The organism is bacterium, assembly GCA_035505375.1.
GTDB lineage: Bacteria > Hydrothermota > Tepidihabitantia > Tepidihabitantales > Tepidihabitantaceae > UBA2258.
The window spans coordinates 1-56440 of the sequence record DATJQV010000028.1 but is presented as its reverse complement, the minus strand read 5'-3'; the positions used below and the strand labels follow the sequence as shown (position 1 = coordinate 56440).

Here is a 56440-nt window from a genome sequence, read left to right as displayed (position 1 = left end):
ATTAGGCTGTTTGCGGTCATGGCTGTCTCCTTTCGATGGTAGACCATTTCGGACACTTGCTTACTACCATCTGAAGGCGAGACAGCCTTCTTGTCCAATAGATCGCTCAGCACAGGCTTAATCCTATAGCGCTCACCAAGGTTCGGAATCCCCTCGCCACTCGCGGGAGATGGAAAGGGTGAGGGGGAAGTTGCTGGCCGTAAGCCGTCAGCCGGAAGCGATAAGCCCGCGTCCCCGCGTCTGCTTGACTTGTGTCGGCGGAAGCCTATCCTAGAGCCTCAATGGGAGCTTCTCCTCCCGCACTGGTGGCTGACCTTGTCGAGCGGTTCTCGCGTGACCGCAAGGTCTTCCTGTCCCCTGACTACAAAGAAGAACAACTCCGCGCCGAGTTCCTGAATCGCTCTGGTCTGAGGATTCAAAGTTCGGCATTCGGCGTTCGCCCTTTCCTTGGGCCGGTCATCCACGAGGAGTCAATCAAGGTCGCCGTCTCGACCAAGGCCCCGGAGGTCAACGTCGCCATGAAACGGTTCGCTGCATAGGAGGCTTCATGACTGAGAACAGCAAAGCGACAATCGAGGTCAAAGGCAGTTCCGTCACCGTTCTTAGTCGCAAGGACGAAGACTACATCTCGTTGACCGACATCGCCCGGTACAAGAACGCAGAGCACACCGACGACCTCATTCGCAACTGGCTGCGGAACCGCAACACGGTCGAGTTCCTCGGCGTCTGGGAACGGCTCAACAACCCGGGTTTCAAACCCGTCGAATTCGACGGGATTAGAATCCAGGCCGGGCTGAATAGTTTCGCCCTTACACCCAAGCAATGGATTGAGGCGACAGGCGCAGTTGGCATCATCTCCAAGGCCGGTCGTTATGGCGGCACCTACGCCCACAAGGACATCGCCTTCGAGTTCGCCTCCTGGATATCGGTCGAGTTCAAGCTCTACCTCATCAAGGAGTTTCAGCGCCTCAAGGCGGATGAGAACCGCCGTCTGTCGCTGGCGTGGAATCTCAACCGCACGCTTACCAAGCTCAACTACCGCATCCACACGGACGCCATCAAGGCGCACCTGATTCCGGCGGTCGTCACGCCCGCCCAGTCGGCCATCACCTATGCCAACGAAGCCGACGTGCTCAACGTCGCCCTGTTCGGCCAGACCGCGAAGCAGTGGCGAGACGCCAACCCAAAGCTGGCAGGCAACATGCGCGAGTACGCCTCGGTCGAGCAGTTGCTGGTGCTGGCCAACATCGAAGGCATGAATGCCGAGTTCATCAACATGGGCATCGTCCAGGGAGAGCGGCTCAGACGGCTCAACGAGATCGCCATCCGCCAGATGCAGGTTCTGATGGCCGCCCCAACGGTCAAACAGCTCAAAAGGTAGCGTGCTCACCATCGACATCGACGACAAGTCGCTCAAAGACATCCTCGGCAACCTCTACTACCCGGCCAGCCCGTACGAATTCTCGGTCACGCCCGCGGATGTACGCGGCCAGGTCTACGAGCAGTTCCTAGGCAAGGACACACGCTTTGCCCAAGCCGCCCGGCTCTGTTGGCTCTGTTGGTCCTTGACGTCAAGGACTGTCCCACTATCTTGTTAACGGCGAACACGGATGTCCGCACTTCCTAGGTACGCATGGGGGCGGAGTACGAGCCGTGCGGAACCTGACTGGGAGGGAATAATGAGACACATGAAAGGTCACATGTTCGGATTGCGGGCAGCCTGCATGATCCTGACCGCGTGCATCGGTGTAGCGTCAGCAGACTGGGTGACAGCAACGGTTTCTGTCGGCACATCCCCATACGGTATGGGCGTGAATCCGGTCACAAACAAGGTCTACGTCGCGAACCAGAGCAGCAACAACGTGACGATAATCGACGGCGCGTCCAACGCAACTACAACAGTCGCCACGAACCTGAATCCCGTGAGATTCGCCGTGAATCCCATCACAAACAAGGTATACGTTGCGCACAGCCATGGTAGAAGAGTGACGGTCATAGATGGCACGACCAACGATACGACCACAGTGCCTGTAGACTCTTACCCGATTGCCGTGGCCGTGAATCCGGTAACGAACAAGGTCTACGTCGCGAACGAGTATGGCGATTGCGTGACGGTCATAGACGGTGCATCGAACGACACAACACGGGTAAATACAGGCTCGCAGCCCGCTGCATTGGCGGTGAACCCAATCACGAATAGAATCTACGTTTCGAACATCGGAAGCAACAACGTGACAGTGATTGACGGCGCGACCAACGCCACGACCTCGGTAGCCGTAGGACAACACCCCTACGGCATAGCGGTGAACCCTGTGACGAACAAGATCTACGTCGCAAATCAGTGGAGCCAAAGCGTAACCGCCATCGACGGCGCGACCAACATCCCTACCACGGTGCCGATGCCCACCGGCGTCGATGACGTGGCTGTGAACCCGGCCACGAACAAGATCTATGCCGGCGGCGGCAACAACACGCGGGTCATAGTCATAGATGGCGCGACCAACGACACGATCACGGCGGCGACAGGCTCGCGAACCGATTACCTGACGGTGAACTCGGTGACGAACAAGATCTACGTTACGAACCCGGACAGCGACAGAGTGACGGTGATCGATGGCGCGACCAACGACACGACCTCGGTTCACGTCGGGCACTACCCTAGGGCTGTGGCCGTCAACCCGGTGACAAACAAGGTCTACGTAGAGACCGGTACTGTGACCGTCGTCGACGGCGCGACCAACAGCATACCCAGTGTGGCTGCTGGCACGCACCCCTGTGCCGTGACCGTGAATCCGATCACTGGCTACGCCTACGTCATGAACCGGACTAGCAACAACGTAACGGTAATCGACGGCACGACTAACGATACGACGCTGGTGTCCGTAGGCTCCTCTCCTCAAGCCGTGTCGGTTAATCCGGTCACCAATAGAATCTATGTTGCGAACTCCGGCGCCGCCTCGGTAACGGTGATCGACGGCGCGACCAATGATACGATCACGGTGCATGCAGGAGACACCCCCTGGGCTGTGGCAGTGAACCCGGTCACTGATAGAGTTTACGTCGCCAACAACTACGACAACACTCTCACGGTGATAGACGGCGCGAGCAACTCCACCACCACGGTGAACACTGGCACAGGACCAGTGGCTGTGGCAACGAATCCGGCTACAGACAAGGCCTACGTCGCGAATGAAGGCAGCGACAACGTGACGGTAATCAGCGGCGCAACCAACGACACGACAACGGTGCGCGTCGGCGACGCTCCCTGTGCCTTGGCGGTGAACTCAGTAACAAATAAGATCTATGTCGCGAACCGTGGCGCAGACAGCGTGACGGTTATCGACGGCGCGACCAACGGCAGAACCGCGGTGGCCGTGGGCGCGCAACCATCGGCAGTCGCAGTGAATCAGCTCACGAATAAGATCTACGTCACAAACCACGGCAGCGACAATGTAACGGTAATCGACGGCGCGACCAACGGTACAACCACGGTGGCCGTAGGCTCGCAGCCCTGTGCCGTTGCGGTGAACCCGGTCGCGAACAAGGTCTATGTCACGAACCAGGGCAGCGGCGACGCGACGATAATCGACGGTGCGACCAACGCCACGACCGTGTTGGCCACGGGCTCACAGCCCTGTGCCGTGGCTGTGAACCCAGTCACGAACAAGATGTACGTTGCGAACTACAGCACCAACGACGTGACTGTGATAGCGGATGCGCCGGTCAACGACACGAAGGTGCGCGTAGTATTCGACCGGCTGCCGGGCGATACCACCCTGCTCGCGCGCCCACCCCTGACCGGCAAAGGCGTGAACCGCTGGACACCCGGCCGGACGTCGATGATGGGCGTGCTGAACCGGGTCGGGACCACGCAGTTGCCTTGGGACTGGGCCGACGTGACCGGAGGCGTAGGCACCGACTTGATTAGCTGGGCCTACGAATGGGGCACCGACTCGCTGATACTAGGAGAGAACTTCGTCTGTGCCGTACCACTAGAGGACCAAGCGGCAACCACAAACAATCTAGGAGTTGGTTCACCGTTTGCAGGTAATACTGAGGTATATCCGTTGTACCGAATGGCCTACTCCGGCGCGACCGAGGAAGCGACCAGACTTGAAGCCCGAATAACGGGCATGCCTACAATGGTCCGTGGCGTGCTGCTGCTGCCAATCACGCCATTCACCACCCACATCTCGCTATTCGACATGACTGGTCGTCGGATCACTGCTCTGCATCATGGAGCGAACGACGTGCGCCAGCTGCCTGCCGGCGTGTACTTTGTACGGGTCGAACGGCTAGCCGCGGACCGCGGGCCGTCGGCCGTCACCAAGGTCGTGATTCAGAGATAGCAGGCGCAGTACTGTCCTGCTTCGCCAGCTCGCATCCGAGCTGTGGCGTACTGAACCGCTCCGCGCATTCAGGCAGGCCGCAGTAGCGCAGAAATGCGGCTTGACAACAGCATGAAACCCTATGAAGATTTAGGCGATGAGACTGAGTTGCCCGCGATGCATCCGCGCCACGGTAGTACTCACGGCCGCGAAAAGCAGGCGAGGTAGATAGCACGTCACCCAGACCGGTCAATCACGGTAGACGACGGCCCAGTCCGGCTCGTGAGCGCTTTGAGTCGGACATGAAGAGCAACGGACTTGTACACCTAACGAAGAGCTACGAGGCACAGTGCGGAATCCTCGGAGAGACGCATCCCCTGATAGCCGCCATGCGTGGCAAGTTGGCGCGGATGGAAGCGAACTTCGAAAGAGGCCGCGGGATGGCAGAATTCGAGAATCTCACCTGTGAAGTAAACCAGTTGCTGCAAATGTGCATCCAGGAGCGGGGAGTTCGGGAACGACCCCGCGAATCTGGCTAGCTAGGTCCGGTGGCGTCGCGATCAGCCAAGGTCATGGACATGGCCGAACTGGAGCGAGAAGAGAGAAAGTGCCAGTTGGGGCGCTTGCGCCCGGGAGTTGTCGTCTACGCGGACATTCTGGGGTTTCGTCGCATGTGTGACCCGGGCCGCAGCCCGATTGAGCCACTCAAGGCGCTGGCAGCGATTCGGGCACTGAGGCCAGAAACAGACGAGACTCCGGCAGTTCAGATACATTTCTACGTCCTCGGGGACTCCTTTGTGCGCGTTCTTCTTCTGCAACCTGACCTAGAGCAAGAAGGACCTTGGGATGCAGTCGAACGGCGCCAGATGCTCTGGGCGGTGGACGCTCAGGCTTCGTTTTGCAGCAGAGGCCACCTCGTGCAGGGAGGTGTCGCGACAGGGCTCGTTTACAGCAATCTTGTGAAGGCGACCGTCTATGGCCCGGCGCTGTGCCGGGCAATTGAGCTGAAATCAGAGAAAGCACGTTCGTCGGGGATAGCAGTCGATGACGAGATAGCGAAGCGCCATGCTGGGGATTTCCATTGGCTCGAACGGCAGGACGAGACGTGGTTCATCGACTATCTTGGCCTGCCCCCGTTCCTAGCTGGCCGTCGGGATACCGCCATCGTGCCATGGCTGAAGCGACTGGAGCAGCACAAGAACGCGGTTCGGGACTACTACCGGGCGTCGCAGGACGAGAAGCAACGGGCTAGATGCAAGCGGATGATCCTGCATCACAATCGTAAGGTGGAGTCGATGTTGCGCCCCGCGAGCAACCCGGCACCCGGAATAGAGGACGTGCGTGCGCGCATCGAAGCCTGCCGAATAGAAGACCTCGCGAATTCGGGGGACAGGTAGATGATTATTGACACGGCCCAAGTCATTTTGGATTTACGATTCTGGATTGGCGATTGGCGGAGCGGCAGGCCATGAGCCGCAAGCCGAGAGCGTATGTCGATTACAGACAGGCGGCATCGGCGGGCCGGGCACTGTCGGAAGGACGTGGTACCTGGTTGCCGCGCGGACGGCTGGGGCCCGTGACGCGGCCCTGGATTACTGACCCGCCCGGCCCTGTCGGCTATCGGTAGTGCCGGATGGCTTCCAGGAGGCTCGGCATCGAGAACACGCCGAGGCCGACCAAGACAAGTGAAACGACTACGGCAATGAGGACCAGCGCGAATGAGGCGATAATCATCACTCCGGAGATCGTGAAATAGGTCTTGAGCTGGCCTGTCATTCCGTCGAGCGCGGCGAAGTCGCCTTTGTCGGCGTATTCGCCGGCCTTGGATCCGGCCTGAAGCAGAACCACGCCCATCCAAATCGGCAGCCATGCGATGACGATGCCAAAGATGGTGAGGGCCTGCATACAGCCGCCGATGATGGTCATGATGCCCATGAACTTGGCCCAACCGGCCATCCCTTTGGCGTTCTTGCGGGCCTGAGCATCCGGTGTTGACAAAACTGCGCTGGCTTCCATTCAATCTCCTTTGCGTTTGTGCCTTAAAGCTAGGGACTCGGGGAGAAAAGTCAAGGAGGGGCGGTTTGACTCCGCCGCCTCAGTCGGCTATAATTCCCAACTTCAGGTCGAAGGCTGGTAAGCAAAAAGCCAAGAGTGACAATAACAGACGAATTCAGAAGCCAGAGCCAGATTCTAGAAGCTAGAAGTGGCGGGCTTGAGGAGAACACAGTATGGCACACAAGAAGAGCGGCGGCTCAGGAAAGAACGGCCGGAATAGCCCGGGGCAGCGGCTGGGAGTCAAGACTTTCGGCTCAGAGCGAGTGACGACCGGGAGTATTATCATCCGGCAGCGGGGCACGCGTATTCTGCCCGGTGCAAACGTGGGCCGGGCCAAGGACGACTCCCTGTTTGCCCTGGTTGACGGTGAGGTGAAGTTCGAACGCGTCAGCAGGGACAAGAAGCGCGTGGCGGTCGTTCCCACCGCATAGGCCGACCGGATAGTGCAGAATTCAGAAACCAGAAACCAGAAGTCAGAAAGTCCTGACATTCTGCATTCTGGTATCTGCATTCTGAATTCTGGCTTGACCGGCTCCTCGTTGACTGGGAGTTGGCGCTTGGTCATTGGTCACTAGTATGCGCATTAAGTGGCTTGCCCATTCGGCATTCCTGCTGACTGCTTCGGATGGCACGCGTATCGTTACCGACCCGTACACACCCGGCGGCGGGATCACCTTTGGGCGGATAACGGAGCCTGCCGACTTCGTCACTGTCAGCCATGACCATTTTGACCACAACGACGTGGCGGGCGTGCCGGGAAAACCGGCGGCGATTCGCTCGTCCGGCAGCCACAAGGCAGGCGGCGTGAGCGTGACCGGGTTTGACACTTTCCACGACGACAAGCACGGGGCCCAGCGCGGCCGGAACATCATCTTCGTGTTTGAGGATCCGGTGACGCTTGGGACACGATCCGAAATGTCAGACATTTCGGTCATGTCCCCTTTGCGGGTGGCGCACCTCGGCGACCTCGGGCATGTGCCGACCGAGCAGGCCAAAGTCATCGGCAAAGTTGATGTGGTCCTGATACCGGTCGGTGGGTACTACACGATTGACCCGGCGGCAGCGCACCAGACCGCGGAGCTGCTTGGTGCGCGGGTCGTGATCCCGATGCACTACAAGACCGGTAAGCTGGGCCTGCCCATCGTTGGCGTCGATGAGTTCACGCGGGGCCGGACGGACGTTAAGAAGCTCGGAACCGAGGTCGAGGTCAGTACCGGAAGCCTGCCCGCAACGCCGGAAATCTGGGTGCTGGAACACGCGCTCTAGACATTTGAGATTGCCGATTGTAGATTGCCGATTAGCGGCGCAGAATGGAGGCGCGGATGAAAGAGATTCAGTTTGAGACGATAAGGGACAAGGTCGCGCAGTCCTGCATCGACGCCAACTGCCTGCTCGGCGACGATGTGGCGCAGGCGTTGAGGGACGGCCTCAAGGTCGAGGAGTCGCCTGCCGGCAAGGACATCCTGAACCAGTTGCTGGACAATGAGCAGATTGCCCGTAATGAGATGATGCCCATTTGCCAGGACACCGGCTGGGCGGTCGTTTGGGTGAACTTGGGGTCGGGGGTCAGGGTCCAGGGTGGCGAGCTCTACGACGCCATCCAGCAGGGCGTGGCCAAGGGCTACAAGGACGGCTATCTGCGCAAGTCCATTGTCGAGGACCCGCTGCGCCGGAAGAACACCGGCACCAATACGCCGGCAATCATCTACACCGACATCGTGCCGGGCGACACCCTGAAGATAGTGGTCCAGCCCAAGGGCGGGGGCTCGGAGAACATGTCCGAGGTGAAGATGCTCTCCGCTTCGGACGGGGCAGACGGCATCGCGAAGTTCGTCCTCGACCGAGTATGGCGTTCGCAGGCCAACCCCTGCCCGCCGATCATCGTCGGCGTGGGCATCGGCGGAACGTTCGAGAAGTGCGCGATGCTTGCGAAGCACTCTCTGCTCCGGGAAATCGGCTCGACTCACCCCGACCCGTTCTATGCCAACATGGAGAAGGAGCTGCTGGAACGAATCAACCGGCTCGGCATCGGCCCACAGGGGCTCGGGGGCCGGGTCACCGCGCTTGCGGTTTTCATCGAGGCGTTCCCGTGTCACATAGCGACGATGCCCTGCGCCGTGAACATCAACTGCCACGCGGCTCGGCACCAGTCGTTCACTCTCTAGGAGGCGAGCATGGCAAAGAAGATTACGGCTCCGCTGACGCCTGAGACGGTGAAGGATCTAAGGGCAGGGGACTCGGTCCTGATATCAGGGACCATCTATACCGGCCGGGACCTTGCCCACAAGCGGCTGACCGATTCGCTGAAAGCGGGCGAGAAGCTGCCGTTCGAACTGACCGGCGCAGTCATCTACTACGTCGGGCCGTCGCCGGCCAAGCCGGGACAGGTTATCGGCTCGGCCGGGCCGACAACGAGCTACCGGATGGACGCATATTCACCGCTGCTGATGGAGAAGGGGTTGCGCGGGATGATTGGAAAGGGCAACCGGACCCAACCGGTGCTGGACGCCATGAGGAAGTACGGCGCGGTCTACTTTGCCGCAGTCGGCGGTGCGGCCGCGCTCATCGCCCGAACCATCAAAGAAGCCAGGGTCATCGCCTATGAGGACCTTGGCCCGGAGGCGGTGCGAGAACTCAAGGTCGAGGATTTTCCGGCCATCGTCATCAACGACACGTACGGCGGCGATCTGTACCAGCAGGGCGTGGCCAAATACAGAAAGGACTAGGCGATGGCGGGACAAGTCAAGAGTCAAAAGCCAAAAGCCAAAAGCCAAAGCGTAGAAGTCCGCGAATCGGCAATCGGCAATCGACAATCGGCAATCTCCTCGTCCCCCGCCCCTGATCCCTCTTCCCTGATTACCATCAGCGTGATGGGCGAGGCGTATAGAGTGCCGAAGGACCTGACCATCATGAAGGCGATGGAGTACGCCGGGTTCCGGTTCATCCGCGGCTGCGGTTGCCGCGGCGGGTTCTGCGGCGCGTGCGGCACGGTCTATCGCACGAAAGACTCCTACAAGCTCAAGGTCGGACTCGCGTGCCAGACCGTGGTCGAGGACGGAATGTTTCTGACCCAGATACCGTTCTACCCGGCCAACAAGAAGCAGTACGACATCGCGAAGGAGCCGGCCAACACCCAGGTGCTGGTGCGATTCTATCCGGAGATCATGCGCTGCATCGCCTGCAATTCCTGCACGAAGATCTGCCCGCAGGATATCGACGTGATGGGCTACATCAACGCCGCCATCCGCGGGGATGTTGAGAAGGTCGCGGACATGTCGTTCGACTGCATCATGTGCGGTCTGTGCGCTTCCCGCTGCCCGGCCGAGATCGTCCACTACAACGTCGCCCTGCTCGCGCGGCGGCTCTACGGGGCCAAGGTCGCTAGGAAGTCGCCGCACCTGGCCGAGAGGATGAAGGAGACAAAGGCCGGCAAGTTCGACCCGGGGCTGGACAAGCTGTGCAAGATGACCGAGGCTGAACTCTCAGCTCTGTTCTACGATCCGAAGATGCGCGACGTCGAGCCGTAAGGAGGTATGATGTACCCGCAAAGCATGCAGGAATCCATCAAGCGGCTCGAAGCAACCCGCGATGCCCGCATCAAGCAGGGCAAGATCATGCTCCTGGCCGCCGAACAGAAGAAGGAGCTGCTGAAGGGCTTCCATCCCGACTACATTGAAAGCTCGATGCGGGCACTCAGTCTCGGCCCGAACAAGGGTGACCGGACACCGCACGAGATTGCCGACCTGCTTGAGGCGTGGCCGATCGTCAACCCGGAGAAGTTCGACACCGAGCGCCCGAAGTATGACGTGGACGTGCTCGTCATCGGCGCGGGCGGAGCCGGAGTGTCGGCAGCATTGACCGCGGCGGTCCAGGGCGCGAAGGTGCTCACAATCACCAAGCTTCGCATCGGTGACGCCAACACGATGATGGCGCAGGGCGGCATCCAGGCGGCGGACAAAGCAAACGACTCGCCGGAACGGCATTACCTTGACGTGCTCGGCGGTGGCCACTTCAAGAACATCCCGGCGCTCGCGCGGGCGCTCGTGTCGGACGCACCCGGCGTCATCGAGTGGCTCGAAGAGCTGGGCGTGATGTTCGACAAGGAAGCCGACGGCACCATGGTCACGATTCACGGCGGCGGCACCTCGCGCAAGCGGATGCACGCGGCCCGCGATTACACCGGCGCGGAAATCATGCGCACGCTGCGCGACGAGTTCCGGAACCAGAATCTCGAGCTGATTGAGTATTGCGTAGCGGTCGAGCTGCTGACCGACGGCAAGGGAGCGTGCGCCGGGGCGGCGTTCGTGAACCTCGAGACTCAGGAGCACTTCGTGGTCCGGGCCAAGACGACCATCCTTGCTACCGGCGGCTGCGGCCGGCTCCACATCCAGGGATTCCCGTGCACCAACCACTACGGCGCGACCGCGGATGGGCTGGTGCTCGCGTACCGGGCCGGCGCGAAGCTGGGGTTCATCGATACCATTCAGTACCATCCGACCGGCGTGGCCTATCCGGAACAGATCGTCGGGCAGCTCATTACCGAGAAGGTGCGGAGCGTCGGCGCGCACCTCGTCAACCTCGAGGGCAACCGGTTCATCTACGAACTGGAGAGCCGAGATATAACCGCTTCAGCCATCATCCGCGAGTGCCAGAGCCGTAACCTCGGCGTGGCGACGCCGACGGGCCGGCTCGGCGTCTGGCTCGACACGCCGCTCATCGAGGTGCTCAAAGGCCCGGGCGCGGTGAAAAAGAACCTGCCGGCGATGTACCACCAGTACGAGCGGTTCGGCATCTACATGGACAAGGAGCCCATACTTACCTACCCGACCCAGCACTACCAGAATGGCGGCATCATCATCAATGACGAAGGAATGACCGGCGTGAAGCACCTGTACGCGGCCGGTGAAGTGGCGGGCGGCATCCATGGCCGGAACCGACTGATGGGCAACTCGCTCCTCGATATCCTCGTCTTCGGCAAGCGGGCAGGTGCGGCTGCAGCCGGTGCCGCGAGGTCGATTTCCCTCGACGGTGCCGGGTTCGGGCACGTCGCCGCATATGAGGCGGAACTGAAGGCCGCCGAAGTACCGAAGGGACGCTGCGCACCGATGGTCCTGCCTGAGTACCGCAGGCCCGAGTTCAAGACCCCACTTCCGTTCGCAGCCCTCGGCTGCGAGTAGATGGGCATCGCCGCGGCCCTGCCCATCGAGAACCCGCAGCTACCATCGGCAATCGACGTCAGCGGGTTGACCCGCCGGTTCAAGTCGTTCACGGCGGTCGACGGCATCTCTTTCACCGTCAAGACTGGCGAGGTGTTCGGGTTCCTCGGCCCGAACGGCGCGGGCAAGACCACGACCGTGCGGATGCTCTGCACGCTCATCCGGCCCAGCGGCGGCACTGCCAGGGTGGGAGGGTTCGACATCGTGCACAGGCACAACGATGTCCGCCGCTCCATCGGCATCATCTTCCAGGACCCTTCGCTCGACGACCGGCTGACCGCGCGCGAGAACCTGCGCTTCCACGCGATGGTCTACAAGGTGCCGCGGACCGAGGTGAAGGCGCGGATCGCCGACGCGCTCGATTGGATGGAACTTACCGACCGGGCAAACGACCTCGTCCGCAACTTCTCGGGCGGCATGAAGCGGCGGCTGGAAATCGCCCGCGGCCTGCTGCATTCGCCGCGCGTGCTCTTCCTCGACGAGCCGACACTCGGGCTCGACCCGCAGACCCGTTCGCGCATCTGGGAACGGCTGCTGAGGCTGCGCCAGGAGCGGGGAACGACCCTGTTTCTCACTACCCACTACATGGACGAAGCCGAGAACTGCGACCGGATCGCCATCATCGACCACGGTCACATCATCGCGCTCGACACGCCGGCCAGGCTCAAGGCGCAGGTGCAGGGCGACTGCATCCACCTGGAAACCGCAGACGACGCGGCAGCCGAGGCCGAGGTGAAACAGCGGTACGGCGTCGACGTCGTGCGAGACCAGACCGGCCTCCACTTCGAGGTCGAGAACGGCGCCGCGTTCGTGCCCGGGCTGCTGCGGGAGCTTTCGGTGTCGGTGCGAACGGTGAGCGTGCGGCCACCGACGCTCGAGGACGTTTTCCTCAAGCTGACCGGCCGGGAGATTCGCGACGACGGAGCCAGCGAGCACGAGAAGCTGAAGAGCCGGGTCAGACGGATGGGGCGGGCAGGAAGATGAGGACACGGATAATTCAGAATTCAGAAACCAGAAACCAGAATTCGGAATTCCGGAATCCGGAGACTCTGGATTCTGAATTGTCAGAGGCCGCATGATTGACTTCGCCTGCATCCGCATGGTCTGGGAGCGGGACGTCATCCGCTACTTCCGCGAGAAGAGCCAGCTCTACGGGTCATTGTCCCGGCCGATACTCTGGCTCTTTGTGCTGGGTCTCGGCCTGCGCGGTTCCGCCTCTGGAATCGGAAACGTCAACTACACCCAGTTCATCTTCCCCGGCATCATCGCCATGACCGCGATCTTCACCTCGATCCAGTCGGCAATCAGCATCATCTGGGATCGCGAGTTCGGGTTCCTCAAGGAGATTCTCGTCGCGCCGGTGCCGCGGACTTCGATTGTCATCGGCAAGGGACTCGCCGGCACGACGCTCTCGCTCGTCCAGGGATGCATCATCATACTGCTTGCGCCGCTGGTCCACGTGCACATCCCGCTCGTCAATATCGTACCGCTCATCTTTACGCTGGCCGTCATGTCGTTCGGCCTGACCGGTATCGGCATCGTCATCGCGGCGCGGATGACCTCCTTTCAGGGCTTCGGCACCATCATGAACTTCATCATCATGCCGATGTGGTTCCTGAGCGGAGCGCTGTTCCCGGCCCGCAATCTGCCGATCTGGCTCAACGCCCTGGTGCGCGTGAACCCGCTCACCTACGGAGTTGACCTCGTGCGGAAGCTGGTGCTCGGGTTCTCCTACCACTCGCCTGTGTTCGACTTCGTGTTCCTGGTCTGCTTCGGCGCGCTCACCGTGGGGGCCGCGGTCTTCTTCTTCAACATCGGCGAGTACTAGCGATGAGAGGCTTGGGCCTACTGAAGTTCATCGTCAGTCTCGCGGTTGTGCTGGCAGCCGGTGGAATCGGTTCGCTTGCCACTGCGAAGACCTTGCCCACTTGGTACGAGGGTCTGGTGAAGCCACGTTTCAACCCGCCGGAGTGGCTGTTCGGCCCGGCTTGGACCGCGCTCTACCTGCTGATGGCGGTCGCCGCGTGGCTTGTCTGGAAGCGCGGTTTCAGCGCTCCCGGCGTCAGGCTCGCGCTCGCGGCATTCCTTCTCCAGCTAGTTCTCAACGCGCTCTGGTCGGTCTTCTTCTTCGGTCTGCGCTCCCCGCTTTACGGGTTAGTGGACATACTTCTGCTATGGCTCGCGATTCTTGGTACGATTGTCCTGTTTTTCCGGGTATCGGTTCCGGCCGGTGTCCTGCTCCTGCCCTACATCGGCTGGGTCACATTCGCCACCATTCTCAATGCCGCAATCCTCAGTCTTAATCGCCGGTAGCGGTTCGTGCCCGCCGGCGCGAAGACCCGAGTTTCCCGGCTTTACTTCGCCGCGCCGCTCACTAGCATAGAAACTAATGAGGAGACAATGATGAACGAGAAACCCACTTCGAGAGGTGCAATGACGAGTTTGCAGGCTGTAGTGACCAATGACCGGCCGTCGACCGTACACTCAAAGCGGTCGACGGTCCTGGCATTAACCATTGCGCTGAGCGCGTCAATCGCCTGTTTATTCCTCGCGTGTCGAGGGGCCGGCCGAGCCGGTGACACGCTGCTTGGCATAGTCCCCATGGAAACCAATGTCTTGGGTATCATCACCTCGAAGGACGGGCTCCATGTCGCGCACGTGCTGTTGAGGGGTGACAAGCAGGTCGTGTTCATTGACGGCGTGGCACAAACGGAGTATGACAGGATACTCCAGGGCGGCCCGGTATTCACCACGGATGGCGGGCGCTACGCCTACGCGGTGAAGAAGGGCGACAAGATGCAGGCGATCATCGACGGCAAGCCCGGGCCGGAGTACGACGGAGTGCTCGCAGGCGGGCCGGTATTCAGCCCTGACGGCCGCCACGTCGCGTATGCGGGTCGGAATGGTGAAGAATGGCAGGTGATTCTCGACGGCAAACCTGGACCACAGTATGACGCCGCGGGAGACATAGTCTTCAGCCCGGACGGCAGGCACACAGCGTATCGGGCCGAGAAGGGCGACGCGCATGTCGTGATCTTTGACGGCCGGCCAAGCCCGGACTACGACGGGACCGGCGGCGGCTCCCTTGTCTTCAGCCCGGACGGCAAACGCTTTGCCTATGCCGCCAAGAAGGGCGAGAAGTGGTTCGTGGTCGCAGACGACCGGCCCGGTTCCGAGTATGACGGAGTCTCCGTCCCGGTCTTCAGTCCCGACGGCACGCGACTGGCCTACGCGGCCCGGAATGGAGCGAAGTGGTTCGTGATAGTCGACGGCCAGCCCGGACCCGAGTACGACGTGGCGGAACGCGTGGTGTTCAGCCCGGATGGTAAGCACCTCGGCTACCAGGTGTGGCAGGACATGAAAACGTCAATGGTCGTCGACGGCCAGCGAGGGCCGGAGTACGACACACTCAGCGACCTGATCTTCAGCCCGGATGGCAAACGCACGGCGTATTTCGGACGGACTGGCAATAATCAGTTTGCGGTCGTCGATGGCCAGCCCGGGCCCGCATGTTGGCCGCGAGATTTCGCGGAGCGGCCGCTATTCAGCTCAGACAGCAGGCACGTCGCGTACCCGGCACAGAATGACATCGGGCAGTTCGTCATCGTGGACGGCCAACCCGGAGCCGTGTACCCTGCTGCCAGGTCCATTGCTTTCAGCCCGGACGGCAAGCGCTGCGCCTATGAAGCGTGGCAGGACAGCAAGTGGCTTCTGGTCATGGACGGCCAGCCCGGACCGGAGACGGACTTGAATTTCATGACCCCGCCCGTGTTCAGCCCCGATAGCAAGCGCGTCTTGTTGCTGACGATGAAGGGATACAAGTGGCTCGTGCTCGTCGACGGCCGGCCCGGGCCGGAGTATGACCGGATCTTGTCGGGCGGGCCGACATTCCTGCCCGATGGCTCGATTGGGTATGTCGCCATGCGGTCGGACAGCCTGTTTCGCGTGAAGCAGCTTCTCGGCACACAGGCAGTGTCGGGGCATTGACCCGGCTGAGACCCGGAGGCGTGAGGCCGCAAGCCTCGAGGTTGTTCCGGACTCGGCAAGCGCGCGTCCACTGCAGGAGATGGGGCAGTATCTGCGGAGGCAGTTGTGAGTGAGAAGTCGATCGTGATCGTCGGCGCAGGCATGGCCGGCCTATCGGCCGGGTGCTATGCCCGGATGAGCGGTTACAGGGCGACCGTACTGGAGGCGCACTCAGTCCCCGGAGGTCTTTGCACTGCCTGGACGCGGAAAGGCTACACCTTCGACATCAGCATGCACTGGCTGACCGGGTCCAAGTCCGGCGCTTTCCATCAGATGTGGCAGGAATTGGGCGTGATGGATAATCGGCGGTTCCACTACCACAGTGAGATGTGCACGGTCGAGAGCGGCAGCCGCAGGTTATCGTTCTGCACCGACGCGCAGCGGCTCGAAGCGCAGATGTTCGCTCTGTCACCGGCCGACGCCGCGCTGACGCGTGAGTTCGTGAGGGTGGTCTGCGGCCCGAACATGATGGCGGCGTCGGATCTGAAACCGACGGAACTCACCGGACTGTTCGACAACCTCCGAGTGATGCTCATCATCCTGCCGTTGATGGGCACGTTCCGAAAGTACGGCAAGACCACGATCCAAGAGTTCGCCGGACGATTCCAGAACCCGTTTCTGCGTGAGGCGGTGCGGATGTTCATAGACGGCCCGGGCTGGCCGATGCCCCGTTTTCCGATGGTCGCCCTTACTGGGTTCCTCAAGTCCGCAGTTTCTGAGGCCGGGGTCCCAGTTGGTGGCTCGCAGCAGGTGGCATTCGCGATTGCCGAGCGGTTCAAGGAGCTTGGCGGCGAGCTGCGCCTCAAGACGCGAGTGGCGGACGTGTCGATCGACAATGGCCGGGCGGTCGGCGTGAAGCTCTCCGACGGAACCGAAATCAAGGCCGACGAAGTCATCTGGGCAGCTGACGGCCACACCCTGATATTCGACATCCTTGGCGGCCGATACGTGGATAGCCGTATACGCACGATGTACGAAAAGTGGATACCGGTGCGGCCGGTGGTCCACGTATGCCTCGGCGTAAATCGGGAGATGTCGGCCGAGCCGGCTCGGCTGACATGGGAGTTGGAGAAGCCAATAAACGTGGCCGGCGAGGAACGCAAATGGCTGTCGGTCATCCACCATTCCTTCGACCAGACGATGGCGCCCGCAGGCAAGGCCGCGGTCGAGGTCTGGTATCCCTGCCAGTGTGAGTACTGGCAGGGGTTGGCAAAAGACCGTCCGCGCTACGATGCGGAGAAGGAACGGATTGCCGACCTGACAATCACCGAGCTTGACCGGCGCTGGCCGGGTTTCCGGGCGCAGACGGAGGTCGTCGACGTTCCTACGCCCACGACCTATGTACGCTACACCGGTAATTGGCAGGCGTCACCGGACGGCTGGTACGTCACGGTCGACAACATGCGGACTAATCCGATCCGGACTCTGCCCCAACTTGGCGGTCTCTGGATGGCAGGCCAGTGGACCGCGCCTTTCACCGGCACGGTCATGGCCGCGCTCACCGGCCGCCAAGTCATCGAGCTGCTCTGCCGGCAGGACCGCAAACGGCTAATCGCGGCCCGACCTTCGCCGCGACACTTGCAGCCCGGCGGCGTCGACTCCTTGTCGCCTTGACTCAGAACATGGGGAAGGGGATTGCCGGGCCGACTGTCAACCCTCAAACCGTCCCCTGACCTTGAAGACTTCGGGATACAAGCCAACCCGGCACAGGCCCAGCCGGGCTGGGGCTCTAACACCAGAAGCAGGACCTATCCACATATTTCGTGACTTATGCACAGGTTACTCACCTTCTGCTGTCGCTGGCCTCGACAACTCACGCCTGACAGTGCCATACTTGCCTGTTGCTTCTGCAAATCGGAGGGCTAGACGGTAAATTGAGTCAGGACGCAGGATTGCGCCATGGCGTCTGTCAATTAGAGGTGAGGGGCCGCATTTCCAACTCATATCGTGACGGCCAAGTCGCGGGTCCTGTCGGCCTGGCGCCCGAGCCGGGCCAAGCGAAGTCAGCCTGGCCTCGGCCCTGTGCCGGACCGCAACGCGTAATCGTCGGCCGTTCGGTACCTTAGCCAGTTCCGGGTGAGAGATTCCAGATCCTTCGCTTCCTCCTGAGCGGTCGGCAGATTCTGCGCGTGCAGCTTCCCGAGGGATCCTTGGTCGGGCTCCTTGCGAGCGTCCTGGTGTCTGGGTCCAGTGGCCGCTTGCACAGCGTCCGAGGATTGACAGCGCGGTGGGCCGGACTAGGATTGCGTCATGAGAATTGGTCTCGTCGGAGTGAAGGAGGCACCGAAGTGACAGGTTGGCGGCTGGCCACGATGATTGCGCTTGTGGCGGCGTCACTCGTTGGTTTCGCGCGGGCTGATGACAGCCTGCGCGTCCATTTCATCGACGTCGGGCACGGCGACTGTATCTTCATCCAGACCCCGGATGACGGGAAGCCGAGCAACAAATGCTGGCAGGGTAACCGAGTGCTCATCGACGCAGGCGACCCAACTTACAGTCACAATTGGCCCCTGACCTATCTGAAGCGTCTGGGGCTGAAGCGCGGAGACCGGATTGACTATGTGATTGCCACACATCTGGACGAGGACCACATCGGAGGACTGCCGATGATCTACGACACCTTCCACGTGCTGAACACAATTGAGCCAGGTTACAACCACCCGACAGTGCCGGCCAAGGCGTTCCGGGCCGCAGCGTGCCGCGAGTCGCTAGAGGGCACGACCTTCTGGCGCGACCCAATCCAGTCAGGGCTGATTCACCAATTGGGCGGGAGGCTGGATCTCGGGAGCGAGCTCGACGCCCGTCTGCTCTTCTACAGCGCCAAGCCGGGCAAGGCCAGGAACGATACCAGGACCAACTTCTCTTCGATCGTCCTGCGCATCCGTTACGGCGCGGCGAGCTTTCTTTTCATGGGCGACGCGCCGCAGGTCGTCGAGGAATCGCTGCTCAAGCTGTACCCCGACACGCTGCTCGCGAGCACGGTGCTCAAGGTCAGCCATCATGGTTCGCTGACCGCGCGCTCGCTGAGCTTCCTCAGGTGTGTAGCGCCGCAGTACGCCGTCATCTGTTCCGGTCTCAGGTACGGGCTGCCGAAGGCTCAGATGCTGGCGTTGCTCAGCGACACGCTAGGCGCCGAGGTCTGGCGAACCGACAACTGTGACAGAGAGGAGGGCAAGGACAGCCTTACCGCCGCGGGCGACGATAACATCGTCGTCACCACCAATGGGAAGAAGGGCGGACTGAAGATAAGGTGGAATCGAGTGGGGCAGTGAGCTGCGGACGAGTGGCAGTCACATGATCTGGGTGGTCTATTGGCCCCTGCTCCTGGTGGTCGCAGCTGCGGTTGCGGCCGGAATCGCCATTCTCGTGCGCAAGTTGCGCCGCAAGAACGACAACCCGTTCATCGTGCCCGACGCCCGCCGAAGTGAGCGCGACCGGGAAACGGGAGAAGGTTCACGTAGTGAAAGGACAAAGTCATGAGGACAAAGGACAAAGCAAAACGGAAAGGCCAAAGTCGGGCCGGTTCGGACTTTGGACTTGTCACTTGCTTTGTCCTTTAGACTTCGTCCCTTGTCCTTCTGGGGCAGGCGAGAGCGCGGATCTGTCCCCGCTTTCCGGACGAGTACCTCCAGCTAAAAGCAATGGGGGCGCGGATAACCGCGCCCCGAGCTAATACTGGCTTGAGTCTTTCGGTCTAGACGCCGGCCTTGACGAACATGAACGTCGCCGGTGGCCGGGTCAGTTTGACGTTATCCTTGGCCTGCACTCCCTGGACGCCGATGAGGTTCGTCATGTCGGTGAGCTTACCTTTGACGGTAGTCATGCTCTGCGCCGCATCCACCTTGAGGCCGGTCGGCTGTGGGGTGATGGTCAGCGGGATCGACATCTTGGGCTTGTCACCGCCGGTCGGCAGGTACGCCATCTTGACCGAGAGCTTCAGCGCCTTGTCGCCGACTTCGTAGTTGCCGGGCTTGAAGACCTGTTCGCCCATGTCGGGCCCGGCGACCGCCTTCACGATGACATAGCTCGAGGTTATGAGCATGTAGTTGACGGCCATTCCGTCCGCGTCGCGCATGACCCAGTTGCCGACGTACTTAGCCGGGATTTCACCCTTCTTGGCGGCGGCCGGGTATCGCGCCAGCACTTCCTGCGCGGCGACCGGCTCCTTCGCAATCATGTCGGCCTTCAGCTTGTTGATGGCCTGCTGAGCCATGGCGATGCGCGTGCTGGCCGGGTGCTGGGTGATGAAGTCTTTGTAGCCAGCGATGGTGTTCGTGGTCTGAGCGGCCTTGAACTGCAGTTCGTCGATACGGTCGTTGGCCTTTGCGACGTACGTGCTCTTGGGATTCAGCTTTATGAATCCCTGATACGCCGCGATGGTGTGGTCCTTGTCGGCCGCTTCGAAATTCAGGCGTTCTATCGCCATTTGCGCGCTGTCGGCGTAGACGCTCTTCGCGTGGTCGGCCGCGAATTTCTGGTACTCGGGGATCGTGTTCGTGGCGACCGCGGAGTTCCACTGCGACTGCACGCTGGCGCAGCCGACAATCACCAGCGCTGCTGCCAAAGCGGACAGCGCCAGTATCTTGCTGTAGGTCATGTCTTTGCCTCCTCTTTTTTTAGGGACACGGTCAATGTTTCATGTCAGCCCCGGCATTCCGAGGCCATGACAGGTACTGTATCACACAGACTTTGACGACTGCGGCTGGCCGGTGGTTTCAGGCCTCGCTGCATCGCATGCTGCGCCGGCGCGGTAATGCCCGGCAACCGGTCAGTCGCCATCATGCCGTCTCGGCGCAGTCACGGGCACAATTGTAGCATCGGCTGACCGCAAAGCAAGGGGTAGATGATAGTGCGGGTCAAGGACGCCCCGCCGCGATATTGGCCTGGCGGCTACTTCGTCTTCGGGCGCCCGACCGTGAAGGCAAGGAGCGGCATCTGCTCGGGTGTCAGATTCAGCGCCTGGCCGAGTTCTTCGGCCGGGAAGCCGGCGCGGACGACCCCGCCCAACCCTTCGGACGCACAGTAGAGAGCGGCGTTCTGGGCCTGGCACCCGGCGTTGACATACGCCCAGGAGATCCTGGTGTCATCCGGAGTTTTCCCGGCGCCCGGCGGCAGCCCGCTGAACTTCGCCCGGTCGAGCACGAAGATGAGGTTCACCGGCGCGTTGACGGCGAACTCCTGCCGGCCCGCGGCTTTGCGGTAATCGCCCGCCGCGACCGGAAGCAGGCGAAGACCGGGCGCATCGTACCGGTAAACGCCTTCGGGCATCAGGACGTAGATGTCCACGGTCTGGACGTCGACTGCGGCGGGCGCGGTGCGTTTGCCGTCAGGGCGGTTCACACCGTTCGCGGCCCAAAGCAGTTCCGACAACTGCTGCCGGGTCAGCGGCTCATTCGTGAAGTCGCGCTGGGACTTGCGGGCGGAGAGTGCCTGCATCACCGTCAGGCCCTTGTCCATCTGCGGGGCGCTGAGGATGATTGTGTCGAGCTTCGCGGGTTCCTGGACGCTTACCGCACCTGCAGTCAGGGTTAACAGCAGCGCGACGCATGAAAACACTGTTTCTCCTAACTGGCGACTTTGAGGTCGCCCACGCGGATTGCGGCTGGCCCGTAGTACCCATCCTGCCCCACAGTCTCGGACGAGAGCCGGATGTCGGCCAGGGCGTCGAACCAGTTGCCGATGAGAAGACCGCCCTTGAACGGCTTGGCGTTACCATCTTCCCGCACCTCCCCGAGGCGGATTTCGGAAGCAAAGTCACCGGAGGTCGGGTCCGCGCGGAAGTCGGAAAATCCACGGATGACCACGGCCCGTCCCGTGCCAAGGAGGTCACAAGTTCGATGGCGCCCGGCCGGGACAACCGTGTTGCCCGGAGGGCCGGACGGCGTCATGTCCTGTTCAAGCAGGCCGAGGTAGTGGTAGTATCGCGGGCCGCCGATGACCTCGTCGTAGCAGCCGTCTTTGAGCAGGCAGGTGCGACGGGCCGGTTGGGCATCGCTTTCCAAGTGCGAGTCCGGACCGAACGGGACAAGCGGGTCCGAGAAGATGGTCACGGCATCCCCGGCGAGCGACTTTTGACCCCAGGCCGGCCTTCCTTTCGCGTAGCGCGACATCTTCTCGTAGATGGCGCGGCCGCCGCAGTGCCACGAGAGAGGCTGGTAATCGAGTTTCATGAAGTCGTGCGCCGCCGTGCCGGTCAGCACGACCGGGCCCGCCCACTGCGGCGGGGCGCTGGCATTGGCCGTGCCGCGCGCGTAGTCTGCGCCGATGGTCACGAGCACCTGCGGATCGAGGTCGCGGAGCCGGCGCGCGTGCGGCCGGGACGTGTGCTCAGCGACCTTGTCCCCGAACCGGGCAATGAAGCAGAGCTCGGCATCGGTGAGTGTCGAGGGATAATCGATGATGATACCGGTGCCGGTCTCGACATGATTCCGCATCCTGCGGACGAATACCTCCAGGTTCGAGAGCTCAATCCCGAGTTCGGACTCGCTCGCGGGCAGGACCGCGTCCGCGAACCGCTGGAGCCGTGCCTGCAGCGCGGGTTGTGACAGTTCGAGCAACTCGCGTTCGGCGAGGTCCACCTGAGGGAATACCGCCGACTTGTCGACGAGCGGGTAAGGTCTGTTCGGCTGGGCCAGGGCGGCGGCAACAAGCCCGGCGAGCGTCTCTTTCACCGCGGCTTCGTCGTCGGACACGAACTGGCCGACCGCCTCACCCGTGGCGCTTGGGACACGATCCGGAATGTCGGACATCCCGGTCATGTCCCGTCGCGGGTGGCAGTAGACGGTCACCCAGATTTCCTCGCTCGGGGCGGTGATGACCTCGCGCGGGTGGGGATTGCGCTGACGCGCGAACTTGCCTGCCTCAACCTTATAGATGCCCGGCAGGTGGATGAGGGTGGTCGATTGAGTCTCGCGGCGGCGCAGACACCAGCCGGTGAGACCGTCGGTCCCCGCTACGATTGCCTTGATCTTCTCAAAGTCCATGCTTCACCCCAGCTTCATGCGGCACCGGATGTACGGGCCGCCCGACGACACGCGGACGTATTCCTTGTGACCTTTGCCGCAGCCCCCGCCGGAGCTGACATCGAGCTCATTCGTTATCCCGTCCACGCTCGCCAGCACGTCCGGCACGTAGCCGGTCAGGCCGACCTGGTAGTAGAGCTTGCCGGTCAGCTTCCCGCCGCTTATTTCGCGGCCGCGCAGTGCCTGGAGCTGCACGCCCCAACCGAGCGGGTCTTCCATCCCGCTGGTCAATTGCTCGATGAGGATTGCGTCTCCGGAACTGGCAATCAGCTCTTCCCTGGTCATCCCGCCATTCTCCTTCTCGCGGGGCAGGAAGTAGGTGTTGGTCATCCGCGCGTAGATCGGATGGTCGTAATCCTGCAGCCTGCCGTTGGCTGAGAGTTTGAGGCCCGGTATCCGGTCGTGCATGTGGAGGTAGGAGTAAAGATCGGTCATCAGGGTCGGCTGCAGGATGCCATCCTTCACGAGCACTGCCGGCTCCTCGGCCAGCACGCCGTCATCCGAGAAGAAGATGGAGCCGTGCCGGCCGGGCAGGCCGCCGAAGTCAACAATATTGACGAGGTCCGACCCGACCCGTCTGCCGATGTAGAGTGCGGCCCGCGCCGCGCCGCGCATCAGGGCGTCGACCTCGCAGCCGTGGCCGAATGATTCGTGAGCGAGCGTACCGGTGATGTCGGGGTCGAGGATGACGCGGTACTCGCCGGCCTGGATCTTCTCCGCGGACAGGTACTGCACGGCGAGTTCCGCCGTTTCGCGGATGGTTTCATCCGTCACGCGTGCCGCCTCGTGGCCGGGCGCGACCGAGCCCTTGAAGTTCATCACCTGCTTCCTGCCGTCGGAGGCCACCGGTATGAGGTACAAGCCGACGTTGGAGGTATCCGACGAGAGCAGCCGGGTCCGGTTGCAGAAGAGACGGTACTCGCGTTCGTAGGCGTAGACCGCGCGCGGGGCGACGATGCGCTTATCGAACCCGGCCAGTTGCTCGAACGCATGGCGGCAGACCGCCCGGCGCTCCTGGGCCGACACTTTCTCCGGGTCTTCCTTGAACTCGCTCCGGAAGTGACGGTCGAGCGGTGAGCCCGGGTCGGGCATCGGGCCGTGCCTCACGGCAAGGGGCTGGACCAGCTCGCGCGTGAGTTTGAGCAGGTAATCACGGTCGTCGATCCGGCTGGTGGCCGCGGAATGGAAGGTGGCGCCGTCCCAGGCTGAGATGCGGATGCCGGGCCGCGGCGGCACCGGGTTGGTGCGTTCGTCGGCCGGGCTCTTCGAAACCGTCTCACCGGCTGATTGCGTGACCAGCGCCGACGCGTACGGCACCTTGTTCTCCGCCTCGGCCACGAGTTCGGGCAGGAACCCGCGCAGGTCTTCGAGCTGCGGCGGGAGGTTGTAGCTCATGGTGGTCATTCCTTTCGCGAAAGGATCTCGGTCGGGCTGGCAAAGCCCATAGTCATCAGCGGAGCGAAGCCGAGTTTCTGCCAGCAGGTCCCGCTGGGCGGGTTGTTGTTCGCCCAGTCCAGCATCACCATCGACACGTTGTGGTCGGCCAGGAACCTGGCTGCCGCGCAGGTCAGGCCGGCCATGACGCCTCGCTCGCGCCATTCCGGGTCAACCCATGCATCGTCGATGCGGCCGAAGCGCACCGGGTCCAGGTTCGAATTGTCGAGGATACGCACGACCAACATGGCGACCAGCTCCGCGTGCCGCCCGACCGCGACGAAGATGCGGTTCTGGTCCTTCTCCATGATCTGAGAGTAGAAATCCTCCAGGCCGTCAATCAGACCCGGGCTCAGCCGCCAGACGCGCGGGTCCCGGCCGATGAGCAGGTCCTGCAGGGCGACGCGCATCCGCTTCAACTGCGGCAGGTCGCGCCGTCCGGCGCGCCGGATGGCGTATCGGCGGTGGTCTTTCACCGCAGATAACCGGCCCGCTTCGTCATCGGTCTGTCCCGGTCCCTTGGGCTTGATACTTCGCCTGGTCCAAGGACAAAGTGATAATGACAAAGGACAAAGCAATAGGGAAAGGACAAAGTCTCAAACCTTGGGGTGCGCCGGCTGCACTTCGTCATTGTTTTGTCCTTAGTCCTTTGGCCTTCATACTTACACCAGAAGGCAGCCCTTCTGCTGATACTCGGTAAAGAGCCGTCCCCAGCCGGTGTCACGCTGCCACTGCTCATATATCTTCCGTTCCTTGAGGGGCCAGCGGATGCGGTCGTGGTAAGTCTCGGACACGAATATCGGGAAGTAGACGATCGGCGTGTGGAAGAGCAATTTCTGCAGGAATCGCGTCGGGCCGTACCACGACAGCCAGCCCATGACGCGGTGGAAGTTCCAGCCGACGTCGAAGCCCCAGCTTTCGCCCGACACGTCGTCGCCCACGAGTTCGATTTCCTTCACGTCGCCGACCCCGAGTCCAGCCTCGTGCGCGAGGCGGATGTATTTGATGCTCATTGGGTCGAACCCCATCATCTTTGCCGAGACCGCGTCGATGGCGGTCTGGTCCGCGGAGGCGAGGATGACGTTCTTTATCACCGGCCTCAACGTGCGCGGCCCCTGGCCGTCGCCCACGGTCGTGCCGTCCATCACCGCGAAGATGCCGGGGTGGATTTCCTTCTGGACGGCGAGCAGGTCCACGAGCGTCTCGTGAATCAGGGTATGCGTGTAGTGGCGATGGGTCGAGAGCAGTCCGCCGAACGCGTTCTTCATCGCGCCGGTCGTGGTCGTGTAGATGTGGCACTTCACGGTCGGCAAATGGACGATGTTCTTGCCGAAAAAGTAGTCGGGAATCTTCAGGCCCTTGGGATAGATGCGGTCGAGCGCGAGCATCTTCGTCTTCGGCTCGAACGGCACCCACTTCATGTCCGTTTCCTTGAAGTTGTAGAGCACGGGCAGCCCGCACTTCTTGAAGATGGGCACATACTGGTTCAGGTCCTCGCCCTTGTAGGTGTCAATGACCACGGTCTTGTTCTGCACGCACGAGATGTCGTTGTACCCGAGGTCGTGTAGCCCGAGAATGGTGCCTTCAAGCTGCCATGGCGTCGTGTTGGCCGAGGGCATCGGGTAGTGCCACGAGATATTGTCCTTAAGGATGGTAGTCTTGCCGGGGGCGAGGAATTTATCGGCGTCGGCCAGCTTCAAGAGCCGGCGATAGTCTTCCAAGACCGACTCTGGCTTGGTGCGGAGGACTGCAACTTTGGCTCTAGCGCTCATGCGCGGTGATTATAGCGACAACACGCCCGGCCGCAACCCGGCGCGTAAACCTCCAGCAGCCCGATGTCGGCCGCAAGCTGTTAGCCGTAAGCTGACCGGCCCGCGCACGTTAGGAATCGCTTACTCTGTCATCGAGGCCAGAACTCGGAATCCGAACTGTCCTGTCACCGCGGACTCTCGCACTAGAGCTGCGACGGTGTAGCCCGGATGGCCGGGTGGGATCGGCTTAGTCGGCCGCCTTGACGATGGTCGCAGTGGTCGCTTTGCCGGTCTTAGCGCCGACCCGGGACAGGAAGTAGACTCCGGGCCGAAGACCTGCACCGATTCTGTCGCCCTTGCAGACGGCGACTTGACCGCCCGTAATGTCGCGCAGGATGAAGCACTCGGTCTCATGCCCCGGGACCCGGGCAAAGGAAACGCATGGATTCGGCTGAACCAGATAGTCAGTGAGGGCAACCGGATGCCGGCGCAGTGGCTCTTCTGCGCCAACGCTGCCATCCGCGCGGGTCTTGAGCAGCCAGACATCGGAGTCGCCGTTCCCGTAAGAGTTGGTGTATCCCGCAACGATGTAGCCGCCGTTCGAGGTCTGCCGGACGCAGCGACCGTAATCGTAGCCGGTCCCGCCGTAGGTCGCGGTCCAAAGGGTATCTCCCAGGGAATCGGTCTTGATGAGCCAGACATCGCCGTTGCCGTTCCCGTAAGAAGTGGTATAGCCCACAAGGATGTAGCCGCCGTCATTGATTTGCTGTACAGAATAGCCCAGATCGTTGTTCGACCCGCCATAGGTCCTGGTCCAGAGGGTGTCCCCTGACGCATCGGTCTTGATGAGCCAGAAATCAGAGGCACCGTTCCCGTAAGAACTGGTATAACCTGCGACGATGTAGCCACCGTCCGAGGTCTGCCGGACACACTGGCCAATATCGCCTCCCGACCCGCCGTAGATCCTGGTCCAGAGCGTATCTCCCAGAGAATCCGTCTTGATGAGCCAGACATCGGCGCCGCCGCTCCCGTAAGAGTTGGTGTATCCCGCGACGATGTAGCCTTTGTCCGAAGTCTGCTGGACAGACTCACCATAGTCGCTACCGGTTCCGCCGTAGGTTTTGGTCCAGATTGTGTCACCTGAAGAATCGGTCTTGATCAGCCAGACATCGATGAGACCGTTCCCATAGGACCCGGTATAGCCCGCGATGATGTAGCCGTGGTCAGCGGTCTGCTGGACAGAGTTACCCCAGTCGGGGTTCGGTCCACCATAGATCCTGGTCCAGAGGGTATCACCATGAGCATTGGTCTTGATGAGATAGACGTCCCCGGTGCCGTTTCCGGAGGAGTTGCTCGCTCCCGCGGCAATGTAGCCGCTGTCAACGGTCTGCTGGACGGAATAGGCGTAATCGTTGTTCGACCCGCCATAGGTCCTGGTCCAGAGGGTATCCCCGGAGGAATCGGTCTTGATGAACCAGACGTCGTAGCCGCCGTTCCCGTAAGACCAGGTATTCCCCACGACGATGTAGCCGCCTTCAAAGGTCTGCTGGACGGAATAGCCGTAATCGGCGTTCGAACCGCCATAGGTGTGGGTCCACACCGGCTGGGCCCAGACAGAGTGAGCCAATCCCGACAACAAACACACCACGCCCAGGGCCAGCATGGGTTTTGCGCATCTCATGATTTCTCCCTTTTCGTCATACTTGGTTGCATAACGCTTACACTGCTAAGGGGACGAGCCAGTTTAGACGATACGCCGGTTCGGTCAAATACTTCCTCGTCCGGCCTCCCCTGGCGCCGAGTTCGACCCGACCAGCCCTGCCCGAAGGCGATCTCGGACGTTCTCCCAATTCCCCATGGCCCTCGTATGCCGCGCCTGAGCAATCATCGCTGACACTCCTGCCATCGGCTGTCGCGCTCGGTCAGCCGCATCTGCTACCTGATACCTGACCAACTGCTCACACGCTGCCTACGGCAGCGCTGCCTGGGCTTACGCTTGAGCTTGGACTGCTATCGGCCTCGGCCTCGTGCTCCCGTCCCGTGTTGCGTCGCCCGGACTACCCCGGTCAGTTAGCTGCCGGCGTCGGGCAGTTCGGCGGTCGTCGTTCCGCCTTCGGCGTTTCCATGCGTCAGGAATCGCCTGTTGCGTCACCGGGATTATCCCGGGACTATCGACTCGGCTTTGGCGCGCTCGTGTCTGATTCTCTCCAGCAGCACCGACGCGGGTTCGTAGGAGCGGCTTTCTTTGCGGGCGAGTTCGGCTTCGGTTGGGACCAACTCGCCCCGAAACGCCTTGGCCAGAATCGCCAGCGTCAGCTTGTCCACCCGCTTCGTCGCCGCCTCAACCTGCTTCTCAATGTCGTCCGCCAGCTTGAACAGCTTCTCCACCCGCCGCACGATACTCCGTTGCTCGGACACGGGCGGGAGTAGAATCGGCTGCGCCTTGATATTAGCACCAGACACGCCTTGCTGACCAGCCGACGACTTGGCCTTTGCCGTAATGCGGTCGCGGGCCTGTGGCGAAGCGAAGAACAGTTCGGCGTATTCCGGCACAAGCCGGCTGCCATCAACTCGCACGCGCATCAGCTTGTCAGGATAGTAAACACGGGAACGACCCAGGTTCCTAACCATACCACACACACCAAGTAGGTCGAGACTCCCGTTGTAGCGCGTGAACAACAAGTCGCCGTCGTCTATGAGGTAGTCATCCAATTCACCACACGTCGCTTGCAGGTGCCGGACGTCATCTAGCCGCACAGACCTCGACCGGACAGCACTGATCCTCAGTATCGGCTTGTCCGTGTCGACGAATTGCGGGACCTCGGATGTCCCGTTCTTGAGTTCCTCGATAACCGAGCCGAATTCGACAACTGGCCACTTCTCAGCCGCAGTATCACCACACGCCTGCGTCAGCACAGACGAGCGGAAGCGCTTGAGGATTGCGGGAACGCGCGCAAGGCGTTCCCGAACCTGATTGACCTGCGCCAGCAGTTCCTCGACCTTGGCCACGATGCGGCGCTGCTCGGCGAAAGGAGGCAGGGGCATCTCGGTGTTCTCAACGTAGTCAGCGGGCACACGCTTCTGGCCGACAGAGCCCGTCATGTGTTCTTCGGCCTCACGCCTGTAGCTCTCCTGGCGAATGTAGTAGAACAAGTACTCGGCCAGCGCAGCCGCGCTCGGCCGCAGTACGTGGAATTCCGAGGACCCGAAGCCCAGTCCATTCTTCAGACCTCGTGCGATGGCGGCCTTGCCGTTCTCCATGCAAGGAGTGATTTTGGCAAAGAGCACGTCGCCATCCCTAAAAGCCGTGTAACCGCTGCGGACTTCGCCGAAGGCTCTGTCAGTCGCGCCAACGATAGCACCAGCGTGTGCGTCTACCGCTGGCATTGGAACAAAGGTGATTGGTGCCTTGTGCGGAAGCAGGTGCGCCGTTGGCTTTGGCGGGTTGATGGCCGTCACGTCGCCGATCGTCGCCTCGGCCCAGCCTTCCGGCAGGTCGTCGGTCGCTGACGAGGGAGTCACTCTCGACATCTTCGATGTCTAGGGTTACAGGTTGCAGAGTTGCAGGGAGCAGGGCGAAGGAAGAAGACAGAGCTAGGAGTTCTCAAGACTCTTGATGATGGCGTTGAGGCCTTTGACGGCGGCGGTGAGTTCTTCGATGGCGTCGGTGGCAAGTTCGTCAGGTTCGGGCAGGTCGGAGGCGTCTTCGAGGGAATCGTCTTTGAGCCATTTCAGGCCGTCGAGCTTGTAGCCGCGCTCTTTGACCTGCTCGATGCCGAAGCAATGCCAACGGTCTTCTTTGGAGTCCTTCTCCTTGCGCTTCGCTCTTCCGTTCGGGTCGTCGCCGAAGCACTTCTCGAACTCGGCGAATTGGCCTTCGGTGAGCGGGCGCTCTGTCTTGGTGATGTGCGGGACGTTGGTGCGGCAGTCGTATATCCAGGTGTTCTCGGTCGGGAAGCCTTTGGTGAAGAAGACGACGTTGGTCTTGGTGCCGGGGCTGTAGGGCGAGAAGGTGCCGTTGGGCAGGCGCAGGACCGTGTGCAGGTCGCAGTCTTCGGTGAGGACCTTGAAGACTTCGCCCGCCTGGTCGGCGAAGAGGCAGTTGTCGGGCAGGACGACCACGGCGCGGCCGCCGGGCTTGAGGATGGTCATGATGTGCTGGACGAAGTTGAGCTGTTTGTTGCTGGTGGCGATGGTGAAGTCGTCGCGGGTCGGGGCCTGGTTCGCGCCGCGCGTGCCGAAGGGCGGGTTGGTCATCACGACGTCGAAGCGGCGGGAGTCCGGGTCTTCGTAGATGGAGTCCCCGAGCTTGATGTGCGGCGTGAGGTTGTGAAGGTAGAGGTTCATCAGGGCGAGGCGGCGCGGGGCCGGGTCGATGTCCTGACCGAAGTAGGTCTGCTCGCGCACGCGCTTGGCCAAGTCGCGGTCGAGCGCACCATCTTTGGTCTGCTTCACGAGCCATTCGTAGGCGCACATCAGGAAGCCGCCGGTGCCGCAGCCCGGGTCGCAGATGGTGAACTCTTTGTGCTTGCGCGGGTCGGGCTTGACGCAGCGGACCAGCGACTCGATGAGCAGGCGGGGGGTGAAGTACTGGCCGGCGCCTTTCTTGCCTTCGTCCGCGGCCTTTTCCAGCAGGCCCTCGAATGCCTGGGCCTTCACGTCAACGCCGAGCGTGGTCCATTCGGTTTCGTCAATCAGGCTGATGAGCTTCTTGAGGTTCACCGGGCTGCGGAAGCGGGATTGGCCGCCGGAGAAGATGTCGCCCAGGATGCCGGGCTGCTTGCCCAAGGTGCGGATGACGTCGACGTAGTGGTCGATGAGGCCGGTGCCGGCCGCCCTGGACAGCGCGGGCCAGGAGCAATCCACGAGGCCACGGGCAGTTGCAGAGTCATTGGTTACAGGTTGCAGGTCAGACCGGAGTTTCATGCGGCTGAGATCGATGCCGCGCTCGTCGGCCATCTTGATGAACAGCAGGAAGGTGAGTTGCTCGATGTAGTCGAGGTAGCCGATGCCGTCGTGGCGGAGCGTGTGGCAGAAGCCCCAGAGCTTGTTGACGATGTCAGACATAGAATAGGGTTACGGAGTTGCAGGTCACAGGGTCACGGGTCATTGGGTCTCTCTTTCGCGGCGGCGTTGTTCGGCCAGTTCGTCGAGGATCCGCCGCCGTTCCTCGCTTGCCTTCACCGCCTGCTGCTGAACCGTATGCTGCTTCTGGCCGGGCATGCGCGAGCTCTGCAGGTACTCGATGGAGTTGTGCAGCATCCCGCTCACGAGCCGGCACTGGCCCTGCAGCTTTTCGCAATCGGGCTTCGACAGGTACTTCTGGCCCAGCGCGATTTGCAGTTGCGCCCGCACCTCGCCGCAGGAGCCTTTGGCGAAGTAGAGAAACTGCACGAACTCGGTCGTCGTGCCGCGCTCGTACCCTTCGGCGATATTCGATACCACCGACACCGCGGCCCGCCGTATCTGGTCAACAAGGCCGGCATCCCGGCTGAACGCGGGCAGGCGCGTGACTCCGTAGACCGAGTTCGCCAACTCCAGCGCCTGCTGATAGACATTCAGTTCCTCGAACTTCTGCACCGTCTTCTTTCCGCTGTAACCCTGTGACATGTGACCTGACTCCTTCACGCCGCCACCGCCTCGTTTATCTGCTTCAGCAGTTCATCCAGCCTTTGGTTGAAGTCTCTGTTTGCCCTGCCCCAGCCGCCCGGGTCGGAAAGGACCGGAACTAGTTCGAAGTCACCCGGCGATATGGAGAGGTTCTCGATGAGGTGTGACTTGATGCGGTCGAGCCACTTCGCCTGCTCAGCCGTGAACTCGCGGCCCGCAGTGACCTTGGCGAGCGCCTTCTTTGCTCGTTCCTCAGCCGTGAGCAACGGTTCCTGTTCTCGCGCAGCATGCTTGACCATCGAGATGATCTCTACCAGCGCCTTGTGGTAATGAACCTGGTGCGCCAGACGCAGATTCTCTTCGGTGAAGTGTTCAGGGGCGGAGGCGAGCTTCCGTCGCAGTTCGGATAGTGCGGCGACGCACCAATTCCGTGGCCGTTCCAGCAATATCGAGATGGCGTCGACCTGGTCCTTGTTCTCCGCGACGAACCGGGCGAATGCCGTGAGGTAATCCTCCGGCTTCCACCGACTGCCGGCCGGGTCGCGGATGTACTCGGACGATGTCACGGTGTCTTCCGTGTCATAGGCTATGACGAATATCGGCTTCTTGGGGTAGCTGGTGAGCAGCTTCTGGAAGTTCGCGTCGCGCAGGAGGAGCATAGTGTCGGTGAAATCGCTGCGCAGGGCGACCTCGAGTCCAGCGGCGAACTTGCTGAGGCTGCCTCCTGGGATGTGCAGTTCCACCTGCTGGCGGATGTCGCCGGGCAGTTCCTTCTCGATGCGCTGCAGCCGTTTGGCCAGCAACCTGGTGTTGTACTCCCGGTCCACGTTCTGCCAGATTTCATCGACGATGCGCGAGAGCGCTTTGTATTCACGGCGCAGTGGTTCGGCGGTTATGCCCGTCGCCTTCTCGAAGTACTTGAGCAGCGAACCGTCGAAGCAGTCGAAGACCGTGAAATGGGACTTGTCCGGGTATCGCTCGCTCTTGCGTGTGCCGCGGCCGAGCATCTGCTCAAAGAGGATGCGCGACTGCACCGGCCTGAGGAACACGATGTACTCCAAGTCCGGTATGTCAACGCCGGTCGAGAGTAGGTCCACAGTCACAACCACGCCCGGCTTCTGACGGTTGCGGAACTCACGGATGCGCTGCAGTGGCCGGTCAACGCGGCCGGTAATTTTCTGCACGAAGGAGTCGCCCTGGCCGAAGGTGTCGCGGGCGATTTCGACGAGTTGGTCGGCGTGCGACACGTGTGGCAGGTCGTTGACCGCGAAGATGAGCATCTTTGGGAAACGGCCGTAGCGCTCGATGTGCTTGTCCGCGTGCTTCTTCAACTCGGCGAGTATCTTGCGGTTGGAGTCGGGCGACGTTACGTGGCGCTCGACCTCGGTTGCGGCGAACGTACGCTCGTCCTCCAACAGGTCCATCTGCTCCGCACCGGATACGCGGTCAACGACCCCGACCGTCTCTCCTTCCTTGAGGAAGACGCCTTGGAGCCGGACGTCGGACTTCACGAAGACCGGGTCGTAATCAACGAGATAACCTTCCCGGACGGCGCGGGCGTACTCGTAGCGGTACACAATGTCTTTGAAGTAGGCCATAGTGTGAGCTGCCGGCGTGGCGGTGAGGCCGAGCTTGATGGCGTCGAAGTGGTCGAGCGTGTTGCGCCAGACGGACAGGTCTTGCGCTGTGTACCCGCGGTGGCACTCGTCGGCCACGATGAGGTCGAAGGCATGGGACGGAATGTCGATGCGGTCAGCGTCGTCGTCGATGGCCTCCTCTTCGTCGGAGTGGAACACTGAGCCGCGGCCGAACAGGTTGATGGTCATCCGCTGGATGGTGCAGACGTAGACAAAGGTGTGACCGGGCTTGGGGTTAGTCAGGTATTCGGAGGGCAGAACCTTGGGGTCGAACTTCTCATCGGGGTCAAAGTCGTCGCGCTGAAACCGCTGGCTGTAGACCTCGTAAATCTTATCGAACTTCAGGCCCGGCTCGGGCTCAAACGTGGCAAAGGCTCGCACCGCCTGCGCTGCCAAAGCACGGCGGTCGACGAGGAACAGGATACGCCGCGCCACACCCGAGTGCATGAGGCGATAGACCTGATTCACCAGCGTGTAGGTCTTGCCCGTGCCAGTCGCCATCGCGAGCATCATCACCCGTTTGTACTTCGAGATGTTCTTCTCGACCTCGGTGTTGGCCTCGACCTGGTAGGTCCTCAGGCGGGACGCGTTGTTGGGCAGCACGGCGAGGTCTTCGCACGATTTCTCAAAATCCCGTTCCAGCTTCTCGGCCAGGGCACCAGGCGTGTGGAACTGCGCGACTCTGTAGGAACGGCTCTCTGGGTGGCGAATGTCGTGATACCAGATGACCTCGCCGTTGGTCGAGTAAAGGAACGGCACGCGGAGGCCACGAAAGTTGAATGGGCTGGACTTCGTACCCCTTGAGTAGCGCTCAGCCTGGGTCAGCACGTTCTGTGGGCCAAGCGTGAGCTTCTTGGCTTCCACGATGCCGAGTATGCGGCCGGCAACGCAGAGCGCGTAGTCGGCCGGACCGTTGTCGGTCGGGTACTCGGCGATCGCACACTCGTCGCAGTTCGCCAGGTCGAGGCCGTCGCGGAACCGAATGACTTTCCATCCTGCGGCTGCAAGCTTCGGGTCGATGCGCTCGCGTCTGGTTGAGGCTTCGCTCAATCCCAAGAGGTTGCACCTCTGACAATCACGCTGGAGGTTATACCAGCATGAGCCGCGTGTGTCAAGTGGAATCCGATAGGGGCCAAGGAGTCCAGGATTCCAGGATTCCAGGGGTCGAGAGCAGGGCAGATTCTGGATTCAAGCTTCCAGATTGTCGATCGCGGACCGGGCAGGGCCGCGGACGGGCAATGAGACCAATTCGTATCACTCGTCGGGGGCGGGTTCTTGGGGCTATCTGCTTGCGGCTTCGAGCCTTAGGCTTGTCGCTCTCGAATCGACCCCCCCGCCCGGGGGATTGCCCCGCAGATAGTAGACAGGATTCAGTAGGCAGTAGATAGGGATGTTACCTTCACCGCAATTCCCGGATGAGCCTCCACCGGAATTCGCCGGGTTGGTCTACCGGTTGTTCTCCGATTTGCGCTCAGGGTTAGTCTACCCGTTGCTCCACCGGTTCCTCTCCGGGTTGGTCGGACCGTTGCGGCCCGGGTAAGTCCGCGGGTTCCTGTCCGGGTTGCTCCCGAGTAAGCTCCGACCGTTGCTCTCCGGTTTGCTCGGAGGTTTGCCTCCCGAATTGCTCTCCTCGTTCCCCTGCACGTGCGTCGCCGCGTTCCATCGTCCGCGCCGTGCCGTTACTTCGGCCGGAAGCATGGGTAGTCAGGAGCTCCCGCGTACTTCCTCAGTGGGCGGTCGGTTGACGCGGGCCGATACGACCCTATAATCTGGCACGACCTGGAGGTGCATGTGATGCGTACACTGGCTGCTCTGTTCGTTCTGGTCGGCGCGCTCGCGGCTCAGCCCGTCGTCGAGAAGGCCGTGCCGTTCGACTCGTCCGGTCACGTTTATTCAATCGACCGGCAGCTACGCAGCCGACTCGGGCTGTTCCCGGACGCCGGGGATATTGTGCTTGCCCGGATGTGGCTGTCGCCGGCCGGGCACGTTCTCGAGTTCACGCGACCCGACAGTTCCCGGGAGAGGATAGTGCTTACCGATGCGGAGTTCGGCCAACTCCTGAGCGACGTGAGGGAGAAGCTGCCGACGGAGTTCGGCCTTGACCAGTCCGGCCGCGGCCTGTTCCTTCTGAGCCAGATCCCTCTGGCCGGAGCCTGGTATACCGTCGCTACGGTATATCTTCTGAATCTTCAGGACGGCCGGGCAATCGGGACGGTCGCGACCCTGACGGCCGCCACGGCCTATTTCCTGCCGATGATAATCACCAGCCACACGAGTGTGACCCAGGCTCAGGCCGCGATGAGCATAGATTATGGCTACTACGGTGTGTTCAACGGCTACGCGCTGGCAAGCCTGCTCGGTCTGCGCAACCTGTTTGAAAGTAGCGCCTACGCGGATCAGCGTACGATGCAGGCGGCGTCCGGCCTGATGCTTGTGACCAGCATCGGCGGCCAGATACTCGGTTCCCACCTTGGGCAGCGCCTGGAACTCGGGCAGGAACGTTTCGCGTCGGTCATGACCGACTGCGGGCTGCTTGACGGCCTTGATCTTGGCATCTGCGTCCAGTCCATTTCCGACAACAGCGCCGAGGGCGGCCATTTGCTGAACTCGGCCCTCACCATTGCCGGCACGGTCGGCGGCGCGTACCTCGGCCACACCTGGGGCAGACAGCAACACTGGACCGAGGGACAGGCAACCTGCTTCGGCACCGCCGGTATCTTCGGACCGGCCGTTCTCAACGGCGCATTCTGGACCGTGGCGCCGAGTAGCTGGGGAGAGCAACACGTTCTGCCGCTGCTGACCGGACTTGCCCTCGCGGGAAACGTGGGCGGCATCTACCTTGCGGACAGGCTGGTCGGGGAAACTCCAATCACCAACAGCGCCGGTCTGATGGCTCTGGGTACCACCATCGGCGGCGGCCTTCTCGGGGCCGGGCTCGGATGGGCGATCTGGGGCAACTTGAGCCACGAGCAAGACTTCCGTGGCCTGCTCGGACTGACCACGGTCGGCTTCGGCGCCGGGTATTGGTACGGGATCAAGTTCGCGAAGCAGATGAGTTCGAACGAGAGTTCCCATGCCGACAACCGGTTGAAGATTGACTTCGGACAGGCGTTGTGCGGCGCGCTGTCCTACGGCTCGAACCGCACCTTCGCCGCGCCGCGGCTGGTTTCCGTCGCGTTCTAGGACGTCGGGCGCCTGGCGCGCGGTGGCTTCTTCGCCACCGGGTGGAGTCCGGAAACGTAGTCGAGTGACTCGCGGAGCAGGGTTTCAAGCCGGCGCAGGTCGCCGGGCCGTTTCGGTGTATACATCACCCAGGCGGCCATCTGTTTTCCCCGCGGCGTGAACGGGGCAAACCCGGGCTTCTCCAAGGTCTGCGCCGCCACGCTCGGCGGCAGCTTGAAGCCTACGCCGGGCCCGTACAGACAGGCAAAGAGCTTCCCGCGTGTCCAGTAGCCGGGGAAGCCGAACATCTTGCCGGGCCTGGCGCCGGGCAGCCTGAGCAGCATTTCGTCCATGACCTGCTTCTGTCCTTCGTCGAACTCCACCTTCATGTCACCTTCCTGTCTGGTTGGGACTATATTTCGGACGCCGACCGGGCTTCGTGCACCATCCGCCATCATCAAACAGAAGCAGGGCTGAGGTTTGCGGGCAGCCCTGCCACATAGCCGTTGCCGTCGGTGCCGGCCCGCTCGACCAAGCCCACCGTCCTGCCGGGCTAAACGAGTTCATCTCTCGTCGGCCGCACGTCTGAGTAAGGCGATGTCGATCTTCCTCATCTTGAGCATCGCCGCCGTCGCGCGGGCCGCCCGTCCCGGGTCCGGGTCGCCAAGCAACTCCATCAGCGCATCGGGCACCACCTGCCACGAAACGCCGAACCGGTCCTTCAGCCAGCCGCACATGCTTTCCTCGCCGCCGTCGGCCAGCAGCCGCTCCCAGTAGTAGTCTACCTCGGCCTGGTCGGCGCAGCGCACGACGAGCGAGAAAGCCTCGTTCAGCTTGAACACGGGCCCGCCGTTCAGCAGAGTCAGTTCCTGCCCGTCCAGGAATACGGTCGCGGTCATCACGCTGCCGGTCTGGGCATGCGGGTTCTCGGCATAGCGGCTGATGTTCACGATGCGCGAGTTCTTGAAGATGGACACGTAGAACGCCGCTGCGTCCTCCGCGCCCTTCTCGAACCAGAGGAACGGCGTCAGCCGTTTCCTCTCTGCACACAAGTTGTCTTCATTCATGTTCGCTCCTGTCTCCCAGCACTCCGGTGCAGCAGTCCTTGTCCTGGTTTCGTCTGTCGGCCAGACGTACTGCCGCATCAGTGGTGTGTCACAAGGTTCGGCTCAGCGGCGCGACCAGAGCCCGACGCTCGTGCAGCCGCCTGGGTCCCTGAACAAGCCCCAGTAGCCCCAGTTGTTGTCGAGTTTGGTCCTGGGTTTCAGCACCTTGGCGCCGAGCCTTGCGGCCTTTGCGAGCGTGGCCGGGATGTTCTTCACCTCGACGAAGACCATCACGCCCTGGCCCGGCTTCTTCACCTTGTGAATCCCGCCGTCCAGCCCGCTCTTCGCCTGGAACGTCGCGTAGTCCTTGCCGTACTGCGCCATCTTCCAGCCGAACAGCTTCGCATAGAACGCGCATGACTTCGTGACGTTGGTAGATGGTATGTCCCAGTAGCACAGTCCATTCATCTTCGCTCCTTTTCTCACTGTCCTGCGGCTTCAGGCATGGCACCGCTCGACCAGACCCGCGGCGAATTCTTGTCCGACGCGCCCGCAGGTAGTCGTCCAGCCGGGTATTTGCGCCCCAATCGAACGAGGCACAGAGGGATTCTAGGATGAGCACGGGGGTATGTCAAATGGTCGGGTGCAGGGGCGCGCTCCGTCTGCGGCTCTGCTTTGGGCTGGCCTTGCATCGGCCGCGCCGCCTGCTCTGTAGACAAAGCCGACAAGCGCGCCGGGACTGGTCCGTCCCGCTATTTGGTCTTTCGCAGCTCCGCCACCAGCGCGTCGGCGTCGGCCTGGCTGAACCCCTGCTTCCCGCACTGGGCAGAGAACTTCTCCTCACCCATCTTCCGGTAGTACACGTTGAGGTTGCTCAGCAGGTCATCCCGGCCTACTTCGGTGCCGCCCCTGGGGACGAGCGACCAGCACAGCAGGTAGCTCTTCAGCGCCCCGGCGGAATCCGCCCGCTGCTCACAGACGCTGCCGATGCGGTACTGGTCATACTCGGCCTCGCGATAGTCGCCGCACTTGATGTCGGCGTCATAGGCATCGCGCAGGTACGCAAGCGAACTGTCCATCGCTCCCCGGCTGGCGAACAGCTCCCCGAGCAGGCCTTCATCGTAGGCTTTGCCGTGCAGCAGACCGGCTCCGGCGTTTACCTGCAGCGCCTGGCGTGCGTAGCGCAGCGCAAGGTCCCAATCTTCCCGTGCGGTATGGAGGTTGCCGAGCTCCGACAGCGCCGCGCCCAGGCCCTCCGAGTCGCCTATCTTGACCGCGGCGTCGCATGCAGAACTCAAGGATGAAAGACCGTCATCGTCTTCATCGAACTGGAGTTGGAAGTAAGCGATGATGCTGTGGAGCGCGGCGAGCTGCGAGCCTTTGGCCAGCGCGAGCGCCTGCTCAAGCTCGGCAATACCTCCGCTGCTGCCCGCGTCGAGCGATTCCGCCGCCGCGGCGAAGTGGGCTTTTATCACGGGGTTCGTGCTCTGCGGCACGTGGTCGAAGTAGACGACGTGCCCGCCGGGCAGGTACTCCACCGACCTCCAATCGGTCTTTCCCGTCCACTGTGTCTCGGACGCCGACAGGGCCGTGACCGCGACCAGCCCAGCACAGGCCAGCGCCAACAGCAAAGGACTAACGCGCCCGCGGACTCTTCGGTCAGCGTCCGTTCGCATTAGTCTTGACCAGCCAGATGTCACCGTTACCCGCGCCGTATGAGTAGGTGAAGCCGGCGAAGAAGTAGCCACCGTCCGAGGTCGGCCGAATCCAGGACGCGAAGTCGTCACTGGTTCCGCCAGGTAGCTGTCCCAAAGCTTGTAGCCCGCTGCATCGGTCTTTATCAGCCACGCATCAAAACCGCCTGCGCCATAGGAAGCGCTGTAGGCCGCGACGATATACCCGCCGTCGGACGTCGGCGCGACCGATTGGCCGTCGTCGTTCTTCGCTCCTCCGAACGTCCTGTCCCAGATCTTGTTGCCGTCGGCGTCGGTTTTGACCAGCCACACGTCATAACCGCCCGCGCCGTAGGATTCAGTCTCGCCGACAACGACGTAGCCGCCGTCGGCCGTCACCAGGATCTCGTTGGGAGCATCATACCCGGCCCCGCCGATGGTCTTGTCCCAGAGCTCGTTACCATTCGCATCGGTCTTTATCAGCCAGACGTCATAATTGCCCGCGCCGAAGGATTCGGTGGCGGCCGCGACGATGTAGCCGCCATCGGTCGTCGGCTGTGCCGCACAACCCTTGTCGATCTTCGTTCCCCCATAGGTCATATCCCAGAGCTTGTTGCCGGCCGAGTCAGTCTTTATCAACCAGACGTCCGTGACACCCGCACCATAGGAAAGAGTGTTCCCCACGATGATGTAACCGCCGTCGGCTGTCGGCAGAATCTCTCTGGCTATGTCCTGTGCCGGCCCGCCGAAGGTCTTGTCCCACAGCTTGTTTCCGCCCGAGTCGGTCTTTATCAGCCAGATGTCGCCGCCGCCCGCACCGTAGGAATCAGTGTAGCCCGCGACGATATAGCCGCCGTCGGATGTCAGCGCGACCGGCCCGCCCCACTCGGTGCCGGCCGCGCCGTAGGTCCTGGTCCAGAGTGTATCGCCGGCCGAGTCGGTCTTTATCAGCCATATGTCATAGCCACCCGCGCCGAAGGACTCAGTCGAAGCCGCAAGAATGTAGCCACCGTCTGATGTCGGAAGGGCCGATTCGCAATCTTCGTGGCCCGTCCCGCCGAACGTACGACTCCAGACGGCAGCCACCAGCACTTGGTGCGCCGACGACCAGTTCGACATCCTGTCACCGGCATCCCTTGCCTGAGCCGTCACCTCAAAGGCGCCTGACTTGTTCCATACGTGCGATGCCTCGCCCGACTGTCCGCTCGGCACCTTGGCAGTCCAGGAAGAAGTGTCGCCGTCGCCCCACGCAAACCGATAGCAGACGCTGTCGCCCTCAGGGTCGATCGTCATGGTGGTGAAAGTGCATGACGAATCCTCGGTGCCGAACGACGGCCCAACTGGCGCGGCCGGCGCCACTGGCGGGTGGTGCTGACCGCAGTTGAGGACTAGGGCAAGCCCCAGAACCACGATCCCAACTGCAAAGACACGCCTGCATCCACGATCTCTACTGCTGTTCATCGCTTCTCTCCTTGTGTCTAAAACCCCGACTTCCTCTGTCCTCATGCCGGATACACCGGCTCCTCATCCTGTCTATCCATACCGCTCAACCAGGCTTACCATCCGTCCCACCGCAGCGCGGACCGAGAGCTGCGAGCCCTGAGCCGTCGGCTGTCGTCGTCTCAGCCAACCCGGCCGTCTCGTGATGCCGCACCAGGAGTGTCAAGTGGGCTCCCCGTCAGAATCTTTCACCGCGTCCACGGAGCTTTCATGATGATGAACGACATTGCTTTGTGCATTATGCCTCTCCTTTGGATGTCGATCGCCGAGCGGCTCCGCGCTGCCACCACCGGGCCACGAGATACAACCAGAGGATTACGCCCGGCTGCGCCAACAACGGTACGGTTATCGCCAGGCGTGTGAGTTCGGGCAACGTGCTTGGCGGCCCGTCGGATGGTATCAAGCTCCGGAGGAAGACAGTACCGAACCAAGCCACGGGAAGGAGCATGAGCGTGAAGGCGAACCACAGACAGCTCCAGACCGCGCCCCGCGAGCGGAGCCGTTCAGACACCGCGTGGCACCAGCGGCCCGCCACGGCGATCACCGCGAACGTCAGGCCCAAGCCAAACACCCATGCCCAGGATTGCAGCACGACCTTGGTGGAGACTGAGCCGGGACCGCTCCCAAGCAGGACGGCGCCGGTGATGCCGATGGCCATGGGAACCAAGTACCCAATCGGCAGCAGCACCGCCAACAACAAAGGCCCAAAGACCAGCAACGCAAACCGCTTCGACTCCGGCAGCGGCGCCATGTTTCGCGGTCTCCAGATGTGGCGCCACCAGAACACCGGCATCACAAACACGTGCCCGGCGACCAGGGTCACTGACCAGATCAGTTTCCGGTCCAGCGGCAAAGGCGTCTTCGTGAAGAGATAAACAAGATAGAACACGAGTAGTCCCAGCAACATGAGCGGCGTCAGCACGAGCAGGGCGAAGAACACCACGAACGTTGGCGGCGGCGTAGCGCTGTCTTTGGGGATCAGTCCGAAGACTCCGGCCAACAGCACCAGCGCGCCGAACGCAAATGGCCACGCTGTCAACGCCCCCAGTACAATCGCTTGGCGCTTCACCGGCCGAAGTCTCCGTCCTGCGAGGCCGCGGCACGGGTTCGATTTCCGAGAACCAAGACGGCCACACCGAGAACGGTCACCAAGACAGCGGTGACGAACGAAAGTACTACCACCCCTCGGGATCCCAGGACCAGCAATCCCAGCCGATGCCAACCCGCACCGAGCGTTTGGGAATGCGCCACGCCACGCCGGCCATGACCAACGCGAGGACGAACGACGCCAAGGCGGCAATCCCCGGATGAGCCGTCAGACCGGAATCGCCCATCGTTCCTCTGGCTACCCTTTCATGAAGTCATATCCATTGAGCACTTTGTGCCAAACCGCCACAAACGAGCCGGTGAGCACGATGTGCAGCGAGGCCAACGCCCACCACCGGGGGCGCCTGGGAAACAGGCTGAGCACGAGGAACAAGATCATGACCGGGTACATCGAAAGGAGCAGCAGGTTCACCAGGTCAGTCCCTGAGTGGTGCAAGACAAGGTTCGTCAGCCCGCCCACCAAACCCAATGGCCATCCCACCATTCCCATGCTCTGCCAGAGGAGTACCTCGCCCATCTCGCGCAGCGAGTAGCCGCGGAAGGGTGGAATGGCGAGAGGTAGTATTGTCCAGGAAAGCATGAAGTTGACCGGGATGGATATTCCTGCGGCAATCTTCCGCGGGCGATTGGAGACACCGTTAGCCATAGGCGTAGGACAACAGGATCACGGCAACGCCTTTGTCCTTGTCCCAAAAGAGGAGCATGTAATCGAAGGCTGTGCCGTTGGAGAGACGCAGATTCTCAGACCTGCCGTTCGATCGGAAGACCTTGACGCCATCCTGAGGGAGAAGTAAGGGATGGTTGAATTGCCGGACTCTGGCGTCGAGCCAACTGTGACGGTCGGAATCGTCTTCTGCTGTCCCGCCTTCCTGCAGTCCGAATCGGCTAACGATGGCGGCGATGTCTGCGGACGTGGCCGTGATTTCCACCATCCCGGTTCGCGTTCGGTCCCCCATGGTCACCTTGATGGTCCTGGGCTTGACGCTGCAGCCGGCAAGCAGTAACCGAACGTCGCGGGCCAGTCCTGCCCGGTTCATGCCACACCCCGTCAGTACTAGAACGGACCCCCAAACGAAAAGCTGGCGCGGACTCACAGATTCACTTCCTTCTTGTGCTTGCCAACATCCAGACCGCAAGCTGCAAGCCGTTGGCTGTCATCATCGTCTCGACCGAAACCGCTATCGGCTTACGGCTCACGGCTAACGGCTCCGAACGATGTACCATGCAACGATGAACGAGACTCGCCGCGCCCTGACATCGCTCAGAAACAGGGACGTGTTCCGATTGTTCCTTCATGGCGCGTGGAAGTAGGTCGCTATCGCGTGTCCAAGATATCGGCTGAGCGCGATTACGACAACGGCAATCAGCACGTGGACGACCATCTCTCTGACCGGGTTATCCCGATTGTTGCGGCTGATGAGGTAGCTGATGAAGATAATCAGCAGCAGTCCCCAGACGAGCCCCACGATAATGGCATGAGCCATGGGAAGTGCCAGGACAATCGCAATGAAGGTGCAGGAAATCAGCAGCCGCGAGAGGAAGTTTAATACGGTCGAGAGCAGGGACAACCGCTGGCTGTAGCCTTCGCTCTCCTTGTACAGGTGGATTCCGAGGGAGTCGGACACATTGTCGGCAACCGCGATGGTCAACAGCCCGGCGAGAAGCGGCGCCTTGCCGGCCCGGGCTGAACCCAGCCCGACGATGAGGCTGACGTCGGTGATAATCGCGGCCGAGCTGCCAAAGATGTAGTTTCTGAGAGTCTTGAATTCCGACCAGCCCCGGCGTAGCGCAGCGCTGCCGTCCGTCTGGCTCTCGGTCGTCTTGGCCTGGACGCCTGTCACTGGCGTTGACATCTTCATGAGTTACCGGCGCTTTGAGTCCCAGTCCATGATTGAGTCAGGCATCCGGCAAGTCTAAGTTGAACGGCTGCCCAATGTCAAGCGCGAATCCGAGATGCGACTGACGCCATACTCCTCCTTACCTGAACAGGAGTCGTCCCACCTGGTTGATGCCCACCGCAACGACCCAGCCTAGCACCAGGCTGTAGCCCACCGCGAGCGCGGCCCATCGCCAGTTCGTCTCGCGTCGAATCGCGGCGATTGTCGCCACGCAGGGCGTGTAGATGAGCGACATCGCCATGAAGGCATAGGCTGACACCGGGTTGAAAAGCAGGCTGAGGGAAGAACTCAGCGTCCGGCCGGCGGTCGTCGAGAGAGTTCCCAGCGTCCCGACCACAAGCTCTTTGGCGACAATCCCGGTCAATAGCGACACGGCTACCTGCCAGTGCCCGAACCCGGCCGGAGCAAAGACCGGCGATAGCAGGGTCCCAAGCCGACCAATCAGAGTTGCCTGTGAAGCGTACGCAGCACCCCAGGGCAGGCGCGCGAGTATCCAAAGCACGACTACGGCTCCGGCAATCACCGTCCCGGCCTTCTTGACGAAGAGCCAGGACCGGAACATGACGTGCCGCAGCAGATGCTTGAGCACGGGCAGGTGATACGGCGGCAGTTCGATAATCAGGGGCGCCGCCTCTTCCCGAAAGAGAAACGTGCGCAGCAGCCGCGCCATCACAACCGCGAGGACAATCCCGAGCAGGTAGAGCGAGAATACGACGAGCCACTGGTTCCGAGGGAAGAACGCGGCCGCCAAGAGCGTGTAGATGGGTAGCCGAGCCGAGCATGACATAAGCGGGGTAATCAGGATTGTGAGAATCCGGTCCTTGCGCGATTCCAGCGTGCGCGTCGCCAGGATGGCCGGCACGCAGCACCCGAACCCCATCATCATCGGGATGAACGACTTGCCGTGGAGTCCGAGCGCGTGCATGAACCGGTCCATCACGAATGCGGCGCGGGACATGTAGCCCGAGTCCTCAAGCAACGCCAGCACCAGAAACAGGATGACGATGTTGGGCAGAAAGACCAGCACCGACCCGACGCCGTGAATCAGGCCGTCCGCCAGCAGCGAACCAATCCAGCCCGGTGCATGGGCGGCGGTCAATCCGTCAATGGTCGCCTTCCCCAGTGCCGTGAACCCTGTGTCAATCAGCCGCGCCAGCGGCGACCCGATGCGGAAGACGAGTTGAAACATTACGCCCATCAGCAGCAGGAAGACCGGTATGCCGAGCCAGCGATTCGTGAGTAATCGGTCAATCCGGTCGGAACCGGTGGGCTGCGTCGACTCATCGGCCCTGCGTGTCGTGCACTCGCCTACCAACCCCTTGAGGAACCCGAATCGGCGTTCGGCGATTACCGTCTCGATGTCCCGGCCCCAGTGCCGCTCCAGCCGCTTGACCGTGGTTTGAACCACCTCGCGCATCTGCCGCTCGACTTCCGGGCTGACGTGATGCAGTTCGCCCTGCTCGCCCTCCAGCAGGCGCAACACCAGCCAGCGCGGCCGGAGCCCGGCCCGTTCCGCGTCCGGTGCAACCAGCGCCGCGAGCCGCTCAAGCTCCGGTTCCAGGTCGTCGCCATAATCGAGCTTGAAGCTCGGCGCGGGCTGGCGCACGAAGTCATGGATTCGGCGCTTCAGTTCATCCAGACCGGCGCCCTCGCTCGCCGTCGTCGCGACAACCCGAACGCCGAGCACCTTCTCCAGCACTTTGGCGTCAATCGTGATGCCCCGGGCTTGAGCGATGTCGCTCATGTTCAAGTCGAGGACTACTCGGGCGCCGAGTTCGAGCAGTTGAATCACGAGGTAGAGATTGCGTTCGAGGTTGGCCGCGTCGACAATCGCCACGACCCCGTCCGGGGTTTCGTCAATCAGGTAATTGTGCGCAACCTGCTCATCGAGTGAATAGGCCGACAGGCTGTAGGTTCCCGGCAGGTCAACGACCGTCACCTCGTGGTGCTGATACTCAAACCGTCCCTCTTTCTTCTCGACCGTCACCCCGGGCCAGTTGCCCACGGTCTGGTGCGCGCCGGTCAGCGCGTTGAAGATCGTTGTCTTACCGGAATTGGGGTTGCCCGCCAGGGCGATCCGAATCGTCCGGCCGGGACCGTGTGACGAGGAACGATGATTTCCGGATGACGACTCGGGATTCGTCATTCCGGTGGTCCCTAGCCTGCCGTTCGAGCGTCCGGATCCATTCGGCTCACGACAATCCGTTTGCTCATGCCCTGGCCCAGCGCCATTCGGCAGTCATTCTGCGCGATTATCACCGGCCCGCCGCGCCCGCCGGAAAGAACCCTGACTTCCGAGCCGGGCATGATGCCCATGCCCAGCAACCGCCCGCGTAAGCTCCGCCCCGCCTTGATTTCCACGACCCGCACGTTATCGCCGGAGCCGGCATCGGCGAGAGTCATGACTTGGCTCGTTTGCCGCAAGCACTCGTCCGCCTGCCGCCGGCAAGCCGGGGAAAATCGTGGAGGCCGGCCTTGCCGGCAGCCCCCTCGCGTTCAAGCAACGTGACCAGCTTCAGCAGCCGCTTCACCGTGTCCGGCGACAGCACGTGCTCAATCCGGCAGGCGTCGATCTCGGCGGTGGCCTCACTCACACCCAGAAAGCCGTTCAGAAAACGGAAGATGGCCTTGTGCCGGGCCAGCACTGCCCGCGCTTCGGCACGCCCGGCCTCGGTCAGTTCCACCAGGCCGTAGCGCTCATGCTTGACGAGACCCTTGGCCGCGAGCCCCTTCAGCATCGCCACCACCGACGGCAGCCGCACGCCCAGGCGCCGGGCGACGTCGCTGATGCGGACCACGCTCCGGTCCTCGCTTGCCAGCAGCAGCGCCTCCAGGTAATCCTGGGCGCTCTCCGTCAAAGCTAATGTGTTAGGCATAACTAATAATGTTAGGCGTGGCTAATATTACCGCGAACGGCGTCGCTGTCAACAGTGAATTCGCGCCGGCGGTCAAGATCGCAAGACCAGACCAATGGTCCCTCGGCGGACGGCTCCGGATTGAGGGAGGACGTCCCGTCCGGTCCGAGGACGACTACGCCGTCACAGGAAGCACCGCCCGCTACGGGGCGGGCGGTGCTTGCGCTATATGTGCCGCGGTTGTCAGGAGGTGGCGCGGACGCGCTGCTCCTGCGTCATCCCGGCCAGCCGTTCTACCTCTGCCGTGTCGAGTTTGAGCCCGCCCGCGACCCGCGTCCCGTACTCTTTGTCCGCCTTGTAGAACAGGGCGGTCTGGCGCAACTGAAGTCGCTTCTGCGCGTTGCCGAGATGGGCCACGATGTTGCCGATAAGGTGCTCGCGCGCCGTGTCGTCCATTGCCTTGCGATAGAGGTCGCCGGCCTGGACAGAGTCGTCCTCGGTCTTGGGGTACGGCCTGCGGCCGATTGTGCCGGCGAAGTCAAACTCCGGCTCCGCCGCTTTCGGGTCAGGCGCCGGCCCGCCGAAAGTGTTCGGGTAGTAGTTCGGACCGCCGCCGCCATTGGCGTCGGTGCGCATCGCCCCGTCGCGCTGGTAGTTGTCCGTCGCTCCTGCCTTGGCGGCGTTTATGGGCAGCAGGTGGTAGTTCGGCCCGAGACGATAACGGTGGGCGTCGTGGTAGAAGACCGCTCTCGCCTGCAACATCTTGTCGGGAGCGAGCGCGAAACCGGGTACGAGGTTGCCCGGGCAGAACGCGGACTGCTCGACCTCGGCGAAGTAGTTCTCCGGGTTGCGATTGAGTACCATCCGTCCGATGGGAATGACCGGGTAGTCGCCGTGTGGCAGCACTTTGGTGACATCGAACGGGTCGAACCGATAGCTTGCCGCGTCCTTCGGTGGCATAACCTGAATCTGCACCGTCCATGCCGGGAACTCCCCGCGCTTGATTGACTCGAACAGATCGCGGGTGGCGTGGTCCGGGTCTCTGGCAACCATCGCCCCGGCCTCCTCGCGGGAGAAATTCTGGATTCCCTGCTCGGTCTTGAAGTGCAGCTTCACCCACCAGTAGTCGCCCTTCTCGGTGTACCACTTAAATGCGTGCCCGCCGTACCCGTTCATGTGGCGGTACGTCTTGGGCGTACCCCGGTCCGAGAAGAGAATCGTCACCTGGTGCACCGACTCGGGCGTGAGCGACAGGAAATCCCAGAACGCGTCCGGGTCCTTGGCATTCGTGGCCGGGTTACGCTTCTGGGTGTGGATGAAGTCCGGGAACTTGATCGGGTCGCGGATGAAGAAGACCGGCGTATTGTTACCGGTCATGTCGAAGTTACCTTCTTCGGTGTAGAACTTCACCGCGAATCCGCGCGGGTCGCGTTCGGCGTCGGCCGAGCCCTTTTCCCCGCCCACGGTCGAGAATCGTGCGAAGACGTCGGTCCGCTTCCCGACCTTGGACAGGAACTTCGCGCAGGTGTACTTCGTTACGTCGTGCGTCACCTCGAAGTAACCGTGGGCGCCCGCGCCCTTGGCGTGGACGACGCGTTCCGGTATCCGCTCGCGATTGAAATGGGCCAGTTTCTCGACCATGTAGACATCGGATAAGAGGGTGTGGCCGGGGCTCCCGACGGTCAGGCCGTTCTGGTCGTCGCCCGCCGGCTTGCCGAAGTTCGAAGTCAGACGCTTCGCATCAGACACAGCTTGCTCCTTTCTCACCTATTCCAATTCATAATGACTATGACTTAGGGATCGAGGGATTATAGCCGGTCACCCGATGCTGTCAATTTGAAAGGACGGGGATCAGCGCCGGCACTTCGGACAAAGCCCGCACAGTTCGAGCCGGGCGTTCTGGACGGCCCAGCCGCGGTACTGCCGTGTCCGCCTCCCGCTGGAGATATTCAGCCGGTTCACAAGCGGGTTGGTCATCGGCAGGTCGAGTATCCGACCGCACCGGGAACAGACCAAGTGAGCGTGGGGCGCCGTGTTGGCGTCGTACCGTACCAGCCCCTCGGAGTCGGCGAAGCTAGCAAGCAGCCCGGCTTCGGACAGACGCGCGAGGTTCTGGTAGAGCGTGGCGATGCTGACGACGTGGCCACGGCGACGCAGGGCGCCCCGTAACTCCTCAGCGCTCAAGTGATCGTTGCTGTGCCGCAACCGAGCCAGGATGAGCCGGCTGGCTCGCGTCGGTCGCAGGCCGCGGCTGCGCAGGAGACCGATGATGGTTGGGTCGGATAGTCTCATTCCAGCTACTATAGCCGCAAATCTGCCACTCTTCCAGCCCCGCACCGGAAAGCCGAGGGCGGCTCAAAGCCGCCCTCCTGGTTGTTGCTGACTAGCCCCATTCCAGCACGATGTCGTTGGGTCATTCACGGACACTTCTCAACTCCTGGTCCGAATCGTGTCAATGGAGTTGTCCACGTCCCGGCCGAGCGCGGCGAAGAAGGGATTGAGGAACTCGGCGCGGAGTCGTTCTTCTTTGTAGTCAGTGGACAGGAAGACCTTGCGGTTCTGGTCGAAGTGGTCAACCATACGTTTCACCGAGTCGGGCGCGGATCCCATTGTGCCTGAGAACATGTCGTCTGGGTGAAAAGTCAAGCCGACGCGCGGATGACCGGCGGGGAAAAGTTTACTCTTTGGATACAAGCTCACGGAGCCAGGAATCCGCCTAACTTGTTGAACAATCAAGCGCTAGGTCGCCTTCCCGAAAGTCCCCTCCCTCGCCCGGGGGATTGCCCCAGCGATAGGTTAGGGGATAGGTTGAGGCATAGCCCGGAGGGTTGTCTCCACCGCAACTCCCGGATGAACCTCCACCGCAACTCGCCGGGTTGGTCTACGGGTTCCTCTCCGGTTTGCTCTCAGGGTTAGTCTACGGGTTACTCCACCGGTTGCTCTGCGGGTTGGCCGGAGCGTTGCGGCCCGGCTAGCTCCGCCGGTTGCCGTCCGCGTTGGTCCCGAGGTAGCTCTGACCGTTGCTCTCCGGTTTGCCCGGAGAATTGCCTCCCGAATTGCTCCGCCCGTAGAGTGGTTCGTCAACAGCAATCCGCGGCAGGCATGCGCCTGCCTCAAACGACCGGGGACGATCAAGCCTGACGCAGACTCTCCAAGTCGAGGAAGGACGCAAGACACCCTTCGTCATTCGGGCCGCGTCGCAACGAACACTTCGTGCATCGGGCCGGATGTCGCCGGCTCGGCGCGTTCGCGAGTCGTCGCCGTGAAGCCCTGCGCCTGGAGCAGCCCCAGCCACTTGGCGCGCGGGAAGAGCCCGGTCACGTGCCGGTCGTACTCCATCCTGATCCCATCCTTGTCTTGCAGGATGTAGGCGAAGTCTGTTGTCACCAGCGTGTCACCCGGGGCAGGTTCATGGACCCACTCAAGGTAGCGCAGGCTGCGCAGCATGCGGTCGTGCCCGCCGTGATACGTGCCTGCCTTGAACGTCTCCGCCACGTCGTTGGGACAGAACAGCGCCGCGCCGCCCGGCTGCAGGTGAATCCAGGCCGTTTCCATCGCCCGGGTCAGGTCTGTTTCGGACAGCATGTAGGCTACGGCACTATGGACAAACACGGCGTCGAACCGGCGGCCCAGCCTGACTTCGCGCATGTCACCATGGACGTGTTCGCACTCGGGATTGAGCGACCGGCTTACTCGGAGCATTGCCGGCGACAGGTCCACCAGCGTCAGTTCGCAGCGTGCCTTGAGGTGGGACGCGTTGTTGCCGCCGCCCGAGCCGAGTTCCAGCACGGTCCGTACCGGAATCCGGCTTGCCTCGGTGATGCAGCGCCAACAGAACTCCGCCTCAGCCGCATAGTCGTCAGGATTGGAGAGCAGCGGCCACCATGCGGCAAGGTCGTCGTAGAGCCGGGGCAGAGCACGCACGAGCATCACCGGCTGATGATGACCTTCCGCATCTTCCCTGACCCCCGACCCCTGATCCCTGACCGCTTTCCTGCAAAGTACACGCCGGGCGCGGGACGGTTCACTACTTCACCGTATAGCATCCACGACCTGAAATCCGGTTCCGGTTAGCGGCATTGCCGGCCGTGGCTGCGCACCGGTGATTGGCGCCGGCGAGACGTACATACGGCAACGGCGAATTGGCGGGTCATTCCCGACCTACTTGTGGCCGGACCAGCGGACGTTGCCGCTGTCGTTGTTCGCGAAGCTGTTATTCGTGCGCAACGCTGCCGTGTCCGGAACCTGGTTTCCGAAGAGCACGATGCCGCAACGGCACCCGTGGTCGATTTCGCAGTTACTGATTGTCGGCCGGGTCGACATGACCTTGATATTACCGGAAAGCCCGGAGGTGGAATCGCCACCGTAGGACACCAGACATTTGACGAGCCGCGTGCCGGACAGCGTGTCGCCCGGCAGTCCGGTGCCGACCGTTATCCCGTAGAACTTGCCCCAGGCCGGCGGGGAACCGTTCGTGGTGAAAACGATCTGGCCCGCGGTTCCGTCGGCAACGATATCACCTTTGTAGGCGCTGAGGCTGCCGCCACTGAACTTCAGCGAGCATCCGGGCGCAATCGTGAGCACGGGGTGATGGGTCGAATCGTTAACGCTAATCGCGCTGGAGATGACGTAGGGCACGCTGGGCGCCGGCCAGGTTACGTTTGTCTTCACGCTCCCGGGCAACAACTCAATTCCGCTGGCCCCATTGCCCGACAGGTCGTTATCCGGGCTAATCGTTGGGACCACATCGGGTGAAACCGCGATGGGGTATGAGCCGTTGGCCGTAATCGTATTGTTGCTGAAAGAGCTGAACGCCGCGCTTGAGCAATATATGCCTACGTATCGAGAATGCCGGATGGTGCAGTTATCAAACGAAGCGGCCTGGTTACCGGTCACGATGATATCACCCTCGCCCGAGTAGTAGCCGCCGTACTCGAAGGTGCAGTAGCTGAAGTGCGTGTTCGAGGACGTCCCGGCATCAAGGTAGATAGCCGTCCAATCGCCCGGTTGCGGCGACGAGCCGGCTGACGTGAACAGGATAGGCGAATTCTGGAGGCCCACGGCGTTGATCCCGCCCTGCAAAGGAGGGTACGTGCCGGCCCGGATGCCGTACTGGCCCGTAAACTTGACCGTGCAGCCCGGCATGATGGTCACTAGGGCGTTGTTGGTGATGAAGACGTCGCCGTCGATGAAGTGCGGGTTGTTGTCCGGCGACCAGGTTTCGTCGGCGGATATCGTTCCGTAGTGATGCTTCGGGGCACCGTGTGCGCCGGCCTTGACGTATACCGTGACACCAGCGACCGCCTTGTCGCCGTGCTGGTTGTACGCCTTGGCCTTCAGCGAATGTCCCCCGGCCGTCGCCTGCGAGTCATTCCACGTCCAGCGGTACGTGTCGCCCGCGCTCGCGGTGACCGTGCCGCCCAGTACGTCGTCAATGTAGAACTCAACCTTGTCCATCCCGACGCCGACCGAGTCCCGGGCCCGGACCGCGACCGGGACAAGGCCGCGCGAAACCGAGTCGCCGTCCTGCGGCGACAGCATCTTGACCCAGGGCCCGCCGGTATCGACCTTCACGTGGATCCTTGCAACGTCCCCGGTGACGCCGTTCGGATGCGCCACGTCCGCAAACACACTGAGCTCGTGGGCGGTGCCCGGGCTAACGTGCGACGCGTCCCAGGAGAAACGCCAGGTGTCGTTTGCGCCCACCGTGTCGTAAGCCGTGACGACGTTATCGACCTCAAACGTGACGCTGAGGATTTTCCCATCGCTGGTGGCATGGACCTTGATTGGGATGACGCCGGGCGTCACTTTCTGGCCGTCAACGGGCGTCACAAAGTGCATGTCGACCTTCTGCGCGAGCCAGCACGCCGCCGGCAGCAGCATCGCCAACCCTAGTGCCAATACTAAGTACCGTGCACGAATCATCTTCTCAACTCCTTCTTTCCATTACCTCGTCGACACGACCTTGATGATGCTTGACGCCTCACGCTGTTCGCCTGACGCCTGACGCATGAAGTAGACGCCGGGCGCGAGGCGGCTGACGTCGTTCGCACCCGCCCGCAACTCCATCACCTTGCACCCACTGATGTCGAGTAGCTCCGCCCTGTCTGCTGTATTCTGTCTACTGCCTACTCCGCCCAGCGCCAGCACGCCGCGGACGATAGTCGGCCTGCCGCTTGTCGTTCCGCGTGCATCATTCCTCGTTTCTTCAATCCCCGCCGCCGGGTTCATCCTGCCCCAGATACGGCTGGTGTTGTAAGTCCGGTTGCCGACGGTCCCAGCCCATCCCTGGTATACCAGAAACAACTGGCTTCCGGTGCCGCGTGCAAGCGCCGGGCCCAACTGGTCGCCTGCCTGCTTGACGACCGGCCCGCTGTCCTCTACCACGCCGGCCGGCGTCACCCGCGCACAGTAGATGTCGAAGTTCGAGCCGCTCCGGTAGTCTCCCCACGCCACGAAGGAGTTCGTACCATCAAACGCGACGTCGGGATACTGCTGTTCGCCGGCGGCGCAGACCAGAATGCCGGTCGGGTCGAGCACGGTACCTTGCGGTGTTACCCGCGCCGCGTAGATGTCGCCCTGCCAGTCGCTGCGGTCGTCGGTCCAGCTCAGAAGGAAGTTCGTGCCGTCGAATGCAACGGCCGGGTACAACTGGTCGTTCGTGTCCGCTGCGACCGCGATGCCGGATGCGTCAAGCACGGTGCCTTGCGGTGTAACCCGCGCCGCGTAGATGTCGTAGGATGAGCCGCCGCGATTGTCCATCCAGGTCACGAGGTAGTTCGCTCCGTCAAAGGCCACGGCCGGATACGACTGGTCGTTCGCGGCGGCAGAGACCGCGATGCCGGATGGGTCGAGCACGGTCCCCTGCGGCGTCACTCGCGCCGCGTAGATGTCGCCGTACGCAGTACCGCTGCGATAGTCGCTCCAGGTCACCCAGAAGTTCGTGCCGTCGAACGCAACGCATTCGGCGTTCTGATACCCCGCGGCAGTCGAGACCGCGATACCGGACGGGTCGAGCACCGTGCCCGCAGGTGTCACCCGCGCCGCATAGACGTCGGCGTAGTTGGTGCTGCGAGTGTCGTACCAGGCCACGAGGTATTCTGTGCCGTCAAACGCAACGAACGGGGATTCCTGCGAGTTGGCAGCGGCTGAGATCACAATGCCGGACGGGTCAAGCACGGTGCCTTGCGGAGTCACGCGCGCCGCGTAGATGTCTCCGTACGGGTCGCTGCGCGGGTCACTCCAGGTCACGAGCGAATTCACGCCGTCAAAGGCGACCGTGGGAGATGACTGTGCTCCGGCAGCGGTCGAGACCGCGAAGCCGGTCGGGTCGAGCACCGTGCCCTGCGGCGTCACCCGCGCCGCGTAGATGTCACTGGATGAATCGCTGCGCCAGTCATTGGACCAGACAACGAGAAAGTCCGTTCCGTCAAACGCGACCGCGGGATACTCCTGGTCGTATTGAGCGGTCGAGACAGGGATGCTTGACGGATCGAGCACGGTGCCTTGCGGTGTAACCCGCGCCGCGAAGACGTCGTATCCGGAGTCGCGGTTATCCACCCAGACCGCGAGGAAGTTCGTGCCATCAAAGGCGACGGCGGGAGACTGCTGCTCGCTCCCGGCGGTCGAGAGCACGATGGCGGACGGGTCGAGCAGCGCGCCCGCAGGCGTCACTCGCGTCGCGTAGATGCCGCTCGACGAATCGCTGACCCAGTCTGTCCAGACCACGAGGAAGTTCACGCCGTCGAACGCAACGGCCGGGTCTTGCTGGTAGCCCGGCGCAGCGACATATTGTATGGTCGTGTCAATCAGGAACTCGCCGGCATCAGGGATCAATGTCGCGGCGCCGGTGTGTCGCGGTCGCGCGCGCCTGACAACGTCTTTCGGGTCGAAACCCGGTTGCCGGGCTTGGACTAACGACGCCAGCAGGCAGAACGCAGAAGTCAGAATGCAGAATCTCACGAGACCTCCCTATTGAGTAATCACGACCTTGCGGACCGTGGACCGCTCACCGCCAACCGCTAAGCGCTCCCGGACGAAATACACGCCCGGAGCCAGGGCGCGCACATCATTCGCGCCGGTCTTGAGTTCCAGCACCTTTCTGCCGGTGACGTCGAGCAGACCCGCCCTGTATGCTGTCTTCTGTCTGCTGTCTACTGCGCCTAGCACCAGCACTCCACGGACGATGGTAGCTGCGGGCCGCGGGTTGCGGATCGCAGCCCAGCGTTGTTCCGTAATACCGAGAGCCGAGTCGCCGATGACTGATACGTCCGAACTCCACATGTTCGCTGAGTAGACGCGGTGCTGCTGTGGGTTGAGCACGAGACAGGTCGGCCCGGCGCCGACTCTGACGCTGTCGGCAATATGGTTCGACACGCCGTCGATTGTCACAACGATGTTGTCGTTGCGTCGCGTGAAGTACATCCAGTCGTTGTGCGCGGAATAGACAAAGGCATTGGGGTAGCCGCCAACCGTGAGTGATGCGACGACGGAATCGCGGGCCGCGTCAATCACGGTAACGTTGCTCTGGCAGGCCGCATATACCTTGTGGTCGGTCGGGTTGAAGCCCAACGCCACCGGATAGCCGGCGACCGCGACCGTGGCGACCACCGAATCACGGCCGCAGTCGATCACCGACACCGTCGCGTCGTAGTTGTTGGCGACGTAGAGCCGGTTGGCCGCGCTGTCAAAGGCCAGCGCCTGGGGATTCGTGCCGACGGGAATCGTCTTGACTACCGAATCGCCGGCCCCGGAGATGACCATCACGCCGTTGCCGTCAACCATGAGGCAGTAGACCTCGTTGTTGGTCGGGTTATGCAGCATGCCCGACACCATGCCCCCCGGCAGAGTCTTGATGAGTGTGTCACCGGAACCACTGTATATCCTGATTGTGTTCTGGGTGACGCAATAGGCCTTGTTGCTGACCGGGTTGCAGACCATGGCCAAAGCGGCCTCACCGCCCAGCGAGAGCGAAGCAATGACCGAATCCGCCGCCGCATCAATGATGCTGAGCCTGGCCGAGTCCGAGCCTGCGGCGTAGACCTTGTTGCTGACCGGGTTGCAGGCGAGGGCCGCCTGCCAGCCCGGGACCGGGATGGCCCGCGCAACTCTGTCCGTCGTGCCGCTGATTGCGGCCACCCACCTGCTGCCCGAGCAGTAGACCTTGCTGCCGTTGGGGTCGTAGAGAAGCAGGTCATCCCACATCCCCGTCGTGACCGAGGCGACTACCGAATTCGCGGCCCCGTCAATGACTGTTACATCATCGCTGTACTCGTCGGCGGTATAGACCTTGTTGCCGACCGGGTTGGCGAGCAACGCGGCCGGTCTGGCTCCGGTCCTGACCACAGCCAGCACGGAGTCGCCGGCACAGTCAATGGCCATGGCGGAGCCGCTGTCGGTACAGCTTCCCCAGAGGCGGTTGTTGGCGGAGTTGTAGGACAGCCTGTTCACCCAGCCCGGCGTCGCAATTCGTGCGACGACCGAATTGGTCGCCCCCGCGAGCGCGTAAACGGTGTCCGTGCTATAGGACGTCAAGTAAAGCCGGTTGTTGTTGGCGACATACGCCATCGCCGCTACCGAATACTCGGAATACAAAGAGTCAGTAACCGAGTCGGCTGCGGCGTTGATGACATAAAGATAGTTGCCGGCCGGGCAATAGACCTTGTTGTTGGTCGCGTTGTAGACCAGGTCCGCCGGCGTGGTGCCAACGGGGATGGTTGCGACAACCGTGTTGGTTGCGCAGTTAACCACCTTGACCGCATTATCCCAGCCCGCGGCCACGTAGAGCTTGCTGCCCGTTGCGTTGACCGCGAACGCCCGGGGCTGCTGGCCGACGGTGATCGTCGTGACCACCGAATCGGTCGCACCGTCGATCACTGTCACACTCTGTGCGTCTTCGTTCGCACAGTAGACAACGTTGTGAGCCGGGTTGTAGGCGAGCACCGTGGGGTTGTTGCCGACCGGGACTGTCGCAAGGCGTTGGTTGGTCGCACCATCAATGACGGTAACCGTGGCGTCCGAGTTGTTGACGGCATAGACCTTGTTGTTCGTGGGGTTGTAACAGAATCCCACCACGATACTCCCGCCCGGGATCTTGGCGACCTTCCGGTTGGTGGCTCCG

At 62.0% G+C, this 56440-nt stretch carries 50 protein-coding genes; 19 read left to right on the top strand and 31 right to left on the bottom strand.

Annotation, left to right across the window (positions count from 1 at the left end; genetic code table 11):
* Positions 1-281: 281 nt before the first annotated feature.
* The 5 genes from VMH22_04680 (at position 282) to VMH22_04660 (ending at position 5725) form a co-directional block, all read left to right on the top strand.
* Positions 282-539, top strand: a complete 258-nt coding sequence (locus VMH22_04680) for a hypothetical protein (GenBank protein ID HTW90984.1) — start codon at positions 282-284, stop codon at positions 537-539.
* Positions 540-547: 8 nt separating this feature from the next.
* Positions 548-1381: a KilA-N domain-containing protein gene (locus tag VMH22_04675; GenBank protein ID HTW90983.1), complete on the top strand. Its 834-nt coding sequence runs from the start codon at positions 548-550 to the stop codon at positions 1379-1381.
* Position 1382: 1 nt separating this feature from the next.
* Complete coding sequence (locus VMH22_04670; protein HTW90982.1) at positions 1383-1598, top strand: hypothetical protein; 216 nt, start codon at positions 1383-1385, stop codon at positions 1596-1598.
* Positions 1599-1679: 81 nt separating this feature from the next.
* Positions 1680-4349 (top strand): beta-propeller fold lactonase family protein, encoded by a 2670-nt coding sequence (locus VMH22_04665; GenBank protein ID HTW90981.1) that lies wholly within the window; start codon positions 1680-1682, stop codon positions 4347-4349.
* 527 nt (positions 4350-4876) lie between these two features.
* The gene (locus tag VMH22_04660; protein ID HTW90980.1) at positions 4877-5725 is read left to right on the top strand and encodes a hypothetical protein; all 849 of its coding nucleotides are present in this window, start codon (positions 4877-4879) and stop codon (positions 5723-5725) included.
* A gap of 220 nt (positions 5726-5945) precedes the next feature.
* On the opposite strand, the gene VMH22_04655 is transcribed toward VMH22_04660, so the two are convergent.
* Positions 5946-6344, bottom strand: a complete 399-nt coding sequence (locus tag VMH22_04655) for a DUF5362 family protein (GenBank protein HTW90979.1) — start codon at positions 6342-6344, stop codon at positions 5946-5948.
* A gap of 212 nt (positions 6345-6556) precedes the next feature.
* On the opposite strand from VMH22_04655, the gene rpmA reads away from it, so the two are divergent.
* The 13 genes from rpmA (at position 6557) to VMH22_04590 (ending at position 19105) form a co-directional block, all read left to right on the top strand.
* Positions 6557-6814 (top strand): 50S ribosomal protein L27, encoded by a 258-nt coding sequence (rpmA, locus tag VMH22_04650; protein HTW90978.1) that lies wholly within the window; start codon positions 6557-6559, stop codon positions 6812-6814.
* 145 nt (positions 6815-6959) lie between these two features.
* Positions 6960-7649 (top strand): MBL fold metallo-hydrolase, encoded by a 690-nt coding sequence (locus VMH22_04645; GenBank protein ID HTW90977.1) that lies wholly within the window; start codon positions 6960-6962, stop codon positions 7647-7649.
* Positions 7650-7705: 56 nt separating this feature from the next.
* On the top strand, positions 7706-8548 hold the full coding sequence (locus VMH22_04640; GenBank protein ID HTW90976.1) for a fumarate hydratase: 843 nt from the start codon (positions 7706-7708) through the stop codon (positions 8546-8548).
* 9 nt (positions 8549-8557) lie between these two features.
* Entirely contained in the window at positions 8558-9109 is a 552-nt protein-coding gene (locus tag VMH22_04635) for a Fe-S-containing hydro-lyase (protein HTW90975.1), read from the top strand.
* Between the two features lie 72 nt (positions 9110-9181).
* On the top strand, positions 9182-9910 hold the full coding sequence (locus VMH22_04630; GenBank protein ID HTW90974.1) for a 4Fe-4S dicluster domain-containing protein: 729 nt from the start codon (positions 9182-9184) through the stop codon (positions 9908-9910).
* A gap of 9 nt (positions 9911-9919) precedes the next feature.
* Entirely contained in the window at positions 9920-11560 is a 1641-nt protein-coding gene (locus VMH22_04625) for an FAD-binding protein (GenBank protein ID HTW90973.1), read from the top strand.
* Entirely contained in the window at positions 11561-12583 is a 1023-nt protein-coding gene (locus tag VMH22_04620; protein ID HTW90972.1) for an ATP-binding cassette domain-containing protein, read from the top strand.
* A 91-nt stretch (positions 12584-12674) separates the two neighbouring features.
* The gene (locus VMH22_04615; protein ID HTW90971.1) at positions 12675-13427 is read left to right on the top strand and encodes an ABC transporter permease; all 753 of its coding nucleotides are present in this window, start codon (positions 12675-12677) and stop codon (positions 13425-13427) included.
* A gap of 2 nt (positions 13428-13429) precedes the next feature.
* Positions 13430-13912, top strand: coding sequence for a TspO/MBR family protein (locus VMH22_04610; GenBank protein HTW90970.1), 483 nt, complete (start codon positions 13430-13432; stop codon positions 13910-13912).
* A 288-nt stretch (positions 13913-14200) separates the two neighbouring features.
* Positions 14201-15586 carry a hypothetical protein gene (locus tag VMH22_04605; GenBank protein ID HTW90969.1) on the top strand — a complete coding sequence of 462 codons (1386 nt, stop codon included), beginning with the start codon at positions 14201-14203 and terminating at the stop codon, positions 15584-15586.
* A gap of 105 nt (positions 15587-15691) precedes the next feature.
* Positions 15692-17239 (top strand): NAD(P)/FAD-dependent oxidoreductase, encoded by a 1548-nt coding sequence (locus VMH22_04600; GenBank protein ID HTW90968.1) that lies wholly within the window; start codon positions 15692-15694, stop codon positions 17237-17239.
* A gap of 674 nt (positions 17240-17913) precedes the next feature.
* A complete protein-coding gene (locus VMH22_04595; GenBank protein ID HTW90967.1) occupies positions 17914-18897 on the top strand; it encodes an MBL fold metallo-hydrolase in 984 nt (327 codons plus the stop codon).
* A 22-nt stretch (positions 18898-18919) separates the two neighbouring features.
* Positions 18920-19105, top strand: a complete 186-nt coding sequence (locus VMH22_04590) for a hypothetical protein (GenBank protein ID HTW90966.1) — start codon at positions 18920-18922, stop codon at positions 19103-19105.
* 214 nt (positions 19106-19319) lie between these two features.
* Here the strand turns inward: VMH22_04590 and VMH22_04585 are convergent, their stop codons facing one another.
* The 11 genes from VMH22_04585 to VMH22_04535 all read right to left on the bottom strand — a co-directional run bounded on the left by VMH22_04585 (position 19320) and on the right by VMH22_04535 (position 34135).
* A complete protein-coding gene (locus VMH22_04585) occupies positions 19320-20222 on the bottom strand; it encodes a hypothetical protein (GenBank protein HTW90965.1) in 903 nt (300 codons plus the stop codon).
* Positions 20223-20515: 293 nt separating this feature from the next.
* On the bottom strand, positions 20516-21181 hold the full coding sequence (locus VMH22_04580) for a SagB/ThcOx family dehydrogenase (protein ID HTW90964.1): 666 nt from the start codon (positions 21179-21181) through the stop codon (positions 20516-20518).
* Between the two features lie 8 nt (positions 21182-21189).
* Positions 21190-22608 (bottom strand): metallopeptidase TldD-related protein, encoded by a 1419-nt coding sequence (locus VMH22_04575; protein ID HTW90963.1) that lies wholly within the window; start codon positions 22606-22608, stop codon positions 21190-21192.
* Positions 22609-22611: 3 nt separating this feature from the next.
* Positions 22612-24051 carry a TldD/PmbA family protein gene (locus VMH22_04570; protein HTW90962.1) on the bottom strand — a complete coding sequence of 480 codons (1440 nt, stop codon included), beginning with the start codon at positions 24049-24051 and terminating at the stop codon, positions 22612-22614.
* Complete coding sequence (locus VMH22_04565) at positions 24048-24557, bottom strand: GNAT family N-acetyltransferase (protein ID HTW90961.1); 510 nt, start codon at positions 24555-24557, stop codon at positions 24048-24050. The genes VMH22_04570 and VMH22_04565 overlap by 4 nt, the downstream gene beginning before the upstream one ends.
* A gap of 186 nt (positions 24558-24743) precedes the next feature.
* Positions 24744-25853: a DUF362 domain-containing protein gene (locus VMH22_04560; GenBank protein HTW90960.1), complete on the bottom strand. Its 1110-nt coding sequence runs from the start codon at positions 25851-25853 to the stop codon at positions 24744-24746.
* A 226-nt stretch (positions 25854-26079) separates the two neighbouring features.
* A complete protein-coding gene (locus VMH22_04555; GenBank protein ID HTW90959.1) occupies positions 26080-27513 on the bottom strand; it encodes a hypothetical protein in 1434 nt (477 codons plus the stop codon).
* A gap of 476 nt (positions 27514-27989) precedes the next feature.
* A complete protein-coding gene (locus tag VMH22_04550) occupies positions 27990-29363 on the bottom strand; it encodes a restriction endonuclease subunit S (GenBank protein HTW90958.1) in 1374 nt (457 codons plus the stop codon).
* A 63-nt stretch (positions 29364-29426) separates the two neighbouring features.
* Positions 29427-30899 carry a class I SAM-dependent DNA methyltransferase gene (locus tag VMH22_04545; protein ID HTW90957.1) on the bottom strand — a complete coding sequence of 491 codons (1473 nt, stop codon included), beginning with the start codon at positions 30897-30899 and terminating at the stop codon, positions 29427-29429.
* Positions 30900-30938: 39 nt separating this feature from the next.
* The gene (locus tag VMH22_04540) at positions 30939-31442 is read right to left on the bottom strand and encodes a four helix bundle protein (GenBank protein ID HTW90956.1); all 504 of its coding nucleotides are present in this window, start codon (positions 31440-31442) and stop codon (positions 30939-30941) included.
* 14 nt (positions 31443-31456) lie between these two features.
* Positions 31457-34135, bottom strand: a complete 2679-nt coding sequence (locus VMH22_04535) for a type I restriction-modification enzyme R subunit C-terminal domain-containing protein (protein HTW90955.1) — start codon at positions 34133-34135, stop codon at positions 31457-31459.
* Between the two features lie 738 nt (positions 34136-34873).
* Here VMH22_04535 and VMH22_04530 point away from each other — a divergent pair.
* Positions 34874-36262: a hypothetical protein gene (locus VMH22_04530; GenBank protein HTW90954.1), complete on the top strand. Its 1389-nt coding sequence runs from the start codon at positions 34874-34876 to the stop codon at positions 36260-36262.
* Here VMH22_04530 and VMH22_04525 read toward each other — a convergent pair.
* The 19 genes from VMH22_04525 to VMH22_04435 all read right to left on the bottom strand — a co-directional run.
* The gene (locus VMH22_04525; protein ID HTW90953.1) at positions 36259-36630 is read right to left on the bottom strand and encodes a hypothetical protein; all 372 of its coding nucleotides are present in this window, start codon (positions 36628-36630) and stop codon (positions 36259-36261) included. The genes VMH22_04530 and VMH22_04525 overlap by 4 nt on opposite strands.
* A 174-nt stretch (positions 36631-36804) precedes the next feature.
* Positions 36805-37308 carry a VOC family protein gene (locus tag VMH22_04520; protein ID HTW90952.1) on the bottom strand — a complete coding sequence of 168 codons (504 nt, stop codon included), beginning with the start codon at positions 37306-37308 and terminating at the stop codon, positions 36805-36807.
* A 102-nt stretch (positions 37309-37410) separates the two neighbouring features.
* A complete protein-coding gene (locus VMH22_04515) occupies positions 37411-37755 on the bottom strand; it encodes a VOC family protein (protein HTW90951.1) in 345 nt (114 codons plus the stop codon).
* A gap of 284 nt (positions 37756-38039) precedes the next feature.
* Positions 38040-40421, bottom strand: a complete 2382-nt coding sequence (locus VMH22_04510; GenBank protein HTW90950.1) for a hypothetical protein — start codon at positions 40419-40421, stop codon at positions 38040-38042.
* Positions 40422-40698: 277 nt separating this feature from the next.
* Positions 40699-41529: a hypothetical protein gene (locus tag VMH22_04505; protein HTW90949.1), complete on the bottom strand. Its 831-nt coding sequence runs from the start codon at positions 41527-41529 to the stop codon at positions 40699-40701.
* 106 nt (positions 41530-41635) lie between these two features.
* A complete protein-coding gene (locus tag VMH22_04500; GenBank protein ID HTW90948.1) occupies positions 41636-41794 on the bottom strand; it encodes a hypothetical protein in 159 nt (52 codons plus the stop codon).
* An 11-nt stretch (positions 41795-41805) separates the two neighbouring features.
* Positions 41806-42213, bottom strand: a complete 408-nt coding sequence (locus VMH22_04495; protein HTW90947.1) for a hypothetical protein — start codon at positions 42211-42213, stop codon at positions 41806-41808.
* Positions 42206-42604: a hypothetical protein gene (locus VMH22_04490; GenBank protein HTW90946.1), complete on the bottom strand. Its 399-nt coding sequence runs from the start codon at positions 42602-42604 to the stop codon at positions 42206-42208. Before VMH22_04490 ends, VMH22_04495 begins: the two co-directional genes overlap by 8 nt.
* A gap of 255 nt (positions 42605-42859) precedes the next feature.
* Entirely contained in the window at positions 42860-43420 is a 561-nt protein-coding gene (locus VMH22_04485) for a hypothetical protein (protein ID HTW90945.1), read from the bottom strand.
* 124 nt (positions 43421-43544) lie between these two features.
* Positions 43545-45611, bottom strand: coding sequence for a ferrous iron transport protein B (gene feoB, locus VMH22_04480; GenBank protein ID HTW90944.1), 2067 nt, complete (start codon positions 45609-45611; stop codon positions 43545-43547).
* Positions 45612-45622: 11 nt separating this feature from the next.
* Positions 45623-45868 carry a FeoA family protein gene (locus VMH22_04475; GenBank protein ID HTW90943.1) on the bottom strand — a complete coding sequence of 82 codons (246 nt, stop codon included), beginning with the start codon at positions 45866-45868 and terminating at the stop codon, positions 45623-45625.
* Complete coding sequence (locus VMH22_04470; protein ID HTW90942.1) at positions 45865-46341, bottom strand: metal-dependent transcriptional regulator; 477 nt, start codon at positions 46339-46341, stop codon at positions 45865-45867. The genes VMH22_04475 and VMH22_04470 overlap by 4 nt, the downstream gene beginning before the upstream one ends.
* Before the next feature lie 222 nt (positions 46342-46563).
* On the bottom strand, positions 46564-48069 hold the full coding sequence (locus VMH22_04465; protein ID HTW90941.1) for a catalase: 1506 nt from the start codon (positions 48067-48069) through the stop codon (positions 46564-46566).
* Between the two features lie 102 nt (positions 48070-48171).
* Positions 48172-48612 (bottom strand): Fur family transcriptional regulator, encoded by a 441-nt coding sequence (locus VMH22_04460; GenBank protein ID HTW90940.1) that lies wholly within the window; start codon positions 48610-48612, stop codon positions 48172-48174.
* A gap of 138 nt (positions 48613-48750) precedes the next feature.
* Entirely contained in the window at positions 48751-48930 is a 180-nt protein-coding gene (locus VMH22_04455) for a hypothetical protein (protein ID HTW90939.1), read from the bottom strand.
* A 573-nt stretch (positions 48931-49503) separates the two neighbouring features.
* Complete coding sequence (locus VMH22_04450) at positions 49504-50250, bottom strand: class I SAM-dependent methyltransferase (GenBank protein HTW90938.1); 747 nt, start codon at positions 50248-50250, stop codon at positions 49504-49506.
* Positions 50251-50481: 231 nt separating this feature from the next.
* Positions 50482-52245 (bottom strand): Ig-like domain-containing protein, encoded by a 1764-nt coding sequence (locus VMH22_04445; GenBank protein ID HTW90937.1) that lies wholly within the window; start codon positions 52243-52245, stop codon positions 50482-50484.
* Positions 52246-52266: 21 nt separating this feature from the next.
* Positions 52267-54282 (bottom strand): hypothetical protein, encoded by a 2016-nt coding sequence (locus VMH22_04440; GenBank protein ID HTW90936.1) that lies wholly within the window; start codon positions 54280-54282, stop codon positions 52267-52269.
* A 9-nt stretch (positions 54283-54291) separates the two neighbouring features.
* On the bottom strand, positions 54292-56440 hold a 2149-nt coding region (locus VMH22_04435; protein HTW90935.1), incomplete at its 5' end, for a hypothetical protein.

Coding starts and splice junctions, on each gene's coding strand:
- VMH22_04680 (HTW90984.1), top strand. CDS start 282: ATGGGAGCTTCTCCTCCCGCACTGGTGGCTGACCTTGTCGAGCGGTTC.
- VMH22_04675 (HTW90983.1), top strand. CDS start 548: ATGACTGAGAACAGCAAAGCGACAATCGAGGTCAAAGGCAGTTCCGTC.
- VMH22_04665 (HTW90981.1), top strand. CDS start 1,680: ATGAGACACATGAAAGGTCACATGTTCGGATTGCGGGCAGCCTGCATG.
- VMH22_04655 (HTW90979.1), bottom strand. CDS start 6,344: ATGGAAGCCAGCGCAGTTTTGTCAACACCGGATGCTCAGGCCCGCAAG.
- rpmA (HTW90978.1), top strand. CDS start 6,557: ATGGCACACAAGAAGAGCGGCGGCTCAGGAAAGAACGGCCGGAATAGC.
- VMH22_04645 (HTW90977.1), top strand. CDS start 6,960: ATGCGCATTAAGTGGCTTGCCCATTCGGCATTCCTGCTGACTGCTTCG.
- VMH22_04640 (HTW90976.1), top strand. CDS start 7,706: ATGAAAGAGATTCAGTTTGAGACGATAAGGGACAAGGTCGCGCAGTCC.
- VMH22_04635 (HTW90975.1), top strand. CDS start 8,558: ATGGCAAAGAAGATTACGGCTCCGCTGACGCCTGAGACGGTGAAGGAT.
- VMH22_04625 (HTW90973.1), top strand. CDS start 9,920: ATGTACCCGCAAAGCATGCAGGAATCCATCAAGCGGCTCGAAGCAACC.
- VMH22_04620 (HTW90972.1), top strand. CDS start 11,561: ATGGGCATCGCCGCGGCCCTGCCCATCGAGAACCCGCAGCTACCATCG.
- VMH22_04615 (HTW90971.1), top strand. CDS start 12,675: ATGATTGACTTCGCCTGCATCCGCATGGTCTGGGAGCGGGACGTCATC.
- VMH22_04610 (HTW90970.1), top strand. CDS start 13,430: ATGAGAGGCTTGGGCCTACTGAAGTTCATCGTCAGTCTCGCGGTTGTG.
- VMH22_04605 (HTW90969.1), top strand. CDS start 14,201: ATGGAAACCAATGTCTTGGGTATCATCACCTCGAAGGACGGGCTCCAT.
- VMH22_04590 (HTW90966.1), top strand. CDS start 18,920: ATGATCTGGGTGGTCTATTGGCCCCTGCTCCTGGTGGTCGCAGCTGCG.
- VMH22_04585 (HTW90965.1), bottom strand. CDS start 20,222: ATGACCTACAGCAAGATACTGGCGCTGTCCGCTTTGGCAGCAGCGCTG.
- VMH22_04575 (HTW90963.1), bottom strand. CDS start 22,608: ATGGACTTTGAGAAGATCAAGGCAATCGTAGCGGGGACCGACGGTCTC.
- VMH22_04570 (HTW90962.1), bottom strand. CDS start 24,051: ATGACCACCATGAGCTACAACCTCCCGCCGCAGCTCGAAGACCTGCGC.
- VMH22_04560 (HTW90960.1), bottom strand. CDS start 25,853: ATGAGCGCTAGAGCCAAAGTTGCAGTCCTCCGCACCAAGCCAGAGTCG.
- VMH22_04555 (HTW90959.1), bottom strand. CDS start 27,513: ATGAGATGCGCAAAACCCATGCTGGCCCTGGGCGTGGTGTGTTTGTTG.
- VMH22_04550 (HTW90958.1), bottom strand. CDS start 29,363: ATGTCGAGAGTGACTCCCTCGTCAGCGACCGACGACCTGCCGGAAGGC.
- VMH22_04545 (HTW90957.1), bottom strand. CDS start 30,899: ATGTCTGACATCGTCAACAAGCTCTGGGGCTTCTGCCACACGCTCCGC.
- VMH22_04540 (HTW90956.1), bottom strand. CDS start 31,442: ATGTCACAGGGTTACAGCGGAAAGAAGACGGTGCAGAAGTTCGAGGAA.
- VMH22_04530 (HTW90954.1), top strand. CDS start 34,874: ATGCGTACACTGGCTGCTCTGTTCGTTCTGGTCGGCGCGCTCGCGGCT.
- VMH22_04525 (HTW90953.1), bottom strand. CDS start 36,630: ATGAAGGTGGAGTTCGACGAAGGACAGAAGCAGGTCATGGACGAAATG.
- VMH22_04520 (HTW90952.1), bottom strand. CDS start 37,308: ATGAATGAAGACAACTTGTGTGCAGAGAGGAAACGGCTGACGCCGTTC.
- VMH22_04515 (HTW90951.1), bottom strand. CDS start 37,755: ATGAATGGACTGTGCTACTGGGACATACCATCTACCAACGTCACGAAG.
- VMH22_04510 (HTW90950.1), bottom strand. CDS start 40,421: ATGAACAGCAGTAGAGATCGTGGATGCAGGCGTGTCTTTGCAGTTGGG.
- VMH22_04500 (HTW90948.1), bottom strand. CDS start 41,794: ATGGGCGATTCCGGTCTGACGGCTCATCCGGGGATTGCCGCCTTGGCG.
- VMH22_04495 (HTW90947.1), bottom strand. CDS start 42,213: ATGGCTAACGGTGTCTCCAATCGCCCGCGGAAGATTGCCGCAGGAATA.
- VMH22_04490 (HTW90946.1), bottom strand. CDS start 42,604: ATGAACCGGGCAGGACTGGCCCGCGACGTTCGGTTACTGCTTGCCGGC.
- VMH22_04485 (HTW90945.1), bottom strand. CDS start 43,420: ATGTCAACGCCAGTGACAGGCGTCCAGGCCAAGACGACCGAGAGCCAG.
- feoB (HTW90944.1), bottom strand. CDS start 45,611: ATGACGAATCCCGAGTCGTCATCCGGAAATCATCGTTCCTCGTCACAC.
- VMH22_04475 (HTW90943.1), bottom strand. CDS start 45,868: ATGACTCTCGCCGATGCCGGCTCCGGCGATAACGTGCGGGTCGTGGAA.
- VMH22_04470 (HTW90942.1), bottom strand. CDS start 46,341: ATGCCTAACACATTAGCTTTGACGGAGAGCGCCCAGGATTACCTGGAG.
- VMH22_04460 (HTW90940.1), bottom strand. CDS start 48,612: ATGAGACTATCCGACCCAACCATCATCGGTCTCCTGCGCAGCCGCGGC.
- VMH22_04455 (HTW90939.1), bottom strand. CDS start 48,930: ATGGGATCCGCGCCCGACTCGGTGAAACGTATGGTTGACCACTTCGAC.
- VMH22_04450 (HTW90938.1), bottom strand. CDS start 50,250: ATGCTCGTGCGTGCTCTGCCCCGGCTCTACGACGACCTTGCCGCATGG.
- VMH22_04445 (HTW90937.1), bottom strand. CDS start 52,245: ATGATTCGTGCACGGTACTTAGTATTGGCACTAGGGTTGGCGATGCTG.